The organism is Aeromonas caviae, assembly GCF_000819785.1.
Lineage (GTDB): Bacteria > Pseudomonadota > Gammaproteobacteria > Enterobacterales > Aeromonadaceae > Aeromonas > Aeromonas caviae.
Genome location: NZ_CDBK01000036.1, coordinates 1 through 41,031, shown reverse-complemented (window position 1 = coordinate 41,031; position 41,031 = coordinate 1). Strand labels below are relative to the sequence as shown.

At 62.4% G+C, this 41,031-nt stretch carries 34 protein-coding genes, 1 pseudogene and 1 riboswitch; of the genes and pseudogenes, 23 read left to right on the top strand and 12 right to left on the bottom strand.

Translation table 11 applies throughout. The features are described 5' to 3' along the window. Positions 1–166 precede the first annotated feature (166 nt). The 10 genes and pseudogenes from BN1120_RS20620 (at position 167) to BN1120_RS05090 (ending at position 8,226) form a co-directional block, all read left to right on the top strand. Positions 167–295 carry a hypothetical protein gene (locus BN1120_RS20620; RefSeq protein ID WP_373369057.1) on the top strand — a complete coding sequence of 43 codons (129 nt, stop codon included), beginning with the start codon at positions 167–169 and terminating at the stop codon, positions 293–295. Positions 296–333: 38 nt separating this feature from the next. Beyond that, a pseudogene (locus BN1120_RS05130) lies at positions 334–423 on the top strand (copper homeostasis protein CutC); the annotation flags it as partial. A gap of 192 nt (positions 424–615) precedes the next feature. After that, positions 616–1,227 (top strand): FKBP-type peptidyl-prolyl cis-trans isomerase, encoded by a 612-nt coding sequence (locus BN1120_RS05125; protein ID WP_010673478.1) that lies wholly within the window; start codon positions 616–618, stop codon positions 1,225–1,227. A 137-nt stretch (positions 1,228–1,364) separates the two neighbouring features. Beyond that, complete coding sequence (locus BN1120_RS05120; protein WP_042015023.1) at positions 1,365–2,246, top strand: ABC transporter ATP-binding protein; 882 nt, start codon at positions 1,365–1,367, stop codon at positions 2,244–2,246. A gap of 79 nt (positions 2,247–2,325) precedes the next feature. Continuing rightward, entirely contained in the window at positions 2,326–3,339 is a 1,014-nt protein-coding gene (locus BN1120_RS05115; RefSeq protein WP_042015022.1) for an ABC transporter permease, read from the top strand. Beyond that, on the top strand, positions 3,324–3,635 hold the full coding sequence (locus tag BN1120_RS05110) for a DUF2845 domain-containing protein (RefSeq protein WP_029313965.1): 312 nt from the start codon (positions 3,324–3,326) through the stop codon (positions 3,633–3,635). Before BN1120_RS05115 ends, BN1120_RS05110 begins: the two co-directional genes overlap by 16 nt. Before the next feature lie 460 nt (positions 3,636–4,095). Further along, positions 4,096–5,115, top strand: coding sequence for an amino acid ABC transporter substrate-binding protein (locus BN1120_RS05105; protein WP_042015020.1), 1,020 nt, complete (start codon positions 4,096–4,098; stop codon positions 5,113–5,115). 62 nt (positions 5,116–5,177) lie between these two features. Continuing rightward, positions 5,178–6,365, top strand: coding sequence for an amino acid ABC transporter permease (locus BN1120_RS05100; protein ID WP_225159791.1), 1,188 nt, complete (start codon positions 5,178–5,180; stop codon positions 6,363–6,365). A gap of 9 nt (positions 6,366–6,374) precedes the next feature. Then, entirely contained in the window at positions 6,375–7,469 is a 1,095-nt protein-coding gene (locus BN1120_RS05095; RefSeq protein WP_010673484.1) for an amino acid ABC transporter permease, read from the top strand. A gap of 13 nt (positions 7,470–7,482) precedes the next feature. Next, on the top strand, positions 7,483–8,226 hold the full coding sequence (locus tag BN1120_RS05090) for an amino acid ABC transporter ATP-binding protein (protein ID WP_010673485.1): 744 nt from the start codon (positions 7,483–7,485) through the stop codon (positions 8,224–8,226). Positions 8,227–8,321: 95 nt separating this feature from the next. Here the strand turns inward: BN1120_RS05090 and BN1120_RS05085 are convergent, their stop codons facing one another. Then, positions 8,322–8,537 carry a DUF1107 family protein gene (locus BN1120_RS05085; protein ID WP_010673486.1) on the bottom strand — a complete coding sequence of 72 codons (216 nt, stop codon included), beginning with the start codon at positions 8,535–8,537 and terminating at the stop codon, positions 8,322–8,324. A 177-nt stretch (positions 8,538–8,714) separates the two neighbouring features. Between BN1120_RS05085 and yfcD the strand changes: the two genes are divergently transcribed. From yfcD to BN1120_RS05070, 3 genes are all read left to right on the top strand, one after another. Further along, complete coding sequence (gene yfcD / locus BN1120_RS05080; RefSeq protein WP_080767893.1) at positions 8,715–9,245, top strand: NUDIX hydrolase YfcD; 531 nt, start codon at positions 8,715–8,717, stop codon at positions 9,243–9,245. 111 nt (positions 9,246–9,356) lie between these two features. Next, positions 9,357–9,827: a peroxiredoxin gene (locus tag BN1120_RS05075; RefSeq protein ID WP_010673488.1), complete on the top strand. Its 471-nt coding sequence runs from the start codon at positions 9,357–9,359 to the stop codon at positions 9,825–9,827. Between the two features lie 124 nt (positions 9,828–9,951). After that, positions 9,952–10,920, top strand: coding sequence for a calcium/sodium antiporter (locus BN1120_RS05070; protein WP_010673489.1), 969 nt, complete (start codon positions 9,952–9,954; stop codon positions 10,918–10,920). A gap of 65 nt (positions 10,921–10,985) precedes the next feature. On the opposite strand, the gene BN1120_RS05065 is transcribed toward BN1120_RS05070, so the two are convergent. Continuing rightward, on the bottom strand, positions 10,986–12,134 hold the full coding sequence (locus tag BN1120_RS05065) for a type III PLP-dependent enzyme (protein ID WP_010673490.1): 1,149 nt from the start codon (positions 12,132–12,134) through the stop codon (positions 10,986–10,988). Between the two features lie 506 nt (positions 12,135–12,640). Then, positions 12,641–12,751: riboswitch (glycine riboswitch) on the top strand. Between the two features lie 264 nt (positions 12,752–13,015). On the opposite strand from BN1120_RS05065, the gene BN1120_RS05060 reads away from it, so the two are divergent. Further along, positions 13,016–14,392 (top strand): alanine/glycine:cation symporter family protein, encoded by a 1,377-nt coding sequence (locus BN1120_RS05060; RefSeq protein ID WP_042015016.1) that lies wholly within the window; start codon positions 13,016–13,018, stop codon positions 14,390–14,392. Between the two features lie 201 nt (positions 14,393–14,593). Here the strand turns inward: BN1120_RS05060 and BN1120_RS05055 are convergent, their stop codons facing one another. Further along, on the bottom strand, positions 14,594–15,307 hold the full coding sequence (locus BN1120_RS05055; protein ID WP_042015014.1) for a lipoyl protein ligase domain-containing protein: 714 nt from the start codon (positions 15,305–15,307) through the stop codon (positions 14,594–14,596). A 100-nt stretch (positions 15,308–15,407) separates the two neighbouring features. Beyond that, entirely contained in the window at positions 15,408–16,805 is a 1,398-nt protein-coding gene (locus BN1120_RS05050; RefSeq protein WP_042015013.1) for a nucleobase:cation symporter-2 family protein, read from the bottom strand. A gap of 243 nt (positions 16,806–17,048) precedes the next feature. On the opposite strand from BN1120_RS05050, the gene BN1120_RS05045 reads away from it, so the two are divergent. Further along, a complete protein-coding gene (locus BN1120_RS05045) occupies positions 17,049–18,188 on the top strand; it encodes a GGDEF domain-containing protein (RefSeq protein ID WP_010673494.1) in 1,140 nt (379 codons plus the stop codon). A 30-nt stretch (positions 18,189–18,218) separates the two neighbouring features. Here BN1120_RS05045 and BN1120_RS05040 read toward each other — a convergent pair whose 3' ends face one another. After that, the gene (locus BN1120_RS05040) at positions 18,219–18,467 is read right to left on the bottom strand and encodes a YciN family protein (protein WP_010673495.1); all 249 of its coding nucleotides are present in this window, start codon (positions 18,465–18,467) and stop codon (positions 18,219–18,221) included. Positions 18,468–18,618: 151 nt separating this feature from the next. Then, on the bottom strand, positions 18,619–19,998 hold the full coding sequence (locus BN1120_RS05035; RefSeq protein ID WP_042015012.1) for an MATE family efflux transporter: 1,380 nt from the start codon (positions 19,996–19,998) through the stop codon (positions 18,619–18,621). A 120-nt stretch (positions 19,999–20,118) separates the two neighbouring features. Between BN1120_RS05035 and BN1120_RS05030 the strand changes: the two genes are divergently transcribed. Together BN1120_RS05030 and BN1120_RS05025 are read left to right on the top strand one after the other, a co-directional pair. After that, a complete protein-coding gene (locus BN1120_RS05030; RefSeq protein ID WP_042015011.1) occupies positions 20,119–20,976 on the top strand; it encodes a helix-turn-helix transcriptional regulator in 858 nt (285 codons plus the stop codon). Positions 20,977–21,031: 55 nt separating this feature from the next. Next, the gene (locus BN1120_RS05025) at positions 21,032–22,726 is read left to right on the top strand and encodes an NAD-dependent malic enzyme (RefSeq protein WP_010673498.1); all 1,695 of its coding nucleotides are present in this window, start codon (positions 21,032–21,034) and stop codon (positions 22,724–22,726) included. A 74-nt stretch (positions 22,727–22,800) separates the two neighbouring features. Here the strand turns inward: BN1120_RS05025 and BN1120_RS05020 are convergent, their stop codons facing one another. The 4 genes from BN1120_RS05020 to BN1120_RS05005 all read right to left on the bottom strand — a co-directional run bounded on the left by BN1120_RS05020 (position 22,801) and on the right by BN1120_RS05005 (position 27,405). Continuing rightward, a complete protein-coding gene (locus BN1120_RS05020; RefSeq protein WP_042015010.1) occupies positions 22,801–23,859 on the bottom strand; it encodes an OmpA family protein in 1,059 nt (352 codons plus the stop codon). Between the two features lie 219 nt (positions 23,860–24,078). After that, positions 24,079–25,080: a porin OmpA gene (ompA, locus tag BN1120_RS05015; protein ID WP_039039303.1), complete on the bottom strand. Its 1,002-nt coding sequence runs from the start codon at positions 25,078–25,080 to the stop codon at positions 24,079–24,081. Positions 25,081–25,492: 412 nt separating this feature from the next. Beyond that, a complete protein-coding gene (ompA, locus tag BN1120_RS05010) occupies positions 25,493–26,512 on the bottom strand; it encodes a porin OmpA (RefSeq protein WP_010673501.1) in 1,020 nt (339 codons plus the stop codon). A gap of 305 nt (positions 26,513–26,817) precedes the next feature. After that, positions 26,818–27,405, bottom strand: a complete 588-nt coding sequence (locus BN1120_RS05005; protein ID WP_042015007.1) for a hypothetical protein — start codon at positions 27,403–27,405, stop codon at positions 26,818–26,820. 258 nt (positions 27,406–27,663) lie between these two features. On the opposite strand from BN1120_RS05005, the gene BN1120_RS05000 reads away from it, so the two are divergent. Both BN1120_RS05000 and BN1120_RS04995 read left to right on the top strand, forming a co-directional pair. After that, complete coding sequence (locus tag BN1120_RS05000; protein ID WP_010673503.1) at positions 27,664–27,930, top strand: helix-turn-helix domain-containing protein; 267 nt, start codon at positions 27,664–27,666, stop codon at positions 27,928–27,930. Positions 27,931–28,125: 195 nt separating this feature from the next. Continuing rightward, positions 28,126–29,487: a sodium-dependent transporter gene (locus BN1120_RS04995; RefSeq protein ID WP_042015006.1), complete on the top strand. Its 1,362-nt coding sequence runs from the start codon at positions 28,126–28,128 to the stop codon at positions 29,485–29,487. A 65-nt stretch (positions 29,488–29,552) separates the two neighbouring features. Here the strand turns inward: BN1120_RS04995 and rssA are convergent, their stop codons facing one another. Then, a complete protein-coding gene (gene rssA / locus BN1120_RS04990; RefSeq protein ID WP_029313973.1) occupies positions 29,553–30,422 on the bottom strand; it encodes a patatin-like phospholipase RssA in 870 nt (289 codons plus the stop codon). Between the two features lie 34 nt (positions 30,423–30,456). Continuing rightward, positions 30,457–32,013, bottom strand: coding sequence for a sensor domain-containing diguanylate cyclase (locus tag BN1120_RS04985; RefSeq protein ID WP_042015001.1), 1,557 nt, complete (start codon positions 32,011–32,013; stop codon positions 30,457–30,459). Positions 32,014–32,223: 210 nt separating this feature from the next. Here BN1120_RS04985 and BN1120_RS04980 point away from each other — a divergent pair, with 210 nt between their 5' ends. From BN1120_RS04980 to BN1120_RS04965, 4 genes are all read left to right on the top strand, one after another. Beyond that, a complete protein-coding gene (locus tag BN1120_RS04980) occupies positions 32,224–33,276 on the top strand; it encodes an efflux RND transporter periplasmic adaptor subunit (RefSeq protein WP_039039307.1) in 1,053 nt (350 codons plus the stop codon). Further along, complete coding sequence (locus BN1120_RS04975; RefSeq protein ID WP_042015000.1) at positions 33,276–36,428, top strand: efflux RND transporter permease subunit; 3,153 nt, start codon at positions 33,276–33,278, stop codon at positions 36,426–36,428. The genes BN1120_RS04980 and BN1120_RS04975 overlap by 1 nt, the downstream gene beginning before the upstream one ends. A 196-nt stretch (positions 36,429–36,624) precedes the next feature. Next, positions 36,625–39,054, top strand: coding sequence for a YgiQ family radical SAM protein (locus BN1120_RS04970; RefSeq protein ID WP_042014999.1), 2,430 nt, complete (start codon positions 36,625–36,627; stop codon positions 39,052–39,054). A 591-nt stretch (positions 39,055–39,645) separates the two neighbouring features. Further along, on the top strand, positions 39,646–40,596 hold the full coding sequence (locus tag BN1120_RS04965) for a transposase (protein WP_042014998.1): 951 nt from the start codon (positions 39,646–39,648) through the stop codon (positions 40,594–40,596). Positions 40,597–41,031 lie beyond the last annotated feature (435 nt).

The window sequence follows — 41,031 nt, the reverse complement described above, 5'->3', positions numbered from 1 at the left end:
AAGGTCGCGGCGGTGAGGGCACTTCTGGACAAGGCCTGATGCAGACCGTGCGGCGCCATGGTGCCTCTCTCTGTGACGTCAACATGGGCACCTCGGACGACGGCCGGGTCAACATCACCGACGGCGCCAAGGTCGCGGCGGTGAGGGCTCTTCTGGACAAGGCCTGATGCAGACCGTGCGGCGCCATGGTGCCTCTCTCTGTGACGTCAACATGGGCACCTCGGACGACGGCCGGGTCAACATCACCGACGGCGTCAAGGTCGCGGCGGTGCGGGCTCTGCTGGACAAGGCCTGATACAGGCCGTGCGGCGCCATGGTGCTTCTCTCTGTGACATCAACATGGGCACCTCGGACGACGGCCGGGTCAACATCACCGACGGCGCCAAGGTCGCGGCGGTGCGGGCACTGCTGGACAAGGCCTGATGCAGACCGTGCGGCGCCATGGTGCTCTGTTTTGCTCCCTTCTCCCCTTGCGGGAGAGGGGGCGGGGATGAGGGGGGCCGATGTGAGGCGTCTCCCACCGGCGGGCAATTGAGGGGCGTCTTGGCAGCACGGTGCAAAAAAGTCTGTTATCATCCCGTCTCTTTTACCATCAGGACCCGGAGCAACCTCTCAATGTCCCAATACGACTCTATCGAACAGAAGGCCAGCTACGGCATCGGCCGCAACATGGGCGACCAACTGGCTCAGCAAGCCTTCGCCGGTCTGGATATCCCGGCCCTGCAACAAGGTCTGGCTGATGCCCTGAACGGTCTGGAGTTCGCGGTCAGCCGTGACGATATCAACGATGCCTTCCAGGTCATCACCGCCCGCATGCAGGAAGAGCAGGAAGCTGCCGCCAAGGCCGCTGCCGCCGAAGGCGAAGCCTTCCTGGCCGACAACGCCAAGCGCGCCGAAGTGAAGACCACCGACTCCGGTCTGCAATATGAAGTCATGGTCGAAGGCAATGGCGCCGTGCCGGTTGCCGGTCAGTCCGTGCGTGTGCACTACCACGGTACCTTCACCCACGGTGGCGTGTTCGACAGCTCAGTTGCGCGCGGCCAACCGGCCGAGTTCCCGGTGACCGGCGTGATCGCCGGTTGGGTGGAAGCGCTGCAGATGATGCCGGTTGGCTCCAAGTGGAAGCTCTACATTCCGCAGGATCTGGCCTACGGTGCCCGTGGTGCCGGCTCCATCCCGCCGTACTCCGCTCTGGTATTCGAAGTGGAGCTGCTGGACATCCTGTGATCCGGCTGGCGTGATGCAAACGGCGACCCTGAGGTCGCCGTTTGTTTTTGGGCCGCCCAAACGGGCCATGTGCCTTCGGCGGGGATTTGGATATAGTCAGAGCGTCGTCCATTCCGGCCATGTGAGGGAGACACGCCATGGCAGCCATCATCGAGGTCGTCGATCTCGTCAAGCACTTCCCCGGCGTCAAGGCGGTGGACGGGCTCAGCTTTGCCATTCCCGCCGGCAGCTGTTTCGGCCTGCTCGGCCCGAACGGGGCGGGCAAGACCACGACCATCGAGCTGCTGGAGGGGATCCTCACCCCGGACAGCGGCCAGATCCTGTTTCACGGCGCCCCGCGCGGCCCGGATTATCGCTCCCGCATCGGCATCCAGTTCCAGCACACGGCGCTGCAGGATTTCCTGACGGTGCGCGATACCCTGCGTCTGTTCGCCAGCCTCTACCCCAATCCCTTGCCACGGGAGCTGCTCATCGATCTGTGCGCCTTGGGCGAGTTCATCGACAGGGACAGTCGCAAGCTCTCGGGGGGCCAGCGTCAGCGCCTGCTGCTGGCTCTGGCCCTGCTCGGGGATCCCGAACTGCTGTTTCTGGATGAGCCCACCACAGGACTGGATCCCCAGGCGCGCCACCACTTCTGGCAGCGAATAGAGGCGATCAAGGCCCAGGGCAAGACGGTGGTGCTCACCACCCACTACATGGACGAAGCGCAGCAGCTGTGCGATTTGATTGCCATCGTCGATCACGGCCACCTGCTCAGTCTGGATACGCCGGCAGCCTTGCTGGCGCAACACTTCGACGGCGTACTGGTGCGTCTTGGGGGGCACCCGGCCCTGGCTGGGCTCGGCTATCCCCTGCGTCCGGTCGGCGATCAGGTGGAGCTCTGTTGCCCCGACGTGGCGACCCTGTTGCCAGCCTTGCTGGATCTTGGTGTGCCCCTCACCGGCATGCAGGTGCGCTCCCCCAATCTGGAAGATCTCTTCCTGAACCTGACCGGTCACAGCCTGCGGAGCGGCGCATGAGAGGGATGACCGAGTTCTGTCTGACCGTGGCCTCCGTGCTATGGTACGCCTTGCCGACATGCAATCACGGGAGTGGACGATGAAGGGATCCCTCAAGCGCATCGGGGCGCTCTTCTATGCCCGCACCCTCGAGTTCGTACGCGATCGCGCGGCCCTGGTGTGGAACCTGCTTTTCCCGCTCCTGCTGGTCATCGGCTTCTCCCTCATCTTCTCCGGCCCGCCCAAGCCGCTGGTACAGATCGGGGTGGTGGGGGAACTGCCCGCAACCTATGCCCCGCTGCGCGCCGTGCCGCTGCTCAAGATCATCCCCTATGACGAGGCGTCGAGAGGTCAGCTCAAGGTCCGTCACCATCAGCTGGACCTGCTGCTCTCACCCGCCGGGGGGCGTTACTGGATAAACCCGGACGCTCCTCAGGGGGCCATGGCCGAGTATCTGCTGCGCCAGGCGGTGCAGGTGCCCTTGCAAAGAGAGACCCTGAGCGGGCGCGCCATCCGCTACGGCGACTGGCTGCTGCCCGGGGTGATCGGCATGAACCTGATGTTCTCCGGCCTGTTCGGGGTCGGGTTCGTCATCGTGCGTTATCGCAAGAACGGGGTGCTGAAACGGCTGCGAGCCACGCCGCTCGGCGCGCTGGAGTTTCTCTTCGCCCAGTTGCTGTCACGGGTGCTGATCACCCTGGTGGTGAGCCTGCTGGTCTTCTGCGCGGCCTACTGGCTGCTGGATGTGCCCCTCATCGGGTCGGGGTGGCTGCTGCTGGTGATCGCCCTGGCGGGAGGAACGGCCATGGCCTCCCTTGGCCTGCTCATCGCCGCTCGCCTGCAGAACGAGGAGCTGGCGAGCGGTTTGCTCAATCTCATCAGCTTGCCCATGATGTTTTTATCCGGTGTCTGGTTCTCGCTGGAAGGCGCGCCCGCCTGGCTGCAGCAGCTTGCGGCCAGGCTGCCCCTCAGCCAGATCATCGAAGCAGCCCGCGCCGTGATGCTGGAAGGGGCGGGATGGCAGGAGGTGGCAGGCCCTCTGGGCCAGGTCATGGTGTTCGCCCTGGTGTGCATCTCGCTGGGAACCATGCTGTTCAAATGGAGTGCAAAATGAAACCTGTTCTGTGGTTGTTGCTGGTGGCCGCCTTGCCTGTGCAGGCAGGTACCCTGCGTTGCAAGAACGCCTTGCTGACCGAGGGAGACACCACGGCAGAGCTGCTGGTTCGCTGCGGCCAGCCGATGCTCAAGGAAGATCTCACCCGCTTCGAGGAGAACGGCTTCGGGGCGAGAGTGACGGTCAAGTATGCCGAGCGCTGGACCTACAACTTCGGCAAGCGGGAATTCATGCAGTTTGTCACCGTCGAAAACGGCGTCATCACCGACATTGCGGATGGTCCACGGGGAGGATGACCTCCTGGTTTTCTGAAGCCCAGCCTGCGGGAGATGAGGTCGCCATTTCCCCGCCTTTTAGCTCCTGTTTATTTGCTTTTCCCTGCCTGTTTTCGCCATTTTTCCATATGGGGTCATGCTGCCTCACTCTGGTGCTTTTGGCATAAAACCGAATCTGATGAGTCAGTTGTCAGCAGAAATGGCTGCCCCAATGCGGTGCAGCCGATTTATTTTCGAAAAATAATCCTCATGCCAAGAAGGGTTTTAAGCAGCAGGCTATTTGGCAAATAAGGGTCTACTTTTGATTCTGAGAGTGCATATTCCCCCGTTCAGATATTTTGTTCTGTTGCACCATGGTTGGGCCGGATTGCACCGATTGACAGGTTTTTCTGCGGCTGGATAAGCTGCCAAAAAGCAGGGAAACGATGGCATCTCGCTAGATTTTGATGCCTGTTCGAATCAAACCACAGGGAAGAGTGACATGAAGCAGATACACAAGGCAGGTATGGTGATGGCGCTGTCGCTGATGGCAGCCAATGCGTGGGCGGACGGTACGCTGGATGCCGTCAAGAAGAAGGGATTCGTGCAGTGCGGGGTCGGTGACGGCCTGCCCGGGTTCTCCAACCCGGATGCCAAGGGAACCTGGACCGGGCTCGACGTGGATGTGTGCCGCGCCGTGGCCGCCGCGGTACTGGGGGATGCCGGCAAGGTCAAGTATGTCTCCCTCACCGCCAAGGAGCGCTTTACCGCCCTGCAGTCCGGGGAGGTGGATCTGCTCTCGCGCAACACCACCTGGACCCTGACCCGGGATGGGTCGCTGGGCCTCACGTTCGCCGGGGTGAACTACTACGACGGGCAGGGGTTCCTGGTCAAGCAGTCCCTCGGGGTCAAGAGCGCCAAGGAGCTTGACGGTGCCGCCGTCTGTATCCAGTCCGGTACCACTACCGAGCTCAACCTGGCCGACTATTTCCGCGCCAATGGCGGCATGAAGTACACCCCAGTGGTGTTCGATACCTCGGATCAGACCGTCAAGGGCTTCGAAGCTGGCCGCTGTGACGTGCTGACCTCGGATCAGTCCCAGCTCTATGCCCTCAAGATCAAGCTCACCAAGCCAGAGGAAGCCGTGGTGCTGCCGGAGGTCATCTCCAAGGAGCCGCTGGGCCCAGCCGTGCGTCAGGGTGACGATCAGTGGTTCAAGGTGGTGCGCTGGAGCCTCAACGCCATGCTCAATGCCGAGGAGGCCGGGGTCACCTCTGCCAACGTGGACGAGATGCTCAAGTCCACCAACCCTGACATCCGTCGTCTGCTGGGGCTGGAAGAGCCCAAAGGGACTGTGCTGGGGCTGGATGACAAATGGGCCTACAACATCGTCAAACAGGTCGGCAACTACGGTGAATCCTTCGATCGCAACGTCGGTGCCGGCTCCCCCCTCAAGATTGATCGCGGCATCAATGCCCTCTGGAACAAGGGCGGTCTGATGTACGCGCCACCCATCCGCTGAGTCGACAGTCACCGGGGGGCCTGGCCCCCCATGTTATCCCTGGCTTTGTCGGAGTCATCCTCATGGCGTTACACGCATCAAACCATAGGAAAGAACAGGGCCGCTGGTGGTATGACGCCAAGGTGCGGGCGCTGTTCTTCCAGTGCCTGGCCATCGCGGCGGTTATCGGGTTTCTGTTCTACATCGTCAACAATGCCCTGACCAATCTGGCCACCCGTGGCATCACCACAGGCTTTGATTTTCTGGGCAACACGGCCGGTTTCGGCATCTTGCAGAGCCTCATCCCCTACGACGAGACCTATACCTTTGGTCGCACCTTCGTGGTGGGCCTGCTCAACACCCTGCTGGTCTCCGTGCTCGGCATCCTGTTTGCCACCCTGCTCGGGTTCGCACTCGGGGTCGCGCGCCTGTCGCGCAACTGGCTGGTGGCCAAGATAGCGGCCGTCTACATAGAGACGTTTCGCAACATCCCGCTGCTGCTGCAGATCTTCTTCTGGTACTTCTCGGTGCTGCGTACCCTGCCTTCCCCGCGTCAGAGCGTGGATATAGGCGGGCTCGCCTTCCTCAACGTGCGGGGCTTCTATCTGCCCAAGCCCCTGTTCGAAGAGGGATTCGGCTACGTGCTCTGGGCACTGGTGCTGGCGGTGCTGCTGAGCTGGGGGTTGGGCCGCTGGGCTCGCCGCCGTCAGGCCCTGACCGGCAGGATCTTCCCGTTCTGGCGCTGTGTGGCCGCCCTGGTCATGCTGCTCCCGGGGATCACCTTCCTGCTGGCGGGCAGCCCGCTCAGCTGGAGCGTGCCTGCGCTGCAAGGGTTCAACTTCCGGGGGGGGCTGACGGTGCTGCCGGAGCTCGCGGCCCTCTTGCTGGCGCTCACCATCTATACGGCGGCCTTCATCGCCGAGATAGTGCGATCCGGCATACTGGCCATCAGCAAGGGGCAGACGGAGGCAGCTTCCGCCCTCGGGCTCTCGCCCACCAAGACGCTGCGGCTGGTGATCATTCCCCAGGCCATGCGGGTCATCATTCCTCCCTTGACCAGCCAGTATCTGAACCTCACCAAGAACTCCTCCCTGGCGACCGCCATCGGCTACCCGGATCTGGTCTCGGTGTTCATGGGGACGACTCTCAACCAGACAGGGCAGGCCATCGAGGTCATCGCCATGACCATGGGGGTCTATCTCGTCATCAGTATCACCACCTCGGTGCTGATGAACATCTACAACCGCAGAATGACGCTGGTTGAGCGCTAGGGAGCTGTCATGTTCGTGAATGAATTGCAGGAGGCGCTGCCGCCTCCCAACCACCGTCGGGGGCCGCTCGCCTGGATCAGGCAGAACCTCTTCCCCAACTGGTGGAACGGCCTGCTGACCCTGGTGCTGGCCTATCTGTTGCTGCCACTCATCTGGTCTGCACTGGACTGGGCGCTGTTCTCGGCCACCTGGCAGGGGAGCAGTCGCGAGGCTTGCGTCCAGGGCGGTGCCTGCTGGATCTTCATCGAGAGCCGGCTGGGGCAGTATCTCTATGGCTTCTACCCGGCCGATCAGTACTGGCGCATCAACCTGACCTTCGCCGGTCTGGCGGCGCTGCTGGCCTTGCTCATCTGGCCAAAGACCCCGCGCAAGGGGTGGCTGGCGCTCTTCACCCTGCTGGTGTTCCCTGTCATCGCCTTCTTCCTCATCCATGGGGGAGCGGGGCTGGAGGTGGTGGAAACGAACCGCTGGGGCGGGCTGATGCTCACCCTGGTGCTGGCGGTGGTGGGCATAGTGGTAGCACTGCCGTTCGGCATCCTGCTGGCACTGGGGCGCCGCTCCCACATGCCGGTCATCTCCAGCCTCTGTACCGTCTATATCGAGTTCTGGCGGGCGGTGCCGCTCATTACTGTGCTCTTCATGGCGTCCGTCATGCTGCCACTGTTCATGAGTACCGAGGTGGAGCTCGACAAGCTGCTGCGGGCGCTCATCGGCATCATCCTGTTCCAGGCGGCCTATGTGGCCGAGGTGGTGAGAGGGGGGCTGCAGGCGATCCCCAAGGGGCAATATGAGGCGGGGGATGCCCTGGGGCTCTCCTACTGGAAGGTGATGGGTCTCATCATCATGCCCCAGGCCCTCAAGATCACCATTCCTTCCCTGGTGAACACCTTTATTTCCCTGTTCAAGGACACCAGCCTGGTGCTGATCATCGGGCTGTTCGATCTGCTGGCCATCTCCAAGGTGGCCCTGGCGGATCCGGCCTGGCTGGGGTATTCCACCGAAGCTTATGTCTTTATCGCCATGATCTTCTGGATGTTCTGTTTTGGCATGTCCCGCTACTCCATCTATCTGGAGCGCAAACTCAACACGGGCCACAAGCATTAGGAGTCGTTCTGATATGAAAACGGACGCAGTTGTCGAACTGAAAGAGGTCAACAAGTGGTACGGTGAGTTTCACGTGCTGCGCAACATCAACCTGCAGGTGGGCAGAGGGGAGAAGATCGTCATCTGCGGGCCATCGGGCTCGGGCAAGTCCACCATGATCCGCTGCATCAACCGGCTGGAAGAGCACCAGAGCGGGGACATCCTGGTCAAGGGCACGGCCCTGACCTCGGATCTCAAGAACATCGAGACGGTGCGCCGGGAGGTGGGCATGGTGTTCCAGCACTTCAACCTCTTCCCCCATCTGACCGTGCTGGAGAACTGTTGCCTGGCGCCCATCTGGGTCAAGCAGTTGCCGCGCAAGGAGGCCGAGGAGATCGCCATGAACTTCCTGCGTCGGGTGCGGATCCCCGAACAGGCGCTCAAGTATCCGGGGCAGCTCTCCGGTGGCCAGCAGCAGCGGGTCGCCATCGCCCGCAGTCTGTGCATGAATCCCCAGGTCATGCTGTTTGACGAGCCAACCTCGGCGCTGGATCCCGAGATGGTGCGGGAGGTGCTGGATGTGATGGTGGAGCTGGCCCACGAGGGGATGACCATGCTCTGTGTCACCCACGAGATGGGGTTTGCCAAGCAGGTGGCGGACAGGGTGATCTTCATGGACCGGGGGCAAATCATCGAAGAGAACGTGCCGGATCAGTTCTTTGACAACCCCCAGTCCGATCGGACCAAGCTCTTCCTCTCCCAGATCCTGCAGCACTGAGGCAGGGCACAACCTTCAGAAAAACAGCCCGCACGCTCGAATGAGCGGCGGGCAAATGTGTACATGGAAGTCGACGACAGACAGAAAGGAGTATGTCAGCCCGGCAACAGGGTGGTGGTGCGCAGATCGCGCACGGCCAGGTTGATCTGCCGGGCCAGGCTCAGCGCCTGATGACAGCTCAACGGCTTCACATCGATGATCCCCCCTTGAAACTCAAACCGCCCCAGTGCTTCAACCATGAAACTTCCATGATGGAAACTCTTGATATAGCGAGCAATTCGACGGGGAGACCACTGCTTGAACACCTTCATGGCAAGAGACCCTGTTGTTTGGACAGGGCACACTATGCCGACGGACCGTGACACTGATGTGACACTTGATAAAGATTTGTATGAATCTGTCTTGTGATCGACTGGCGTGCAGCCCCGGCGTTGAAAAAGTAGTGAGAGTCCGGGTCCGGGGCCCGATATACTGCGGCCATTGCAGAGATAACAAAGGTGCCGCACGTGGAGTGGGTGGACATAGTTGACGAGCAGGACAGGGTGATCGGGGTGGCCGAGCGCGCCAGGGTGCGTCAGGAAAACCTGCGCCATCGTGCCAGCTACATCCTGGTGCTGGATGAGGCTGAGCGCATCCTGGTGCAGCGGCGCACCCCGAGCAAGGATTTTTGCCCCGGCATGCTGGATGCCTGCGCCGGTGGCGTGGTGACCACGGGGGAGGCCATGGCCCTTTCCGCCCGGCGGGAGCTGGCCGAGGAGCTGGGGATCCGCGACGTGCCCCTGCAGGATTACGGCACCTTCTATGCCGAAGGGGAGGCGAGTGGCAGCCGCTACCGGGTCTGGGGCGGCCTGTTCAGCTGTCACTATCAGGGGCCGCTGCAACTGCAGGCCGAAGAGGTGAGCGAGGTGCACTGGATGAGCCTGGGCGAGATAGCCGATCGGGCGGACGAGTTCACGCCTGACTCCCTGCTCGCCATCGCCACCTGGCAGGCAAGGCGCCTGCCATCAGGCCAGAAATAGGGGCGACAGGCGTTCGTCCCCGATCGCGTTGTTGCTGCTCGATGGACCCCTTCGCCTTCTGGTGGAATGGGGTAGACTGGGCCTCTTTGAACCACAGAAGGATGCGTCATCATGATCACGGTCGGTCAATCCCTGCCCGCAGGGGAATTTACCTTTATCACCGCCGAGGGCAAGCAGGTGAAGGATACCCAGGCCCTGTTTGCCGGCAAGCGGGTGGTGCTCTTTGCGGTGCCCGGCGCCTTCACCCCCACCTGCTCCAACGCTCACCTGCCGGGCTACGTGGTGCTGGCCGATCAGTTCAGGGCCAAGGGGGTGGAACTGTGCTGTCTGTCGGTCAACGACGCCTTCGTGATGAAGGCGTGGCAGGAGGCACAGAACGCCGCTGACATCACCATGCTGGCGGACGGTGACGGCAGCTGGACCCGGGCACTGGGTCTGGCCAAGGAGACCGGCGCCTTCGGCGGCGTGCGGGCCCAGCGTTTTGCCCTCATCGCCAACGATGGTGTGGTGGAGCGGCTCTTCGTGGAGGCGCCGGGCAAGTTCGAGGTGTCGGATGCCCAGAGCCTGCTGGCGGCGCTGTGAAAGATTAATCGGTGTTTGATTACACCTTGAAATAGCAAGCGGCCCCGTTACACTGAGGCCGCGTTTGGATGGAGCCAGGCAACTTGCCTGGCTCTCGTGTTTGCCGTGGATGAGATAGAACAATATGACCCTGGCTTTTGTTGCCCTGATTGCCGGACTGGCGTTGCTGGTCTGGAGTGCCGACAAGTTCGTGGACGGCGCCGCCGCCACCGCCCGTTACGCCGGTATGCCGCCGCTGCTGATCGGCATGGTGATCATCGGTTTTGGTACCTCGGCCCCCGAGATGGTGGTCTCCGCGCTGGCGGCCTCCCAGGGCAATCCCGGGCTCGCGCTCGGCAATGCCTATGGCTCCAACATCACCAATATTGCCCTGATCCTGGGTCTGACCGCCCTGATCAGCCCCATCGCCGTCGCCTCCCAGGTGGTGCGCAAGGAGATCCCCATCCTGCTCGGCATCACCCTGCTCTCCGGCGCCCTGCTCATCGACGGCAATCTGGGCCGGATGGATGCCGCCATTCTGGGGGCCGTGTTCGCAGTGCTGATGGGCTGGTCCATCTGGGCCGGCATGAACGGCAAGGGGGATGCGCTGGATACGGATACCGAGGAGGACATCGTCTCCGAGGGCATGTCTCTCAAGAGCGCCATCCTCTGGCTCATCGTCGGCCTGGTGCTGCTGATCGGGGCTTCCCGTCTGCTGGTGTGGGGGGCGGTGACCATCGCCCAGGGCTTTGGCATCAGCGATCTGGTGATTGGCCTGACCATAGTCGCGGTGGGGACCTCCCTGCCGGAGCTGGCATCGTCCCTCATCGCCATCCGCAAGAACGAGCACGATCTGGCCCTTGGCAACGTGCTGGGTTCCAACCTGTTCAACACCCTGGCCGTGGTGGGCATCGCCGCCGGCATCCACCCGCTCGAGGTGGCGCCCGAAGTGCTTTCCCGCGACTGGAGCATCATGATGGGGCTGACCCTGTTGCTGCTGGTGATGTGTCTGGGCCGCAAGGGGCAGGGGCGCATCAACCGGCTGGAGGGGGGCGTGCTGCTCGCCTGCTTCGTCGCCTACACCGGCTGGCTGCTGACCAGCCAGTTCATCTAGTCTGACGATGAAATGAAAGAGGGGACGCCGCGGCGTCCCCTCTTTTTTGTGCGCGGGGCCTGGTCTCAGGCCACGGCAACCAGCTTCTGCTTCTGGGCGCTGTCCAGAATCAGGATGCTCGCCTTGGGGAAGAAGTTGAAGGTGGACGCGGAGGCCCAGGTGTAGGCCCCCATCACCCGACCCACCACCAGCTCGCCGATCTCGAGATCCGGCAGCATGATGCTGTCGCGGATGACGTCCACGCTGTCGCAGGTGGGGCCGGAGAGCACCGCATTGTGCAGTTCGCCGTGGGCATAGGGCGTGCTCACCGGGTAGGTAACGTGGTCGTAGAGCTGGCCGTTGTAGCTGCCGTAGAGACCGTCATCCAGGTAGTACCAGATCTTGTCGCCGCGGTGGGCCTTGCCCATCACGCTGGAGACCGAGGTCATGGCCGGCGCGCTGATGAAGCGGCCCGGCTCGGCAATCTTCTGTACCGTGGCGGGCAGCTTGGCCAGGGCCTCGCGGATCGGGGCGCAGAAACCGTCGATGTCGAACTCGCCGCCGTCATAGTCCACCGGGAAGCCGCCGCCGATATCCAGCACCCAGGGCTTGAGCCCGAGCTCCCAGGCCTGCTCCATGATCTCGCGGCAGGCGTCGATGGCCTGCACGTGGCGACGGGCGTGGGGCACCTGGGAGCCGACGTGGAACGACAGCCCCATCACCTTGATCCCCTTGGCCTGGGCCAGTTGCAGCAACGGCAGTGCCTGCTCCGGGGTGCAGCCGAACTTCTTGGAAAGATCGACCTTGGTCTCGGGGTTCGGGAAGCTGACCCGCAGCAGCAGTTTCACTTCATCCTTGTAGGGCAGGAACTTTTCCAGCTCCAGCGGGTTGTCATAGACAAACACGGTGCAGCCGAATTCCAGGGCATAACGGATGTCGCTGTCACGCTTGATGGGATGGGTATGGATGCAGCGTCCCGGGCGAACCCCTTGGCTGCGCACCAGATCCACTTCGCCATTGGTGGCCAGATCGAAACAGGCCCCCTCTTCCTTCAAGACAGAGACCACCGCCTCGTGGGGCAGGGGCTTGAGTGCATAATGCAAGCGCACATCGGGCAGGGCGGCCGCCAGGGCCCGATACTGTTTGCGGACGGCTGCCTTGTCGAGCAGCAGCAGGGGGGAGCCGAATTGTTCAACCAACTGACGGTAATCTTGTGCGACCAGGGTCTCGTTCATTCTCTTTTGATAGTCCTTAGGGGGCGTGATATGCCCAAGCCATATGCGATTGAACCGGCGACGGCCGGCTCAGGCGAGCGGTCCGGAGGGACCCACCAAGCACATTGCATAACTCCCTTGCAAAGTGCTTAGTTATGCGCGGGATTATCGGCTTATTGAGTTTGTGTGCAAGCATTTTGATTGGATATGTCGGCAAGTTTTTCTGGTCGAGACGAAACAGGCTCTTGATACGGGGAGCGATCAGGGCCGTGATGGGGAGCACCTCCGAAGGGAGCTTGATAAGCTGTTGATAGTTAACGAACTAATAACATCAGGCCCGGGGGTTGCGGCCAGATAAAAAGGGGGCGCCGGGGCCAGGGAGTGCGAGACAGCTCACACTTTTTGGATTACCATGCCCGCTTCCTGATCCAAACTAGTTCGGATGAAGGTAGCAGGAGAGCGATGGGCAACCATCCACCGAAGAAGTGAATCTTTCAGGTACCGGGCAACCGGTGTGGACTGCTACTGGACGATACTCTGGAGAGACCCGTTGAATCGGGCGCCGAAGGAGCAAGGCACCGTGATTGCATCGCAATCTGGCGCCGGAAACTCTCAGGCAAAAGGACAGAGGGGATGGGATGGTTGTACCTGAGCTTGAAACTGTTCACGGTCTGTAACGAGAGGTCGTCAGCAAGGTAAAGAGCAGCGCTGGAACCGGAGTGTATGTGAATACATGAGCCTCTCGGTCCCAGATAAGCGAGCTGCGCATAACCCTTGATCACGACCTCGCAGCAAGAGTGTGAACACGTTTTTGGCCCGCATCCGATCGCCTCTGGCCGATCGCGACACCTATGGGAAGATCATCCTTCTCCTCCTTAATTGTTGTTTTTTAAGGAGGATGCATGTCATCAATTCAATCGGCGCTCGCCGCCATCGATAGCTTTGTCTGGGGTCCGCCCCTGCTGATCCTGCTGGTCGGGACCGGTATCTATCTCACCTGGCGATTGGGTCTGCTTCAGATCGTGCGTTTGCCGCTGGCCCTCAAGCTGGTCTTTGGCCGCGATCAGGGGCAGGGCAAGCAGGGGGATGTCTCCAGCTTTGGTGCCCTGTGCACCGCCCTCTCCGCCACCATAGGCACCGGCAACATCGTCGGGGTCGCCACCGCCATCAAGCTCGGCGGCCCGGGCGCCCTGTTCTGGATGTGGATGGCTGCCCTGTTCGGCATGGCCACCAAGTACGCCGAGTGCCTGCTGGCGGTGAAATATCGCCAGCAGGACGCCAACGGCCAGATGGCGGGTGGCCCCATGTACTATCTGGAGAAGGGGCTCGGCTCCAGGCCGCTCGCCAAGCTGTTTGCCCTGTTCGGCATCGGCGTCGCCTTCTTCGGCATCGGTACCTTCCCCCAGGTCAACGCCATCAGTGATGCCATGAGCCTCTCCTTCTCGGTACCCCGTGAAGTGACCGCCGTGGTGCTGACCCTGATCGTGGCGCTGGTGACCCTGGGGGGTATTCAGTCCATCTCCAGCGTGTCGAGCAAGGTGGTGCCCTTCATGGCCATCTTCTACATCGTCGCCTGTGCCGGGGTGCTGGTGAACAATGCAGGCGCCCTGCCCGATGCGGTCATGCTGGTGATCGGGAGCGCCTTCACCGGCCATGCGGCCACCGGCGGTTTCGTCGGCGCCGGCATCATGCTGGCGATCCAGTCCGGGGTGGCGCGCGGGGTCTTCTCCAACGAGTCGGGGTTGGGCTCGGCCCCCATCGCGGCGGCGGCGGCCAAGACCGATTCCTGCGTGGAGCAGGGGCTGGTCTCCATGACCGGTACCTTCATCGACACCCTCATCATCTGCACCATGACCGGCCTGACGCTGGTGGTGACCGGGGTGTGGAGCGGCGATGCGAGCGGTGCGGCCATGACCAGTCTGGCCTTTGCCCAGGGGCTGGATGCCCATGTGGGCCAGTATCTGGTGAGCATCGGCCTGTTGTTCTTCGCCTTTACCACCATCCTCGGCTGGAACTACTACGGCGAGCGCTGCACCGAGTACCTGTTCGGGGTCAAGGCGATCAAACCCTACCGCCTCATCTATCTGGTGCTGGTGGCGAGCGGTGCCTTCCTCCATCTGGACCTGATCTGGCTCTTGGCGGACATCGTCAACGGCCTGATGGCGGTGCCGAACCTCATCGGCCTCATCGGCCTGCGCCACGTGGTGATCGCCGAGACCCGCGCCTACTTCAGCCGGGACCGGGATACGGAATCCGAGCCCGAGCCGCAGACGGCCTGATGAGAAGCGGGCCTGCGGGGTACCCTGTCGCCGGGCCCCTGTCCATGGCGTCAACCGGGATCCGGGCTGGGATGGCAAAACCCGGGGCTTGATCCCGGATCCTCTGACAATATCTGTGCGAAATTCGCAAAAGCCACGACGCTCATCGTGGCTTTTTTGCATTTTACGCAATGAATGGCGGCGCTTGTTGCCCCCAGGGGGTCAGGGGGAGGGAATATCTCCGGTGAGCCGCTGCGCCAGCGCCCTGCTCACCCGGCTCACCAGGGCCGCCTCATCCCCCTGCCAGCCAATGGCGTGGGCCAGGGTGGTGGAGGTGCCCCGAGCAAAGCGCAGTTCGCCCCCGGCCAGTTCGTAGAAGCGGCTCGCCATCCGGGTGCCCTCGTCCACATCCCCCGCCACCAGCAGCATGGCCTGGGCCAGCACGGCGCCACCGTGATCCCGGCCCGGCGCCAGCCAGCGCTGGGCGGTGCCGGTCACCTTGCGCCCTCCGATCACCAGGTTGTACTGGCCGTCGCAAAACGAGCCGGGCACGAAGTCGTAGCTGCCCGCAAGACCGTACTCCTCCAGCAGGGCGAGCAGGGGCGCCCCCAGCAGCCGGTAGTAGTGGGCCAGATCCGTGGTGGTGCGGGGCAGCATGAGGGAGAGGTTGAGGATGCCGGCGCCGTGGGGCACGGCGGTGCCGCCGCTGTCGCGCACGAACACCGGCCAGTCCTCGGCGGCCAGCTGCTTGCAGGCGGCCTGGTAGCGGGGCAAACGGGTGTCCTTGCGGGTGACGATGAGGCATTGGGGGCCCTGCCAGAGGAGGGCTCTGGGCTCGCCGTCACCGGCGCACTCCCGCAGCCAGCGCTGCTCCTCGGCCAGGATCTGGTCGGGTGTCTGGTGGGCGGGCGGCGGGGGCAGCAGGGTATAAGGCATGAGAGGCATCCTTTGGCAGAGGCTGCCAAGCACAGTACGCGCGGGGGCAAACAAGGTAAAGCCCCGCATGGCGGGGCTTTGGTGCAAGGATGGCGGAGTGTCAGGCCTGTGCGGCGGCGCGCCTGGGCAGCAGCAGATTGAGCAGGATGGCGGTGAGGCCGCCGGTGGCGACGCCGTAGGAGAGCACGCTCCTGGCCAGCTCCGGCAGGTGTTGCAGCACCTCGGGCACCTGGGCCACTCCGAGGCCCATGGCGAGCGACACCGCCAGGATCATCAGGGCGCGGCGGTCCAGCTCCTCGCGGGAGATGATGCGCACCCCGGCGGCGGCGATGGTGCCGAACATGACGATGGTGGCGCCGCCGAGCACGGGTTCAGGTATTTGTTGCACCAGGCTCGCCACCGCCGGGAACAGGCCGAGCAGGGCCAGCATGGCGGCGATGAAGAGGCCGACATGGCGGCTGGCCACCCCGGTCAGCTGGATGACGCCGTTGTTCTGGGCGAAGGTGGACATGGGGAAGGTGGAGAAGACCGCCGCCAGCATGGAGTTGGCGCCGTCGGCCAGCACGCCCCCCTTGATCCGCGCCATGTAGACCGGCCCTTCCAGCGGCTCGCCGGAGATGTCGGAGGTGGCGGTCATGTCGCCGATGGCTTCCAGCGCCGTCACCACGAAGATGATGGCGAGCGGCACGAACAGCTGCCAGTCAAAGCCGAGCCCGTAGTGGAGCGGAACAGGCACCATCAGCAGGGGGCCGTCGAAGGTGGGGGCTGCCACCTTGCCCAGCAGCAGCGCCACCGCATAGCCCGCCAGCATGGCGATCATGATGGCGGAGAGGCGCAGCCAGGGGTTGCGACTGCGCTGCATCAGCACGATGAGGCCGAGCACCAGCAGGGAGAGAAAGAGGTTGGTGTGGCTGGCGAAGCTGCCGTCCGCCAGGGCGCCGTAGCCGCCCCCCATGCTGATGAGCCCTACCTTGATGAGGGTCAGGCCGATGAGCAATACCACGATGCCGGTCACCAGCGGGGTGATGATCCGTTTGACCAGGTGCAGGAAGCGGCTCATGACGACGATGGTGAGGGCCGCTGCCAGCATGGTGCCGAACAGGGTGCCCAGCAGATCGTCGGTGGGCATGGCCGCCTGCTTGAGGGCGAGGCCGGAGGCGATGATGGGGCCGAGGAAGTTGAAGCTGGTGCCCTGTACCGAGAGCAGGCCGGAACCGAGGGGGCCGAAACGGCGGGTCTGAACGAAGGAGGCGATGCCGGACATGACCAGGGACATGGAGACGATGTAGCGGGTGTCGTCGGCGGGGAGGCCGAGGGCATTGGCGATGATGAGGGGCGGGGTGATGATGGCGACAAACATGGCGAGCATATGCTGCAGGGCGGCGAACAGGGTCTGGGGCAGGGGGGGGACATCCTCGATGCCGTAGACCAGTTCGCTGTGGGCTCGCCTGGGGGGATGGGTCTCTCGGATGGCGCTTGGGGCGGCAGCCTGTTCCATAAATACCTCGAATGTGTGGGGGGAGGGGAGAAAATTGGGCGCTATTTTAGTGATTGGCATCGCGCTTTCCAGCGCTAATTGAGCGCAAACTCGTTTATTTCCTGATGGGTTGAAACGTTTTCCTGTGGCGATTAAGATCCGCCGGTTTGTGTGAGACCGATCCCTCACAAAGGGGAGGGAGGCTGATGCATCAGGATGGGGACGGTGTAGAATGAGCCCTCGGTTCGAAGATGGAGACTCTGGATGCTGAAGCTGTCGGAGTTCTGGAGTGCCCGCGCCCACTCCGAAGATTTTACCCTGACCCGGATGGGCTTCATGACGGTGCGGCTGCGGCTGCTCACCTGTCTGCTGATGGCGGGTCTCCCGAGCTGGGCTCTGGTGGACTGGCTGACCCTGCCAGCCATCCAGTTCGAGGCACTGTTCCAGGTCAGGATCTTCTGCCTGCTGGCCCTCTCGCCCCTCATCCCCCTCTCCTATCTCATCCACTTCAAGCGCGAGCGCATGAAGCTGGCGCTCGGTTACCTGATGGCGGTGATGATGCTCTTCTCCCTCATCTGCCTGCACAGCTTCGGCGCGGATCAGGAGATGCAGGCGGGCTACATGGCCTTCCCCTATCTGCTCATCAGCCTGTTCGCCATCTTCCCCATTCCCCTCTCCCTCAGCCTGCAACTGGCGGGGGGCATTCTGGCCACCATGCTGGCGGGCAACTGGCTGCTGGTGGGCCAGCCTCTCTGGAGCGTGCAGACCCTCAACCAGGTCTGGCTGCTGGGGCTCTTTGCCATCGCCAGCGCCTGGGTGCAGTGCGGCCAGCTCAACATGCTGCTGCAACTCTATCGGGAGTCCACCACGGACGAGTTGACCGGCATGATGAACCGCCGCCTGCTGATGAAGCAGCTCGAGAAGGCGAGGGCCGCCATGATCCGCAAACAGGCCCCCTTCGCGGTGCTGCTGCTGGATCTGGACCGCTTCAAGCGCATCAACGACACCTTCGGCCATCTGGCGGGGGATGCGGTGCTCAAGGAGGTGGCGGCCACCCTGTCGGAGCAGCTGGAGCCCGGCATGGTGCTCGGGCGTTACGGCGGGGAGGAGTTTGCCATCCTGTTGCCCGGTTGCACGGATCTGGCACAGGCCAAGCGGGTGGCGGAGCGGCTGCGGGTCGCGGTGGAAGCGAGGTTGGTGAAAAGTCCCACCTCCGACGAACTGCTGGAGGTGACGGTGAGCATCGGTCTGACCCTGGCCCAGCGTGGCGAGGGGGTGGAGGATCTGCTCAACCGGGCGGACGAGTGCCTCTACATGGCCAAGATGGCGGGTCGCAACTGCGTGGTGGCCGAGGCAGGGAAACCCGCGGGCGATGCAGGGCGCACAAAAACGGATGCCGCCTGAGGGCGGCATCCGGTGATGACGGGGCTGGCGTCAGGCCAGGGTGTATTTGCCGGAGAGCTGCTGGGCCAGCAGCTTGAACATGTTGAACACCGCCATGGTCTTGCCGGTCGGGGTGCCGTCCTCTGCCAGGAAGAACTCCCCCTTGAACACCAGTATGTCCCCCTTCTGCTCCACCGAGTCGGCGCGCATGCCGTGGATGAAGTCCTCGTGTTCACGAATGATCTTGTTGGCCATCTCCAGCAGGGCAGTCTCGGTGATCCGCTCTTTTTGTGGTTGCATGCTCGTCTCCTTAAACGACTACTGGGCAGGGGCACAAGGGTCGGCATGGCCGGCGCACCCCGCCTCTGATTGAAGAGGGGGCCAGCATACTGCAAAGCGGGATTTTCTGTCATTGATATGACCCCGCATTTTCCCGCTTTGCGCTCTTCCCTTATCCCAGCACCAGATTGCGCAGCCAGCGCCGCTGGCGAATGCGGCGCTGCACCAGCAGCACCTTGGAGAGCTCCTCCAGCAGGACCACCGCCACCACCCAGGAGAGGGGCCAGCCCAGCAGGCTGACCGCCACCCAGGCCAGCGGCAGGCCGATGCACCACATGCCGACGATGTCGATGAAGATGCTGTAGTTGACGTCCCCCCCCGAGCGCAGTACCCCGACGATCCCCACCATGTTGAACACCTTGAGCAGCATGCCCAGACACATGATGGCGAGCACCTGGCCGGCCTCAGTCATCAGCTCGCCCGGCAGGTTGCCGACCCATTGCAGCAGGCTGCCCTGCATCAGCCAGACGGCGGTCCCCACCAGCAGCGCGCCGACGGGGGCCAGCAGCAGGAAGAGCTGGGAGTGCTGCCAGGCCTCGTCATACTCCTCGGCCCCGAGCCGGTGACCGAGCAGGGTGGAGCAGGCCACCGCCAGCCCGAAGAAGAGGGAGATGAGGATGCTCTCCAGCGTGCCGAGGGTGGTCATGATGGCCAGGGCGTCGGTGCCGAGGTGCGCGTAGAGGAAGCCGTAGAGCAGCATGCCGAAGGCCCAGAGCCCGTCGTGCAACAACAGCGGCAGGGCGATCAGGGTGAAGCGCACCACTTCCTTGCGCCTGAAGGCGGCGAGCCAGTCTTGCTTGCGCGGGATGAGACGGGGCTCGGCACGCCACACATAGGCAAGCAGCAGCGCGGTCTGCAGCAGACGCGACAGGGTGGTGCCCCAGGCGGAGCCGGCTACACCCATGGCCTCGGCGCCGAAATGGCCGAAGATGAGGGCATAGTTGAGGATGACGTTGGCGATGATGGCGATGATGCCGATGCGGGTCGGCGCCGCGGCATTGCCCACCGAGCGCAGGGCCGACTCCAGGGGCACCACCACGGCGGTGCAGAGGATGGTGGCGCCGGTGATCATCAGGAACTCGTCGGCCAGCTCGCGCAGCGCGGGCTCCTGGCTGGCAAACCCGAGCACGCTGCCCGGTGAGAACACATAGACGAGGGCAAAGGGCAGGCTCACCGCCAGGGCGCCCACCAGGGCCAGGGCCAGGGAGCGGCGCACCCCGGCCATCTCGCCACGGCCGAAATATTGTGCCGCCAACACCGAGACTCCGCCCGAGAGCCCCGCTATCACCAGCAGATTGAAGAAGAAGACCCGGTTGCCCAAGCCGACCGCCGCCACAGCCGTGGTGCCGAGCTGGCTCACCATCATGATGTCGATGAGGCCGAGCAGGGAGAACATCATGGATTGCAGCGAAACCGGCAGGGCCAGTCGCCACAGTCGCGTCATGAACTCGCGATCGGTGGTTTGTTTTAAAATCGCTTGCCAATAATTCATTTATGTTAACCGGGTTGGTAAAAATCAGGGTTTGTCGTGGGTATGATAGGGGTGATATCGGGAGGCTTCACTGTGAGCCTCTCTCGGCTTTCTTGTGCAAAACTATCCTGTTGAGGTGCTATGCCATTTATCAGCGAGTGTCTGGAAATCGCCCCGGCCTGCGAAGAGCGGATGCTGGGACGCGAAGGGCTGCCCCTGCTTGGGGAGGCGGGCGTCTTCCTGACCGGCCTCTCGACGATACGGGAGCACTACCTTATCCGCCGCAACCGACCGGAGTTTCACATCCTGATGGTGAGCCATGACGAGGCGGGCGCCCTGCTCACCGATGGCGGGGAGCAGCCCATCCCGGCGGGAGCCCTGGTCTTTCTCCCGGCCGCCGTGCCGGGGGGCCTCAGGCTGGTGGGGGAAGCCTGGCATACCAGCTGGATCCTGCTGGACGACGTGCCGCGCTGGCAGCATCTGCACCGGCTTGGTCATCGCATCTGGCAGGGGGAGGAGGGGGAGCAGCTCTACCACCTGCTCAGCCTGATGCAGGGGGAGGGAATACGTTCGCCACTCCAGCCCCAGCTGCTGAGCCTGCTGCTGGCGCTCTTGGAGCGGACCCTGCAGGGGGAGGTGCGCGGCACGCCGGAGCTGCGGCTTCAGGCGCTGTTTCGGCGGGTGGAGGCACGTCTGGACGAGCCCTGGAGCGTGGCCCTGCTGGCCGATCAGATGGCCTGCTCGGTGCCCCATCTGCACCGGCTCTGCCAGCAGGTGTTCGGCATGGGCCCCATGGCCTGGCTCACCGGGCTTCGCATGAACAAGGCGCGCCAGTTGCTGCTCTACACCAACTGGCCGCTGGCCGAGTTGGCGGCCCGGGTCGGATACAGCGACGGCGCCAACTTTGCCAACCGTTTTCGCCGCCTGACGGGTCAGACTCCGGGGGCCTTTCGTCGACTGGGTCGCAAACCTTTCGCAAGGGAGGTGCAAACCCTTTGAAATTGTTGGCTCAAGCCCATAGGATCGACGGGCCACACAGTCAAGGTACAGATCCATGTTTGAAGATAATAATCAGAAACGTCCCCTCTACATTCCCTACGCAGGTCCAGCCCTGCTGGAGACGCCGTTGCTCAACAAGGGCAGCGCCTTCACCAGCGAAGAACGCAGCAGCTTCAATCTGGAGGGTCTGCTGCCCCAGAACATCGAAACCATCGAAGAGCAGGCAGAGCGTGCCTATCGCCAGTTCATGGCGTTTGGCAACGACATGGACAAGCACATCTATTTGCGCAACATCCAGGATACCAACGAAACGCTCTTCTACCGCCTGCTGAACAACCACCTCACCGAAATGCTGCCGGTCATCTACACCCCGACGGTCGGCAAGGCGTGCGAGGAGTTCTCCAACATCTATCGTCGTGCTCGCGGCCTCTTCATCTCCTATCCGGACAAGGACAGGATCGATGACATGCTGCAAAACGCCACCAAGCAGAACGTCAAGGTGATCGTGGTCACCGACGGCGAACGCATCCTGGGCCTCGGGGATCAGGGCATCGGCGGCATGGGCATTCCCATCGGCAAGCTCTCCCTCTACACCGCCTGTGGCGGCATCTCCCCGGCCTACTGCTTGCCGGTGGTGCTGGACGTGGGCACCAACAACCAGCAGCTGCTGAATGACCCCTTCTACATGGGGTGGCGCCATCCGCGCATCTCCGGCGAAGAGTACGACGAGTTCGTCGACGCCTTCATCCAGGCGGTCAAGCGCCGCTGGCCGGACATCCTGCTGCAGTTCGAGGATTTCGCCCAGGGCAATGCCACCCCGCTGCTCAACCGCTACAAGGATGAGCTGTGCTGCTTCAACGATGACATTCAGGGGACCGCCGCGGTGACCCTGGGCAGCCTCATCGCCGCCTGCAAGGCCTCCGGTGCCAAACTCTCCGAGAAGCGGGTCGCCTTCCTCGGGGCGGGCAGTGCCGGGTGCGGCATCGCCGAGCAGATAGTGGCGCAGATGAAGGCCGAAGGGCTGACCGACGCCGAGGCGCGGGGCCGGGTCTTCATGGTGGACCGATTCGGTCTCATCACCGACAAGATCCCCAACCAGCTCGACTTCCAGCGCAAGCTCTCCCAGCCGATCGAGCGGATCAAGGAGTGGCCGGTGGGGGACAACATCTCCCTGCTGGAGGTGATGGAACACGGTCGCCCGGACATCCTGATCGGGGTCTCCGGCCAGCCGGGTCTGTTTACCGAAGAGGTGGTCAAGACCATGCACAAGCACTGTGCCCGTCCCATCATCTTCCCGCTCTCCAACCCCACTTCCCGGGTGGAAGCCACCCCGGCGGATCTCATTCGCTGGACCGACGGCCAGGTGCTGGTCGCCACCGGCAGCCCGTTCGCACCGGTGGAGTACAAGGGCAAGCGCTACGTCATCGCCCAGTGCAACAACTCCTTCATCTTCCCGGGGATCGGCCTTGGGGTGATCGCCTCCGGTGCCAACCGGGTGACCGATGCCATGCTGATGTCGGCCAGCCGCGCCCTGGCGGATTGTTCACCCCTGGTGAAGGGGGAAGAGGGCTCCTTGCTGCCGGATCTGGCGGACATCCATCAGGTCTCCCGCTACATCGCCAAGATGGTGGCCAAGACCGCCATGTTGCAGGGCAAGGCGGTGCAGACCCCCGATGATGTGATCGATCAGGCCATCGAGGCGAACTTCTGGCGCCCCGAGTACCGCCGCTATCGTCGTACTTCCTTCTGATCCCAAGGGGACAGACATGCAGAAGGGATGCCTCGGCATCCCTTTTTTGTGCACGGCGGTGAAGGAAGAGGAGGTTATTGTGCCGATTGTTCGGCGGGGGCGGGCTCGGCGGGATTGCTGACACCGGTGACCCGGATTTCGACCCGGCGATCCGGGGCCAGGCAGTCGATGAGGGCAGCCCTGGCCTTGATGGCATCACACTGGGTGCCGGTGACCGGGTTGCTCTCGCCGTTGCCCTGGATGCTCACCTTGTCGGCGGGCAGCCCCTTGCCAATCAGGAAGTTGGCGACCGTGCTTGCACGGGCCTCCGACAGTGCCTGGTTGTTGGCATCCGAGCCGATGCGGTCGGTGTAGCCCATCACCACGGCGCTGCCATCCTTGGGTTTGACGTCGACGATCTGCTGGTAGAGGGCGTCGAGTGCCTGCATCCCCTCCGGTTTGAGCTCCGCCTTGCCAAAGGCAAACAGCACATCAGAACTCAGGTTGAAGGTCTGATCCACCGGCTCGGGAGCCGGGGGCGGCGGTGCCACGACCAGAGGCGCGGCCACCGGCACTGCGGCGACGGTGCGATTGGGGTGAAGCACCAGCTCGATGGTGGCGGTACTGATGTCGCTGACCCAGCGTTTGGTACCGCTGCCCACCTTGTCGTTGTCAGGATCGTCCCCGACTCGCACCATGTAGCGGTAGCGGGTCTGGATGTCTACCCAGTCGCTCAGTCTGGCGGTCAGGCCCAGACCCGCCAGGGGAGCCAGGTTGTCATCTCCCCCGTTGACGGAGTCGACGTGATAGAGATAACCGCCCCCTTCGGCAAAGACAGAGAAGATGTCCCCCAGGGGCAAACGGCCAATGACCGACAGGGTGGCCCCCTTGCTGTTGAAGTCCTGGCCGGCGATATCCCAGTCACCGGTGGAGAGGTAGCCGAGCTCTGCCCCCAGATTCTCGTTGTAGTTGTAGCCGACAAAGGCGTTGATGGCGGTCGCGTCCTTGCCGACGTCCTTGCTGAAATCATCGATGTCATGGGCAAAGGCCCAGCCACCCCCAGCCCCCACATACCAGTCGTGAACAGGTGCCGCCTGGGCGGCACTCGTCGCCAATGCCAATGCAATCCACACAGGTTTCAGTCTTATGTTCATCGCGTATCCTCGTCGATGTTGGGTGTTATAGGGCTCCCAGCCCTTTGCTATGTATAGCCAACATTATGTATAGGCGATGTGAGCGCATTAACCATTTAAGTGACGCATCTGTATGGAAAATCGGTGAGACAGGCAGGTGGGCTGCCCGCGCTGGCGGTGCCGTCCGGGCATTAAAAAAGGGGCCGGAATGGCCCCTTTTTGCAACAGGTGGTTGTCCCCTTATTGCTGCACTTCCTGTACGCCGGTGACGCGCACTTCGACGCGGCGATCCGGTGCCAGGCAGGCGATCAGCTGAGCCTTGGCCTTGATGCCGTCACACTGGGTACCGGTGACCGGGTTGGCTTCACCACGACCTTCGATGGATACCTTGCCAGCCGGCAGACCCTTGCCAACCAGGAAGTCGGCCACGGTGCGGGCACGGGCTTCAGACAGCTTCAGGTTGTAGGCATCGGAGCCGATGCGGTCGGTGTAACCCACCACCACGGCGCTGCCATCTTTCGGCTGGACGTCGACGATCTGCTGATACAGGGTGTTGAGCGCAGCAGCCCCTTCCGGCTTCAGGGTGGATTTGCCAAAGGCAAACAGCACGTCCGAGCTCAGGGAGAAGTTCTTGTCGACCATGACGGGCTCGGGAACCGGCTCGGGAGCCGGTGCCGGGGCCGGTGCCACATAGGTGGTGCGGTTCGGGTGCATCACCAGTTCCAGGGTGGCGACGCTCATGTCGGTTTTCCAGGTTTTCTGATCGTCACCCAGATCCCACATGTAGCGGTAGCGGGCCTGCAGGTCGATAAGGTCGGAGAGCTTGGCAGTCAGACCCAGACCCGCCAGCGGCGAGGTCCCGTTGTCGCTCTGGCCATTGCCGTTGACGTGGTTGAAATAGGCACCCCCTTCGGCGAAGACGGAGAAGATGTCATTCATGGGCAGGCGTGCGATACCGGACAGGGTGGCACCCTGGGTTTTGAAGTCGACGCCATCGACGCCAGCCTTGCCGGCATAGAGATAGCCGAGCTCGGCGGCAAAGTTCTCGGTGAAGTTGTAACCGCCGAACAGGGAGAGCGCGGTGGCGTCCTTGTCAGCATCCTGGCCGAAGGTATCCAGGTCGTGGCCATAGGCCCAACCTGCACCCATACCCGTGTACCAGTCGTCGGCCGCCTGAGCGGTGGTGGTTCCCATGGCTGCAATGGCCAGAGCAATCAGGGTTGGTGCCATTTTCATTTTCATCGTTTTATCCTCGTTGAGTTGCCGTGCTATGGGCGTACTGCGCACTCTTTGTTATACCGGTCGCAGATGACACTTCATGTGCGACACCGTGAGCGGATCACGGACGGCTTGAATAAAAAATGGATGGAAACCTGGATTCTCATGAAGCTGTTTCTCCATGGACAACTAACCGGGCACTGAGCACTTTTAATAGTTCATCCAATGTCTTACAAGCGTTGCTACTGTATTCTTTTGAATCAGCGTGATCAAGTTTCTGCACAGATATGCAGCGCCGACACCGGTGTCGCGGGGCCGCAATACGGGGGTAAAGGGGAGAAAAGGTGAGACAGAGAGTGTCGCTGGGGGGAGGAGAGAGACAGCAAAAGGGGATGCCGTGGCATCCCCTTTTTTACGTTACCTGAGCGAAGTCAGATTACTTTTGAACTTCTTGTACGCCGGATACGCGAACTTCTACGCGACGGTCCGGAGCCAGGCAGGAGATCAGCTGAGCCTTGGCCTTGACGCCGTCACACTTGGTGCCGGTGACCGGGTTGGCTTCGCCGCGACCTTCGATGGCAACCTTGCTGGCAGCCATACCCTTGCTGACCAGGAAGTTGGCAACGGTGCGGGCACGAGCTTCAGACAGCTTCTGGTTGTAAGCGTCGGAACCGATACGGTCGGTGTAACCAACAACAACGGCGTTGCCGTCTTTCGGCTGGAACTCAACGATTTGCTGGTACAGAGCGTTCAGGGCTTGCACACCTTCGGCCTTCAGGCTGTCTTTGCCAAAGGCGAACAGCACGTCGGAGTTCAGGGCGAAGTTCTTCTCAACGATTTGCGGAGCCGGGGCCGGTGCTTCTTCAACAACCGGGGCCGGAGCAGGCGCTACGTAGGAAGTACGGAACGGGTGGTAAACGGCTTCCAGGGTCGCAACGCTCTGGTTGGACTTGTAGCGTACGTTGTCGGCGTGCAGGTCAGCCACGTCCCACATGTAGCGGTAGCGAGCTTGCAGATCCAGCGCGTCGTTGACCTTGTAGGTCACACCGGCACCGGCCAGCGGGGATACTTTGGTATCGCTGGTGCCCAGACCGTCGGTGTGGCCCCAGTAGGCGCCAGCTTCACCGAACAGGGAGAAATCGTTGCCCAGCGGCAGACGAGCGATACCGGACAGGGTGGCACCCTGGCTCTCGTAACGGTTGCCGTCGGTGTTGCCACGGCCGGTGTACTGGTAGCCCAGCTCGGAACCGAAGTATTCGTTGAAGTTGTAACCAACGAAGGCATTGGCAGCAGCCGCATCTTCTTCGCCAACGTTCACGCCTTCGATCTTGTTCAGACCGTTGAAGTGAGTTGCACCAACACCGGCGCCGAAGTAGATGTCGTCAGCGGCGTGAGCTGCAGTTGCACCCATGGTGGCCATAGCGATGGCGATCAGGGAAGGAGCCATTTTCATCATAAAATAATCCTCGTTGAGATGGCACGTTGTTCACGTGCTTCGCACTTTGTAATTTATGTAAGCTGCTGGCTCTGTCGACCAACGACGTTGGTGCGAACAGGGATCCTAGATCCATCCAGGAGGCACGTATCTGGGTGCACAAGTGTGCGGGTTGCACTGTCGACAATGCATACTCCGCCACGAACAGCCGACGTCATTCCGATGACGTGGCGCACTTTATGCCCATTTCAAAACATGATCAAGCTCACAGATAAGGGATGGGGCAAATTGTGTCGTAGGGATAACTGGCTGTTTCTTGGGATTTATTAGTGATCCAAGTAGGCGCGATGCAGTTTCTTCTCAAGCTTCATATAAGCCTCAGCCCAAGCGTGCCGCGGGATGGCGTCACCCGCCCTGACCGAGAGGACCGCAAGATAGTCCGCCTCGGTTGCTTCGCACAGCAAGGGTGTGAAACTGAGCAAGAAGTGACGGGCGAGGTAGGGATCGAGAGGCCAGATGTTGAGGATGGCCCGCGCCACGGGCTGGACGGCAGTGGAGCAGATGAAGTGCCGATGACCCGCTTCCAGCCATTGGGCCATCTCGGCGAGGCTTTCTTCCGGCACGATGCCGCCATCGCCTTTCTCCCTGGCCAGCGTCATCGTGTGACCATTGCCCAGTGCCAGGGTGCCGTTTTCTGCCACGACGCCGTCGTGGCTGCGCAGGGGAAGCGTCGTCTGGCCTTCAAGATAGAGGCTGCAGCTGTCCGGGAGGGCCGCCAGCACGGTGGTGGCGTCCCCTTGCATGGCCATGGGCAACCAGAACGCTTCGGCCCGGGTCTGCAGACCCTGGGCGAGCTGACGGGGGAGGGAGTCCGGGTCGGAATGAAGACGGGAAATGATGCCGGGAAATGCCATGTTGATGACTCTCTTGGAAATAACCGGCGAATTATACGAGGGATGGCCGGGCAACAAGAAAGGTTTCTTTTCGAGACTGTTTACCTGAGGCGACGCAGCGATTACCATCCCCGAGGTTTGTGAAGGGTTGTCGTCGAAAGACGCTGATTATAGATAGAGGCTCGACCATAACGAGTCCGTTCAAAACTGATACACTTGACTACGAGTCGTCGCGAAAAATAAAGGTGGAGTCAATCCGCCGAACGGAGTATGGAACACATGAATTCAAATATCGTAACTGTTGGCAAGAAGATCCGTCAGATCCGCGAAGCGGTAGGCCTGAGCCGTCCCAAGTTTGCCGATCTGCTGGGCGTCCCCCCAACCACCCTGAAGAACTATGAACTGGGTTACCGTGAAGTCGGAGGCGCCTTCCTGGTTGCCCTGGCCCACCACCCCGATCTGCACAAGTTCACCCTCTGGCTGCTGGCTGACAAGAAAGTCGCCGAAATCGGCCAGATCGGTCCGGACGATATTGCCAAGGCTTGATTCGGTTCAACCTTGATAAAAATGCCGCCCTCGAGGCGGCATTTTTTATTTGTCAAAATGGAAAATTATTTAATTAAATAATGCGTTGGGTGCGGCCAGCGGCGATTTTCACTAAATCATCTTGTCGGGCTGGATTAATCCACGGAACACTCCGACCCTTTTAATTCAGGCGGTGATCCACACAGCGAGACAACGATGAGCCAATCCATTACCAAAGCCAGAGATGGGTTTACCAGCACCTTTGGCGTGCTGGCCGCGACCCTGGGGTCTGCCGTCGGGCTCGGCAATATCTGGAAGTTTCCCTATCTGACCGGTGAGAACGGTGGCGCCGGTTTTCTGCTGGTCTATGTCATCGCCACCCTGCTGGTGGGATTGCCGGTGATGATCTCCGAGATCATGCTGGGGCGCGAGGCCAGGACGGATGCGGTCAGCGGGCTCATCAAGCTGGCTCCGAAGGGGCAACCCTGGTGGCTGATCGCCGCCATGGGGGTGAGCGCGGCCTTCCTCATCATGTCGTTCTACTCCGAGGTGGCGGCCTGGGTGTTTGCCTACATCTTCAAGGCGGCCAGCGGCGAGATCCTCTCCACCGATCCCGCCGTCACGGGGGCTGCCTTCAATTCACTCATCACGGATCCCTTGCAGAGTCTGCTCTGGCAGTGGCTGGTGCTGGCCCTGATGGGGGGGATCTTGCTGATGGGGGTCTCCAGGGGGATCGAAGCGGTCACCAAGCGGTTGATGCCACTGCTCTTCATCCTGCTGCTGGTGATAGGCGTGCGCAGCCTGACTCTGCCCGGAGCGAGCGAAGGACTGCATTTCCTGTTCTCGCCGGATTTCTCCAAGGTGACCGCAGGCGTCGTGCTGACGGCCATGGGGCTGGCGTTCTTCAAGCTCTCCATCGGGATGGGCTGCATGATGACCTATGGCAGCTATTTTCGCGATGATCAGCACATCCCTCTCACCACGGTACGGGTGATGTGCGCGGATCTCTTCGTCTCCATGCTGGCGGGGATCGCCATCTTCCCGGCGGTGTTTGCCTTTGGCTTCGAGCCGAGCGCAGGCCCCTCCCTGCTGTTCATCACCATACCCGCGGTCTTTGCCAGCATCCCCTTCGGCCACCTCTTCATGGTGCTCTTCTTCGTGCTCTCCGCCATCGCAGCCACCGGGGCCATGCTCTCCATCCTGGAGGTGCCGGTCTCGGTGCTCTCCGAGCGCTTTCACATGAGCCGCACAAGGGCGACCCTGATCAACCTGCTGGTGCTGGGGGCGGTCGGCTCGACCTGTGCGCTCTCGAGCAGCACGCTGGCGGATGTGCAGGTTGGCGGGAAAACCTTCTTCGATCTGTTCGACTTCGTCTCTTCCAACGTGCTGATGCCCCTTGGCGGCATCTTCCTCTGCCTCTTTGTGGGCTGGGTATGGGGATTTGAGCGGATGACGACGGCGCTGACCAATGGGGGCAAGCTGGCGCAGCCCATCCTCAGGCCCCTGTTTTTCATCATCCGCTATGTGTCGCCGCTGCTGATCCTGGTGGTGATGCTCAAGGGGCTGGGGCTGTTCTGAGCCGCGTCGCCCGAAACAAAAAAGCGCCTATTGGCGCTCTTTTTGTCTTTTACCCCGATATGCCTTCATATCAGGCAGAGTCGTGACAGCTCCTCCTTGAGCTGCTCCAGATTGCGCTCGACACAGGCTTCCCCCTCGTTGATGGCGTCGCTCGCGCGGTGAAAATCCATGATGGAGAGGTTGCCAAGGCGCGGGCAGAGCTGGATCTCGGGGGGATCCCCGGCCATCCGGGCACGGGTGATGCGCTCCTGCATGATGTTGATGGAGCCCGTCATCACCCCCCACATGCCGGGGGTACTGGGTTCGCGCTCGCCCCGGTTCAACCACTGGCTGAGCAGCCCCCCCTGCACCGGCTCGTCCGGTTCGTCGGTCCAAGGCTGGTGCATGTCGGTGTTGAGGTTGACGGCGATCACCACCTCGGCTCCCATGGCGCGGGCCAGGGAGATGGGGACCGGGTTGACCACGGCCCCGTCCACCAGCCAGCGATCCTCCACCCGGGTCGGGGTGAGCAGGCCGGGCATGCCGCAGGAGGCGCGCACGCACTGGCGAAGCGGCCCTTCCTGCAACCAGATCTCGCGGCCGGTATCGAGTTCGGTGGCGACGCAGGCAAAGGGCAGCGGCAGGCTTTCGATGGCGGGATCCCCCAGATGGCCGGCGGCGATGCCAAATACCTTGTCACCGCGAAACAGGCCGCCGGAGAGGGCTGGATCGAGCAGCCCCATGACCTGCAGGCGGCTGAAGCCGCGCACCCAGCTCTCCAGCTTGTCCAGTTCACCAGCGGCATAGGCGGCGCCGACAAAGCTGCCGATGGAGCAGCCAGCCACCAGATCCGGCTTGACGCCCAGTCGCTCCAGGGCACGGATGATGCCGATGTGGGCCCATCCTCGGGCCGCACCGCTGCCCAGGGCCAATCCCAGACGGGGTTTTCGTGACACAGTTGCGTCTCCTGACATGAAGTGGGAGTCCAGCTTACTCCGGCTTCTCCTGTCCGTCATCCCGCCACGCTTCGCTGCGATTGCGGCCGTTGGCCTTGGCCTGATAGAGGGCGATATCGGCGCGGCGGATCACCTCCTGCAAGGAGATGGCCGGTGACTGGCGACAGTGGCCCAGGCTGACGGTCACCTTCAGCTCGGCCGCAATCGCGCTCCAGGGATGCTCTGCTATGCACAGGCGAAGCCGCTCGGCCAAGGGGGCCAGAGGGATCGCTTCATCGGCGATGAGCAGCAGGAACTCCTCGCCGCCCCAGCGGATCAGGTGGCACTCCCGTGTCAGCAGGGACTGGCAGAGCTGCACCAGACGGATGAGGACCTGATCGCCCACCCCGTGGCCGAAACGGTCGTTGACCTGTTTGAAGTGATCGCAGTCAAACATGATGGCGCCGATGCGTTGGCGGCCTGCCAGGGCCTGGCGGTGTTCGAAGGCATCGAAGTAGTGGCGGTTGAAGGCGCCGGTCAGGGCATCGTGGCGCGACAGGTAGTTGAGGCGCCGGTTGAGGCGCTGGGCACGCAGGCTGGAGACGGTCGCCACCACCAGACAGAGAATGGTGATGAGCGCCGTCGCCGATTGCCACAACAACGTCTGCAGCAGAGGCAGCAGCGGGATGCGATGGATGAGGGAGAGCGGTGTCTCCGGGATGGGATAGACGAGCTGCAAGGCGCCCTGTTGCCACTCATATTCCGCTGACTGCGCCGTCCTGACCGGGGGCGGCGCGGTAGCGGACTGGCTGCTGGCGAGGATCTGCTGATGGGCGTTGAGCAGGAACAGGGTGCCAATCCGGGGGGCGAGGCGGTGCAGGGTCTGCGCCAGCGTGACGGTCTGGATGTCGATGCTGAGCAGGCCAATGATCTGGCCGCCCTGGGTAATGGGCTGGGAGAGGGTGATCATCTGCCCCCGTCCGGCAAAATCCTGGTAGGGGCGCGAGAGCATGGCGTGCTCCAGGTGGGGATACCTGGCCATCGCCTCCTGCCAGTAGGCCTTGCTGTAAATCACGGGATCGAAGCGAAACTGGCTGGATGGCACCCAGGGATAGAGGTAGATGAAATTGTCCGTACCGGTGAAGTAGATCCAGGCCACGTCCCTGTCCAGCAGCTTGCTGGCCGTGGCGAGCAGGGGGGAGAGGCTGAGGGCGAGATGTATTCTGGCTTGCCGCTCGCTGCCGTCGTGGGGCAGCGGGCCCTGCCCGGTCAGGTTGCCGATGAGGGCGGGGGGCAGATCGACGGGGATGCGATCCAGGTTGATGCCGTGCTCCCCGTCGGATTGCAGCGCCTGATAGAGCTGGCGAGAGAGCACGGACTGGGGATTGCTGCGCAGGCGCTCCTCCGCCTGGCCGCGCATGGCCTCAAGGAAGGTCTCCATCCGCTGGTGCTGGCTGCTGAGCTGAGTCGCGGCGTTGATGGTGTCACGCTTGTTGATCTCGGTAACCTGGCGAAACGCATGTTGCAGGGCGAGCAGCAACAGCAGCAGGCCGAGGCCCAGCAGCAGCCACTGCAATCGGTATTTGGCAAAGGCGGGGGAGGGAATGGACATGGGCGTACCGGAAGATGGCGAGAGTCGGCATCAGTGTAAGGCAGAACCCTGACGCGCGTGCCGACAAGATGCGTTTTTGATGATCTTCTCACCGGACTGTTACGTTTTGTCACATTTATACATAGTCACGGCATAGTCAGGGGGTAACATGGTGCCATCCTTGATGAAGCTATCTCTTCTTCCTCTCTCTTTGACTGCATGGATCTTGTGATGAAAACGCGCGTGTGGCTGTGGCTTTTCCCTCTTCTTCTATTGCTGGCGGCGGGCGCCTGGCATCTGCGGCAGGCTGAACCCGCCAGCAAGCCTGCACCAAGAGAGATCAATATCAGGGCCGAAACCGTCAGGCAGAGTCTGGCCGAGCCCTCCATCAAGCTGGTGAGCAAGCTTGCGGCCAATCGCTCCGTGGCCATCAGTCCCGAGGTGACCGGTCGCATTGCCACCATCGCGGTGAGCTCCGGCCAGCAGGTCAAACAGGGGCAGACCCTGATCGCCCTGGATGCGGGCAAGCAGCAGGCGGAGCTGGCCGAGCAGAGTGCCAGCGTGCGCGACGAGGCTCGCAAGCTGCGGGACATGCGCAAGCTGGTGGCGCGAGGCGCCGTCACCACCTCGGAGCTGGAGGGGCAGGAGGCGACTGTTGCCCAGGCCCAGGCCCGGGTCGATGCGGCCCGTTACGAGCTCTCCCTGCGCACCCTGGCCGCCCCCTTCGACGGCACCGTCAGCCTCATCGATCTCAGCGAAGGAGCCCTGGTCAACAGCGGCGACGTGCTCTTGCATCTGGACGAGCTGGCAAAACTGCGGCTCGATCTGGCGGTGCCCGAGCGCTACCTCTCCCTGCTGCGCCCAGGCATGGCGGTGACGGCAACCAGCTCGGCCTGGCCGGATCAATCCTTTTCCGGCGTGCTGGAGACCCTCGACAGCCGGATCTCCAGCGACACCCAGAACATCAAGGCCCGCGTCATCCTGCCCAACACCGGCGGCCAGCTGCGTCCCGGCATGCTGATGAACGTGGATCTCTCTCTGCCACCCCAGAAGATGACCCTGATCCCCGCCCAGTCGGTGGAGTACGCCGGCGAGCAGCGCTTCGTCTATCGCCTGGAGGCGGACGGACGGGTGAAGCGGGTGCCGGTGGAGCTTGGCGACACCCATGGCGAGGCCGTCTGGGTGCTCAAGGGGTTGAACGTCGGCGATCGCATCGCGGTGGAGGGGCTGGTCAATCTGCGCGACGGCGCCCAGGTACGTGATCTGGGCGAGGTGAAAGGCTGATGTGGCTCTCCGATATCTCAGTGCGCCGTCCCCTGGTGGCGGTGGTCATCAGCGCCCTGCTCACCGTGTTCGGCCTGGTGGCCTTCAGCAAACTCACCGTGCGGGAGATGCCGGATGTGCAGACCCCGTCCGTCTCCATCACCACCACCTATGAGGGGGCGGCCCCCGAGGTGATGGAGAGCCAGGTCACCAAGCCCATCGAGGATCAGCTCTCCGGCATCAGCGGCATCAAGAACATCAACTCGGTGACCCGCAAGGGGCGCTCCTCCATCACGGTGGAGTTCAAGCTCGGCTGGAACATGCTGGAGGGCACCTCCGACGTGCGTGACGCCATCTCCCGGGCCAGACCCAAGCTGCCAGACGGGGCGGACGAGCCCATGGTGACCAAGGACAACGGCAACGGGGATGTGGCCATCTGGCTCAACTTCAGCAGCACCCAGATGGATCGTACCGCCATGACGGATTACGCCAATCGCATGCTGGTGGACCCTTTGAGCCTGGTGGACGGGGTGAGCGAGGTCTCCCTCTCCGGCGACCTGACCCAGGTGATGTACGTGCGGCTGCGCCCCGCCGACATGGCGGCCCGCGGCATCACGGTGGCCGACGTGCAGGATGCCCTCAAGCGGGAGAACATCGAGCTGCCGGGCGGCGAGATCCGCAACAACACCATGACCATGGCGGTGCAGATCGCACGGCTCTATCACAGTGCGGAAGATTTTCGCACCCTGCCGGTCAAAACCGCCACCAATGGTCAGAGCATCTATCTGGCGGACATTGCGGATGTGGAGGTGGGGGCCAAGAACGAAGACAGCGCCTATCAGCGCAACGGCCGCGAGAGCCTGGGGATTGGCATCGTCGCTCAGTCCACCGCCAATCCCCTGGCGGTGGCCCAGGGCATCGAGAGGAAGCTCGTGGAGATGCAGCGCTTCCTGCCGGAGGGGGCCACCCTGGAGGTCGACTACGACTCCACCATCTTCATCAAGCAGGCCATCGACGAGGTATACGAGACACTCGCCATCTGCGCCCTGCTGGTGGTCGCCGTGCTCTATCTGTTCCTCGGGCAGGGGCGCACCACGCTCATCCCTGCCATCACGGTCCCCGTCTCCCTGATTTCGGCCTTCATCGGTGCCTGGTATCTGGGCTTTTCCATCAACCTCATCACCTTGCTGGCCCTCATCCTCGCCATCGGCCTGGTGGTGGATGATGCCATCGTGGTGGTGGAGAACATCCACCACCACCTGCAACGGGGCGAGTCCCCCTTGATGGCGGCCTGGCACGGCACCCGGGAGGTGGGCTTTGCCGTCATCGCCACCACCGCCGTGCTGGTGATGGTGTTCGTGCCCATCGCCTTCATGGACGGCATGGTGGGGCGCCTCTTCACCGAGTTCGCCATCCTGCTCTCCCTGGCCGTGCTCTTCTCCTCCCTGGTGGCGCTCACCCTGACCCCGGCCATGGGCTCCTGGCTGATGCGTGCCGTGGACAAACCCAACGCCCTGACCGCCACCCTGGACAAGGGACTTGGCTGGGTGGAGGAGCGTTATCGCCGCGTGCTGGGGGCCGTGCTGCGCCGCGCCGTCTGGATGCCCCTGGTGTTGCTGCTCTGCCTCGGCGGCATTGGCGCCCTCTTTGGCAAGCTGCCCGCGAGCCTTACCCCGACCGAGGACAGGGGCGTGCTCTATGTGTTCGTGAAAGGGGCGGAGGGCACCAGCATCGAGCGGATGAAGCGCAACATGCAGCAGGTGGAGGCCGCCATCCTGCCGCTGCTCGGCAAGGGGGTGGTGCAGGCCATGAGCTTTAGCACCCCGGCCTTCGGGCGCGGCGGCGATCAGACCGGCATGGCCATCATCCAGCTCAGCGACTGGGCGGTGCGGGACGAAACGGCCACCGAGTTTGGCCGCTCCCTGAGCGGTCGCCTCGCCGGCATCCCCGACGTGATGATCCGCACCTTCCAGCCGGGGTTCAGAGGCGGCTCCACCGCGGCGGTGCAGTTCGTGCTGCAAGGCTCCGATTACGGCGAGCTCAACCAGCAGGGGCTGGCGCTCAAGGAGGCGGCGGCCCAGAGCGGGCTGATGCAGAGCCCGGATCTCGACTATGCCGAGAAGACCCCGGAGCTGCAGGTGACCATAGAGCGGGAGCGAGCCACCCAGCTCGGCATTCCGGTCTCCACCATCGCAAGCTCCCTTCAGGCCCTGCTCGGCGGCGTCAGCCAGACCACCTATGTGGACAGGGGCGAAGAGTATGATGTCTACCTGCGCGCCAACCAGACCCAGTTCAACGGCATTTCGGATGTGAGCCGCATCTATCTCAAGGCCGCCAGCGGCGAGATGGTGAGCCTCTCCACCCTGGCGACCGTCACCCAGGTGGCGAGTCCCCAGCGCCTCAACCACTACCAGCGCCAGAAGGCGGTCACCCTCACCGCGGACGTGGCCCCCGGCCACACCCTGGGGGAGGCGCTTGACTTCCTGGATGGCTGGGCCGCAGATCACCTGCCCACCGGCATGTCGGTGGATTACGCCGGCGAGTCCAAGGACTATCGCGACAACCAAGGGGAGATGGCGCTGGTGTTCGGCCTGGCCCTGCTGGTGGTCTATCTGGTGCTGGTGGCCCAGTTCGAGAGCCTGCTGACCCCGGCGGTGGTGATGATGACTGTGCCGCTCGGCATCTTCGGCGGCCTGCTCGGCCTCTGGCTCACGGGGCAGGAGCTCAGCATCTACAGCCAGATAGGCATGATCATGCTCATCGGCATGGTGACCAAGAACGGCATCCTCATCGTCGAGTTCATCAACCAGCTGCGCCAGCGGGGTGAAGGGTTCGAGGAGGCGATCATCAAGGGGTCGGTGCGCCGCCTGCGCCCCATCTTGATGACCTCGCTCACCGCCATCATCGGCGCCGTGCCCCTGATGCTCTCCATGGGGGCGGGGTACGAGAGCCGGATGGCCGTGGGGACCGTGGTCTTCTTCGGCTTGTCCTTGGCGACCCTGGTGACCCTGCTGGTGGTGCCCGCCATCTATCACCTGATCGCCAGACGCGCGGGGATGACGGGGGCGCGGGACAGGCTGGTGGACGAGGTACTGGCCACGGCAACCCCGGCCAGTCCCTCCCCGGTGCCGGGGGCGGTGGCCCCCGAGGGGCGTGACAAACCGGCGGCCTAGCGTGCCGACCCGGATGACAGCAAGCAGGGCGCCAATGGGCGCCCTGCTTGTTGATGAGATCGGAGTCTGTCACGCCGACCTGTCGCGCCCGCTCGAAGGAGCCCCTTCCCCTCGCGTTCTGTAGGGGCAAAAAGCCGTCGCCCCCGCCTGGCTCTGCCGGTATAATGCGCGACCCGAATTGTTCCAGGTGGTCAAAATGCAGCCGGTTACCAACCTCTTCTCCTATCCCCGTTACTGGGCCGAGTGCTACGGCACGGCGCCCTTCCTGCCCATGTCCCGCGCGGAGATGGACAAGCTCGGCTGGGACAGCTGCGACATCGTGCTGGTGACAGGCGACGCTTACGTGGATCACCCGAGCTTCGGCATGGCGGTGATCGGCCGCATGCTCGAATCCCAGGGTTTTCGGGTCGGCATCATCGCCCAGCCGGACTGGTCATCGAAGGATGACTTCATGCGCCTGGGCAAGCCCAACCTCTTCTACGGGGTGACGGCGGGCAACATGGACTCCATGATCAACCGCTACACCGCCGACAAGAAGCTGCGCCACGACGATGCCTACACCCCGGGGGATGTGGGCGGCAAGCGGCCGGATCGCGCCACCCTGGTCTACACCCAGCGCTGCAAAGAGGCCTATAAAGAGGTGCCGGTGGTCATCGGCGGCATCGAGGCATCCCTGCGCCGTATCGCCCACTACGACTACTGGTCCGAGACCATCCGTCGCTCCATCCTGATCGACGCCAAGGCCGACATCCTCATCTACGGCAACGCCGAGCGCCCCTTGGTGGAAGTGGCTCACCGCATCGCAGGCGGCGAGACCATCGACACCATGCAGGACATTCGCGGCACCGCCGTCATCCGCAAGGAGCCGCTGCCGGGCTGGCGCGGGGTGGATTCGAGCAAGCTCGACCAGATTGGCCGCATCGATCCCATCCCCAACCCCTATATGGAAGGGGCGCCTTGCTCTGATGACGAGGGTACCGCGCCGGTGGAGCAGGAAGCCAAGCCCATCCTGGTACAACCCCCTAAGCAAAAGCCGTGGGAGAAGACCTACGTCAAGCTGCCGGCGTTCGAGCGGGTGAAGGAGGACAAGGTGCTCTACGCCCATGCGTCGCGCATCCTGCACCACGAAACCAACCCGGGCTGCGCCCGCGCGCTCTCGCAGGCCCACGGCGATCGCATCATCTGGGTCAACCCGCCCGCCTTCCCGCTCGAAACCGACGAGATGGACGGGGTGTTTGGCCTGCCGTACCAGCGGGTGCCGCACCCGGCCTATGGCAACGCGAAGATCCCGGCCTACGACATGATCAAGACCTCGGTCAACATCATGCGCGGCTGCTTCGGCGGCTGCTCCTTCTGCTCCATCACCGAGCACGAGGGGCGCATCATCCAGAGCCGCTCGGAAGAGTCGATCCTCAAAGAAATCGAAGAGATCCGCGACAAGGTGCCGGGCTTTACCGGTGTCATCTCGGATCTGGGCGGCCCCACCGCCAACATGTACAAGTTGCGCTGCAAGAGCCCCAAGGCCGAGCAGACTTGTCGGCGCGCCTCCTGCGTCTGGCCGACCATCTGCCCGCACATGGACACCGACCACAGCCCGACCATCAACCTCTACCGCAAGGCGCGCGACCTCAAGGGCATCAAGAAGATCCTGATCGCCTCCGGGGTGCGTTACGACATCGCGGTGGAAGATCCGCGCTACATCAAGGAGCTGGCCAAGTACCACGTCGGCGGCTACCTCAAGATCGCGCCGGAACACACCGAAGAGGGCCCGCTCTCCAAGATGATGAAGCCGGGCATGGGCAGCTACTACAGCTTCAAGGAGCTGTTCGACAAGTATTCCAAAGAGGCGGGCAAGCAGCAGTACCTGATCCCCTATTTCATCTCCGCCCACCCGGGCACCACGGATGAAGACATGGTGAACATGGCGCTCTGGATTAAAGCAAACCGCTTCAAGCTCGATCAGGTGCAGAACTTCTACCCGTCGCCGCTCGCCAATGCCACCACCATGTATTACACCGAGAAAAACCCCCTCAACAAGGTGAGTCGCCAGGGCGGGGACGTGTTCGTGGTGAAAGGGGAGCGTCGCCGTCGCCTGCACAAGGCGCTGCTGCGCTATCACGATCCGGCCGGCTGGCCGATGATCCGCGAAGCCCTGCTGGAGATGGGCAAGGGCCACCTGATCGGCAACGGCCCCGACTGCCTGGTGCCGCCGGAAGGCCGTGGTGAAGCCAAAGCCGAGCGCAGCCGCAGCAAGGGCCTCAAGCCCGCCCTGACCCGCCACAGCGCCATCACTCACCAGCGCAGCAACGGGGCTGGCAACAAGGCCGCCCGCAGCGAGGCCGGTGCAGCCAATTCCCCGGCGGCCAGCAGAAATGGCGGCAAGGCCGGCAATGGCAAACCGGTGGGGTCTCAGCTCCAGAAAGGGGCTGGTAACGGCAAACCCAGTTCGCAAGGTACAGGTCAGGGCGCAGGCCAGAGTGCTGGTAAGAGCAAACCGGCCGGCAAACCCGCCCACAAAGGTAAAACCCCGACCCGCGCCGCCTCTGCCAAACCGGGGGCCAAACCTGCCACTCAAGGCGGCAAGCCTGCTGCCAAAGGAAATGGTGTCAAGCGACCAGCTCGGTGATATACCTGATTGGAAAGTGATAGAAATAAAAAGGCGACCGAATGGTCGCCTTTTTAAGAGAGTAATAATATGTATGGAGATGGTATTCACCTGACAATAGCCCGCAAGCGGGAGTAATCAAGATGTAAACAATACTCTGGTTTAAGTCAAACAGGATTCTGGGACACCCACCTTTTGTGTGAGGTGTAACGTGGGCAGCAGGATGAATCTGGGACATCCACTTTTCTGAGCAAGGTATAACTCCACCAAATCTCACGCTACCGCCCGTGGATTACAGCTTCCAATATGCTCCCTTGACCCGCGCTGGCAGTAACCTATCGCAGTTCAACAGGTTCTGAATGACCATGGTAAGCCAAACGAAACTGCCGAGGTGAGCCTTAAAGTGATCTAACTATCAGAAAAGCCTAGTTTTTTGACCTCTATCAAACTCTTCTTGCTCTGCGAGCTTGCTGCCAACCGGACAGTGATCGGACGCTGGTTGCTGGCCATTCTGCGGCCATGGCCGGGGGCGGGAAATCTGGGACACCCACCTTTTTGACAGGGGCGTAGCCCTGTACTTGGCTTGAGGTGTCACTGCCCAGGGGGTGAGCCATGACCATTGCCCGTTCACGTCAAATCAGTTTGCAGGATACGCCTTACTATCATGTGGTCAGTCGCTGTGTGCGGCGGGCGTTTCTGTGTGGGGAAGATGCCCACTCCGGCCAGAGTTACGAGCATCGGCGCCAGTGGGTAGTGGACAAGTTGGGCCAATTGTCGCGACTGTTTGCCATCGGTGTGTGTGCCTATGCGGTGATGAGCAATCACTATCACCTGGTGCTCAAGATCGAGTCGGATACCGCTGCCAATTGGAGCGAGCGGGAGGTGGCCGAGCGTTGGTCGGCGCTGTTCCAGTGGCCGCTGCTGGTACGACGCTGGTATCAGGGGGAATCCCTGATTGAGCCTGAACTCGCTGTGGTGCAACAACTGATAGGACAGTGGCGGGAGCGCCTGCATTCCATCAGCTGGTTTGTGCGGTTGCTCAACGAAAACCTGGCTCGGCAGGCCAATAGGGAAGATGGTTGCAAGGGCCATTTTTGGGAAGGACGCTTCAAGAGCCAGGCCCTGCTCACCGAATCAGCCCTGCTGGCCTGCATGGCCTATGTTGATCTCAATCCGATACGGGCGGCGATTGCCGACCGGCCTGAGCAGAGCAATTACACCAGCCTCAAGCAGCGTCTCGATGGCGAGCAGTCCGCTGCCCCATTGCCGCCGTTGCTGTTGCCATTCGCGCACGAAGCGCGACCCGATAGCCTGCCATATACCTTTGCGGATTACCTGATGCTGGTGGACTGGACAGGTCGCGCCATCCGAGTGGACAAACGGGGCCATATCCCAGTTTGTCTTGCCCCCATCCTGGCGCGGCTGGGGTTGGACGAGGTGCGCTGGCTCAAGCAAGTGACGCTGTTTCGGCGCCAGGGCATCAGAGTGGTGGGTGACAAAGAGCATTGTCAGCAGTTTGCCTGGCACTGTGGCCAGCGACGGTGTCATCAACCATCCCTTTGAGTGATGAATGCTCGCATCATAACAACGTCCTGTATCGCGCCATCACCCCGCCGGTGTGATCGCATCTGAATTGGCGTCATCGATGCCAAGACATTCTCTTTAATCCCCCGAGTTTCACAAATGCCATCGCAAATGCTGGATGACAAGTTGTGCTGGGCGCTGGATGAGGGCTTTCTCCAAAAGATGGCTGTCCTGATAAGGCGCTGCTGTCGCAGATAAGAAGAGAAGGGTTAAGGAAGATGTACTATCGGCCCTTTGTTATCAGGCCGTTTTTTCACAACGCTGCGACACCGTGGGTGTTGCTTGAGCAGGTGATTTTTGCATCAGTGAAACAGAGTGGGTGATATGGTTCCTCCAATGGAACAATCCGTACACAAAGATGGCTGTCCCAAATAAAAAGGGAGCTGTCCCAAATAAAAAGGCGCTGTCCCAATT

Excerpts from the sequence above, each read along its gene's own strand:
- BN1120_RS20620 (WP_373369057.1), top strand. The coding sequence starts at position 167 with ATGCAGACCGTGCGGCGCCATGGTGCCTCTCTCTGTGACGTCAACATG.
- BN1120_RS05125 (WP_010673478.1), top strand. The coding sequence starts at position 616 with ATGTCCCAATACGACTCTATCGAACAGAAGGCCAGCTACGGCATCGGC.
- BN1120_RS05120 (WP_042015023.1), top strand. The coding sequence starts at position 1,365 with ATGGCAGCCATCATCGAGGTCGTCGATCTCGTCAAGCACTTCCCCGGC.
- BN1120_RS05115 (WP_042015022.1), top strand. The coding sequence starts at position 2,326 with ATGAAGGGATCCCTCAAGCGCATCGGGGCGCTCTTCTATGCCCGCACC.
- BN1120_RS05110 (WP_029313965.1), top strand. The coding sequence starts at position 3,324 with ATGGAGTGCAAAATGAAACCTGTTCTGTGGTTGTTGCTGGTGGCCGCC.
- BN1120_RS05105 (WP_042015020.1), top strand. The coding sequence starts at position 4,096 with ATGAAGCAGATACACAAGGCAGGTATGGTGATGGCGCTGTCGCTGATG.
- BN1120_RS05100 (WP_225159791.1), top strand. The coding sequence starts at position 5,178 with ATGGCGTTACACGCATCAAACCATAGGAAAGAACAGGGCCGCTGGTGG.
- BN1120_RS05095 (WP_010673484.1), top strand. The coding sequence starts at position 6,375 with ATGTTCGTGAATGAATTGCAGGAGGCGCTGCCGCCTCCCAACCACCGT.
- BN1120_RS05090 (WP_010673485.1), top strand. The coding sequence starts at position 7,483 with ATGAAAACGGACGCAGTTGTCGAACTGAAAGAGGTCAACAAGTGGTAC.
- BN1120_RS05085 (WP_010673486.1), bottom strand. The coding sequence starts at position 8,537 with ATGAAGGTGTTCAAGCAGTGGTCTCCCCGTCGAATTGCTCGCTATATC.
- BN1120_RS05075 (WP_010673488.1), top strand. The coding sequence starts at position 9,357 with ATGATCACGGTCGGTCAATCCCTGCCCGCAGGGGAATTTACCTTTATC.
- BN1120_RS05070 (WP_010673489.1), top strand. The coding sequence starts at position 9,952 with ATGACCCTGGCTTTTGTTGCCCTGATTGCCGGACTGGCGTTGCTGGTC.
- BN1120_RS05065 (WP_010673490.1), bottom strand. The coding sequence starts at position 12,134 with ATGAACGAGACCCTGGTCGCACAAGATTACCGTCAGTTGGTTGAACAA.
- BN1120_RS05060 (WP_042015016.1), top strand. The coding sequence starts at position 13,016 with ATGTCATCAATTCAATCGGCGCTCGCCGCCATCGATAGCTTTGTCTGG.
- BN1120_RS05055 (WP_042015014.1), bottom strand. The coding sequence starts at position 15,307 with ATGCCTTATACCCTGCTGCCCCCGCCGCCCGCCCACCAGACACCCGAC.
- BN1120_RS05050 (WP_042015013.1), bottom strand. The coding sequence starts at position 16,805 with ATGGAACAGGCTGCCGCCCCAAGCGCCATCCGAGAGACCCATCCCCCC.
- BN1120_RS05045 (WP_010673494.1), top strand. The coding sequence starts at position 17,049 with ATGCTGAAGCTGTCGGAGTTCTGGAGTGCCCGCGCCCACTCCGAAGAT.
- BN1120_RS05040 (WP_010673495.1), bottom strand. The coding sequence starts at position 18,467 with ATGCAACCACAAAAAGAGCGGATCACCGAGACTGCCCTGCTGGAGATG.
- BN1120_RS05035 (WP_042015012.1), bottom strand. The coding sequence starts at position 19,998 with ATGAATTATTGGCAAGCGATTTTAAAACAAACCACCGATCGCGAGTTC.
- BN1120_RS05030 (WP_042015011.1), top strand. The coding sequence starts at position 20,119 with ATGCCATTTATCAGCGAGTGTCTGGAAATCGCCCCGGCCTGCGAAGAG.
- BN1120_RS05025 (WP_010673498.1), top strand. The coding sequence starts at position 21,032 with ATGTTTGAAGATAATAATCAGAAACGTCCCCTCTACATTCCCTACGCA.
- BN1120_RS05020 (WP_042015010.1), bottom strand. The coding sequence starts at position 23,859 with ATGAACATAAGACTGAAACCTGTGTGGATTGCATTGGCATTGGCGACG.
- ompA (WP_039039303.1), bottom strand. The coding sequence starts at position 25,080 with ATGAAAATGAAAATGGCACCAACCCTGATTGCTCTGGCCATTGCAGCC.
- ompA (WP_010673501.1), bottom strand. The coding sequence starts at position 26,512 with ATGATGAAAATGGCTCCTTCCCTGATCGCCATCGCTATGGCCACCATG.
- BN1120_RS05005 (WP_042015007.1), bottom strand. The coding sequence starts at position 27,405 with ATGGCATTTCCCGGCATCATTTCCCGTCTTCATTCCGACCCGGACTCC.
- BN1120_RS05000 (WP_010673503.1), top strand. The coding sequence starts at position 27,664 with ATGAATTCAAATATCGTAACTGTTGGCAAGAAGATCCGTCAGATCCGC.
- BN1120_RS04995 (WP_042015006.1), top strand. The coding sequence starts at position 28,126 with ATGAGCCAATCCATTACCAAAGCCAGAGATGGGTTTACCAGCACCTTT.
- BN1120_RS04985 (WP_042015001.1), bottom strand. The coding sequence starts at position 32,013 with ATGTCCATTCCCTCCCCCGCCTTTGCCAAATACCGATTGCAGTGGCTG.
- BN1120_RS04980 (WP_039039307.1), top strand. The coding sequence starts at position 32,224 with ATGAAAACGCGCGTGTGGCTGTGGCTTTTCCCTCTTCTTCTATTGCTG.
- BN1120_RS04975 (WP_042015000.1), top strand. The coding sequence starts at position 33,276 with ATGTGGCTCTCCGATATCTCAGTGCGCCGTCCCCTGGTGGCGGTGGTC.
- BN1120_RS04970 (WP_042014999.1), top strand. The coding sequence starts at position 36,625 with ATGCAGCCGGTTACCAACCTCTTCTCCTATCCCCGTTACTGGGCCGAG.
- BN1120_RS04965 (WP_042014998.1), top strand. The coding sequence starts at position 39,646 with ATGACCATTGCCCGTTCACGTCAAATCAGTTTGCAGGATACGCCTTAC.